47 protein-coding genes (2 of these 47 only partly in view) are annotated in these 57,671 nt (G+C 75.1%); 22 read left to right on the top strand and 25 right to left on the bottom strand.

Annotated elements, in window-relative coordinates; translation table 11 throughout:
* From ACIP37_RS09740 to ACIP37_RS09750, 3 genes are all read right to left on the bottom strand, one after another.
* Positions 1-2,734: the 5' portion of a hypothetical protein gene (locus ACIP37_RS09740; protein WP_400805083.1), read on the bottom strand. 683 nt of this gene lie to the left of the window's left edge; 2,734 of the gene's 3,417 nt are visible here — the first part of the coding sequence; it begins with the start codon at positions 2,732-2,734; the stop codon falls past the left edge of the window.
* Between the two features lie 232 nt (positions 2,735-2,966).
* Complete coding sequence (locus ACIP37_RS09745) at positions 2,967-5,081, bottom strand: EAL domain-containing protein (RefSeq protein ID WP_363579135.1); 2,115 nt, start codon at positions 5,079-5,081, stop codon at positions 2,967-2,969.
* A gap of 157 nt (positions 5,082-5,238) precedes the next feature.
* Complete coding sequence (locus ACIP37_RS09750; RefSeq protein ID WP_363616858.1) at positions 5,239-6,045, bottom strand: SAM-dependent methyltransferase; 807 nt, start codon at positions 6,043-6,045, stop codon at positions 5,239-5,241.
* A 276-nt stretch (positions 6,046-6,321) separates the two neighbouring features.
* Here ACIP37_RS09750 and ACIP37_RS09755 point away from each other — a divergent pair, with 276 nt between their 5' ends.
* The 8 genes from ACIP37_RS09755 to ACIP37_RS09790 all read left to right on the top strand — a co-directional run bounded on the left by ACIP37_RS09755 (position 6,322) and on the right by ACIP37_RS09790 (position 15,700).
* Entirely contained in the window at positions 6,322-6,786 is a 465-nt protein-coding gene (locus ACIP37_RS09755) for an SRPBCC family protein (protein WP_363579139.1), read from the top strand.
* A gap of 73 nt (positions 6,787-6,859) precedes the next feature.
* On the top strand, positions 6,860-8,005 hold the full coding sequence (locus ACIP37_RS09760) for an aminotransferase class I/II-fold pyridoxal phosphate-dependent enzyme (RefSeq protein ID WP_363630630.1): 1,146 nt from the start codon (positions 6,860-6,862) through the stop codon (positions 8,003-8,005).
* 357 nt (positions 8,006-8,362) lie between these two features.
* Complete coding sequence (gene egtA, locus ACIP37_RS09765; protein WP_400805081.1) at positions 8,363-9,652, top strand: ergothioneine biosynthesis glutamate--cysteine ligase EgtA; 1,290 nt, start codon at positions 8,363-8,365, stop codon at positions 9,650-9,652.
* Complete coding sequence (egtB, locus tag ACIP37_RS09770; protein ID WP_363579144.1) at positions 9,649-10,992, top strand: ergothioneine biosynthesis protein EgtB; 1,344 nt, start codon at positions 9,649-9,651, stop codon at positions 10,990-10,992. The genes egtA and egtB overlap by 4 nt, the downstream gene beginning before the upstream one ends.
* Positions 10,992-11,741, top strand: a complete 750-nt coding sequence (egtC, locus tag ACIP37_RS09775; RefSeq protein ID WP_400805079.1) for an ergothioneine biosynthesis protein EgtC — start codon at positions 10,992-10,994, stop codon at positions 11,739-11,741. Before egtB ends, egtC begins: the two co-directional genes overlap by 1 nt.
* A 45-nt stretch (positions 11,742-11,786) precedes the next feature.
* Entirely contained in the window at positions 11,787-12,758 is a 972-nt protein-coding gene (gene egtD / locus ACIP37_RS09780) for an L-histidine N(alpha)-methyltransferase (RefSeq protein WP_363579148.1), read from the top strand.
* A 143-nt stretch (positions 12,759-12,901) separates the two neighbouring features.
* Complete coding sequence (locus tag ACIP37_RS09785; RefSeq protein WP_363579150.1) at positions 12,902-14,326, top strand: sugar porter family MFS transporter; 1,425 nt, start codon at positions 12,902-12,904, stop codon at positions 14,324-14,326.
* 126 nt (positions 14,327-14,452) lie between these two features.
* Entirely contained in the window at positions 14,453-15,700 is a 1,248-nt protein-coding gene (locus ACIP37_RS09790) for a nitric oxide synthase oxygenase (protein WP_400843695.1), read from the top strand.
* A gap of 57 nt (positions 15,701-15,757) precedes the next feature.
* On the opposite strand, the gene ACIP37_RS09795 is transcribed toward ACIP37_RS09790, so the two are convergent.
* A complete protein-coding gene (locus tag ACIP37_RS09795; protein WP_363579153.1) occupies positions 15,758-16,435 on the bottom strand; it encodes a TetR/AcrR family transcriptional regulator in 678 nt (225 codons plus the stop codon).
* A gap of 138 nt (positions 16,436-16,573) precedes the next feature.
* Between ACIP37_RS09795 and ACIP37_RS09800 the strand changes: the two genes are divergently transcribed.
* From ACIP37_RS09800 to ACIP37_RS09815, 4 genes are all read left to right on the top strand, one after another.
* The gene (locus ACIP37_RS09800; RefSeq protein ID WP_400805076.1) at positions 16,574-17,737 is read left to right on the top strand and encodes an acyl-CoA dehydrogenase family protein; all 1,164 of its coding nucleotides are present in this window, start codon (positions 16,574-16,576) and stop codon (positions 17,735-17,737) included.
* A gap of 160 nt (positions 17,738-17,897) precedes the next feature.
* Positions 17,898-19,100, top strand: coding sequence for an acetyl-CoA C-acyltransferase (locus ACIP37_RS09805; protein WP_363579157.1), 1,203 nt, complete (start codon positions 17,898-17,900; stop codon positions 19,098-19,100).
* Between the two features lie 139 nt (positions 19,101-19,239).
* Positions 19,240-20,037 (top strand): 3-oxoacyl-ACP reductase FabG, encoded by a 798-nt coding sequence (gene fabG, locus ACIP37_RS09810; RefSeq protein ID WP_363579158.1) that lies wholly within the window; start codon positions 19,240-19,242, stop codon positions 20,035-20,037.
* 253 nt (positions 20,038-20,290) lie between these two features.
* Positions 20,291-21,661, top strand: coding sequence for a S8 family serine peptidase (locus ACIP37_RS09815; RefSeq protein WP_400805072.1), 1,371 nt, complete (start codon positions 20,291-20,293; stop codon positions 21,659-21,661).
* Between the two features lie 139 nt (positions 21,662-21,800).
* On the opposite strand, the gene ACIP37_RS09820 is transcribed toward ACIP37_RS09815, so the two are convergent.
* Positions 21,801-23,984, bottom strand: coding sequence for a hypothetical protein (locus ACIP37_RS09820; protein ID WP_400843583.1), 2,184 nt, complete (start codon positions 23,982-23,984; stop codon positions 21,801-21,803).
* Positions 23,985-24,142: 158 nt separating this feature from the next.
* Here ACIP37_RS09820 and ACIP37_RS09825 point away from each other — a divergent pair, with 158 nt between their 5' ends.
* Entirely contained in the window at positions 24,143-24,685 is a 543-nt protein-coding gene (locus ACIP37_RS09825) for an HAD domain-containing protein (protein WP_400805068.1), read from the top strand.
* A gap of 11 nt (positions 24,686-24,696) precedes the next feature.
* The gene (locus tag ACIP37_RS09830) at positions 24,697-24,984 is read left to right on the top strand and encodes a hypothetical protein (protein WP_400805066.1); all 288 of its coding nucleotides are present in this window, start codon (positions 24,697-24,699) and stop codon (positions 24,982-24,984) included.
* 78 nt (positions 24,985-25,062) lie between these two features.
* Here the strand turns inward: ACIP37_RS09830 and ACIP37_RS09835 are convergent, their stop codons facing one another.
* From ACIP37_RS09835 to ACIP37_RS09895, 13 genes are all read right to left on the bottom strand, one after another.
* On the bottom strand, positions 25,063-29,184 hold the full coding sequence (locus ACIP37_RS09835) for a LysM peptidoglycan-binding domain-containing protein (protein ID WP_400805064.1): 4,122 nt from the start codon (positions 29,182-29,184) through the stop codon (positions 25,063-25,065).
* Positions 29,184-29,630 carry a hypothetical protein gene (locus ACIP37_RS09840; protein WP_363579169.1) on the bottom strand — a complete coding sequence of 149 codons (447 nt, stop codon included), beginning with the start codon at positions 29,628-29,630 and terminating at the stop codon, positions 29,184-29,186. Before ACIP37_RS09840 ends, ACIP37_RS09835 begins: the two co-directional genes overlap by 1 nt.
* A gap of 164 nt (positions 29,631-29,794) precedes the next feature.
* A complete protein-coding gene (locus tag ACIP37_RS09845) occupies positions 29,795-30,325 on the bottom strand; it encodes a TadE/TadG family type IV pilus assembly protein (protein WP_400805062.1) in 531 nt (176 codons plus the stop codon).
* A complete protein-coding gene (locus tag ACIP37_RS09850) occupies positions 30,322-30,699 on the bottom strand; it encodes a TadE/TadG family type IV pilus assembly protein (RefSeq protein WP_063350046.1) in 378 nt (125 codons plus the stop codon). The genes ACIP37_RS09845 and ACIP37_RS09850 overlap by 4 nt, the downstream gene beginning before the upstream one ends.
* Before the next feature lie 35 nt (positions 30,700-30,734).
* Positions 30,735-31,022, bottom strand: a complete 288-nt coding sequence (locus tag ACIP37_RS09855; RefSeq protein WP_363579173.1) for a hypothetical protein — start codon at positions 31,020-31,022, stop codon at positions 30,735-30,737.
* Between the two features lie 54 nt (positions 31,023-31,076).
* Positions 31,077-31,955: a hypothetical protein gene (locus ACIP37_RS09860; RefSeq protein ID WP_400805059.1), complete on the bottom strand. Its 879-nt coding sequence runs from the start codon at positions 31,953-31,955 to the stop codon at positions 31,077-31,079.
* Entirely contained in the window at positions 31,952-32,914 is a 963-nt protein-coding gene (locus tag ACIP37_RS09865; protein ID WP_363630645.1) for a type II secretion system F family protein, read from the bottom strand. Before ACIP37_RS09865 ends, ACIP37_RS09860 begins: the two co-directional genes overlap by 4 nt.
* On the bottom strand, positions 32,911-34,551 hold the full coding sequence (locus tag ACIP37_RS09870; protein WP_400805057.1) for a CpaF family protein: 1,641 nt from the start codon (positions 34,549-34,551) through the stop codon (positions 32,911-32,913). Before ACIP37_RS09870 ends, ACIP37_RS09865 begins: the two co-directional genes overlap by 4 nt.
* Positions 34,541-35,833 carry a hypothetical protein gene (locus ACIP37_RS09875; protein WP_400805055.1) on the bottom strand — a complete coding sequence of 431 codons (1,293 nt, stop codon included), beginning with the start codon at positions 35,831-35,833 and terminating at the stop codon, positions 34,541-34,543. Before ACIP37_RS09875 ends, ACIP37_RS09870 begins: the two co-directional genes overlap by 11 nt.
* Entirely contained in the window at positions 35,833-36,648 is an 816-nt protein-coding gene (locus tag ACIP37_RS09880; protein WP_363579183.1) for an SAF domain-containing protein, read from the bottom strand. Before ACIP37_RS09880 ends, ACIP37_RS09875 begins: the two co-directional genes overlap by 1 nt.
* 242 nt (positions 36,649-36,890) lie before the next feature.
* The gene (locus ACIP37_RS09885; RefSeq protein ID WP_363579185.1) at positions 36,891-37,841 is read right to left on the bottom strand and encodes a hypothetical protein; all 951 of its coding nucleotides are present in this window, start codon (positions 37,839-37,841) and stop codon (positions 36,891-36,893) included.
* Positions 37,835-38,458: a hypothetical protein gene (locus tag ACIP37_RS09890; RefSeq protein ID WP_400805053.1), complete on the bottom strand. Its 624-nt coding sequence runs from the start codon at positions 38,456-38,458 to the stop codon at positions 37,835-37,837. Before ACIP37_RS09890 ends, ACIP37_RS09885 begins: the two co-directional genes overlap by 7 nt.
* Before the next feature lie 136 nt (positions 38,459-38,594).
* Positions 38,595-39,449 (bottom strand): hypothetical protein, encoded by an 855-nt coding sequence (locus ACIP37_RS09895; RefSeq protein ID WP_363579189.1) that lies wholly within the window; start codon positions 39,447-39,449, stop codon positions 38,595-38,597.
* Positions 39,450-39,651: 202 nt separating this feature from the next.
* On the opposite strand from ACIP37_RS09895, the gene ACIP37_RS09900 reads away from it, so the two are divergent.
* The 3 genes from ACIP37_RS09900 (at position 39,652) to ACIP37_RS09910 (ending at position 42,212) form a co-directional block, all read left to right on the top strand.
* Complete coding sequence (locus ACIP37_RS09900) at positions 39,652-40,095, top strand: pyridoxamine 5'-phosphate oxidase family protein (RefSeq protein ID WP_063350036.1); 444 nt, start codon at positions 39,652-39,654, stop codon at positions 40,093-40,095.
* Between the two features lie 132 nt (positions 40,096-40,227).
* A complete protein-coding gene (locus ACIP37_RS09905) occupies positions 40,228-40,680 on the top strand; it encodes a MaoC family dehydratase (protein WP_363579191.1) in 453 nt (150 codons plus the stop codon).
* A gap of 347 nt (positions 40,681-41,027) precedes the next feature.
* Positions 41,028-42,212, top strand: coding sequence for an MBL fold metallo-hydrolase (locus ACIP37_RS09910; RefSeq protein ID WP_363579651.1), 1,185 nt, complete (start codon positions 41,028-41,030; stop codon positions 42,210-42,212).
* A gap of 34 nt (positions 42,213-42,246) precedes the next feature.
* Here the strand turns inward: ACIP37_RS09910 and ACIP37_RS09915 are convergent, their stop codons facing one another.
* The 3 genes from ACIP37_RS09915 to ACIP37_RS09925 form a co-directional block, all read right to left on the bottom strand.
* The gene (locus ACIP37_RS09915) at positions 42,247-43,191 is read right to left on the bottom strand and encodes a DUF389 domain-containing protein (RefSeq protein WP_363579193.1); all 945 of its coding nucleotides are present in this window, start codon (positions 43,189-43,191) and stop codon (positions 42,247-42,249) included.
* A 117-nt stretch (positions 43,192-43,308) separates the two neighbouring features.
* Positions 43,309-46,080, bottom strand: a complete 2,772-nt coding sequence (locus tag ACIP37_RS09920) for a DUF6493 family protein (protein ID WP_400805050.1) — start codon at positions 46,078-46,080, stop codon at positions 43,309-43,311.
* A complete protein-coding gene (locus tag ACIP37_RS09925) occupies positions 46,077-47,507 on the bottom strand; it encodes an SWIM zinc finger family protein (RefSeq protein ID WP_400805048.1) in 1,431 nt (476 codons plus the stop codon). The genes ACIP37_RS09920 and ACIP37_RS09925 overlap by 4 nt, the downstream gene beginning before the upstream one ends.
* Positions 47,508-47,643: 136 nt before the next feature.
* On the opposite strand from ACIP37_RS09925, the gene ACIP37_RS09930 reads away from it, so the two are divergent.
* The 4 genes from ACIP37_RS09930 (at position 47,644) to ACIP37_RS09945 (ending at position 51,545) form a co-directional block, all read left to right on the top strand.
* Complete coding sequence (locus ACIP37_RS09930) at positions 47,644-48,543, top strand: acyl-CoA thioesterase II (protein ID WP_363616798.1); 900 nt, start codon at positions 47,644-47,646, stop codon at positions 48,541-48,543.
* A 150-nt stretch (positions 48,544-48,693) separates the two neighbouring features.
* The gene (locus tag ACIP37_RS09935) at positions 48,694-49,353 is read left to right on the top strand and encodes a TetR/AcrR family transcriptional regulator (protein WP_400843586.1); all 660 of its coding nucleotides are present in this window, start codon (positions 48,694-48,696) and stop codon (positions 49,351-49,353) included.
* A gap of 244 nt (positions 49,354-49,597) precedes the next feature.
* Positions 49,598-51,241, top strand: coding sequence for a BCCT family transporter (locus tag ACIP37_RS09940; protein ID WP_363579201.1), 1,644 nt, complete (start codon positions 49,598-49,600; stop codon positions 51,239-51,241).
* Between the two features lie 118 nt (positions 51,242-51,359).
* A complete protein-coding gene (locus ACIP37_RS09945; protein WP_350875387.1) occupies positions 51,360-51,545 on the top strand; it encodes a hypothetical protein in 186 nt (61 codons plus the stop codon).
* A gap of 164 nt (positions 51,546-51,709) precedes the next feature.
* Here the strand turns inward: ACIP37_RS09945 and ACIP37_RS09950 are convergent, their stop codons facing one another.
* A complete protein-coding gene (locus tag ACIP37_RS09950) occupies positions 51,710-53,530 on the bottom strand; it encodes a DUF2398 family protein (RefSeq protein ID WP_400805045.1) in 1,821 nt (606 codons plus the stop codon).
* Between the two features lie 235 nt (positions 53,531-53,765).
* Here ACIP37_RS09950 and ACIP37_RS09955 point away from each other — a divergent pair, with 235 nt between their 5' ends.
* Positions 53,766-54,563 carry a lysoplasmalogenase gene (locus ACIP37_RS09955; RefSeq protein WP_400805043.1) on the top strand — a complete coding sequence of 266 codons (798 nt, stop codon included), beginning with the start codon at positions 53,766-53,768 and terminating at the stop codon, positions 54,561-54,563.
* 71 nt (positions 54,564-54,634) lie between these two features.
* Here the strand turns inward: ACIP37_RS09955 and ACIP37_RS09960 are convergent, their stop codons facing one another.
* The 3 genes from ACIP37_RS09960 to ggt form a co-directional block, all read right to left on the bottom strand.
* Positions 54,635-55,294 (bottom strand): hypothetical protein, encoded by a 660-nt coding sequence (locus ACIP37_RS09960; RefSeq protein ID WP_400843589.1) that lies wholly within the window; start codon positions 55,292-55,294, stop codon positions 54,635-54,637.
* 154 nt (positions 55,295-55,448) lie between these two features.
* Positions 55,449-56,252, bottom strand: a complete 804-nt coding sequence (locus ACIP37_RS09965; protein WP_363579210.1) for an exodeoxyribonuclease III — start codon at positions 56,250-56,252, stop codon at positions 55,449-55,451.
* 136 nt (positions 56,253-56,388) lie between these two features.
* On the bottom strand, positions 56,389-57,671 hold the 3' portion of the coding sequence (ggt, locus tag ACIP37_RS09970; RefSeq protein WP_400805039.1) for a gamma-glutamyltransferase. The gene runs 511 nt beyond the window's last position; the window shows 1,283 of its 1,794 coding nt (coding positions 512-1,794); its start codon lies beyond the right edge, outside the window; it ends in the stop codon at positions 56,389-56,391.

The raw sequence follows: 57,671 nt of genomic DNA on the forward strand, positions 1-57,671 counted from the left end.
TCGGCATCTCCAGGCCCGTCATCGGCGGTCCGAGCCGCAGGTAGCCGATGGCGAAGGCCCCGACGCCGGTCAGGGCCGCCGTGCCGAGGCCGACCCGGGCGGGGAAGAAGGCCAGGACGGCGGCGGCGACCAGTGCCGCCCCCAGTTGGCCGACCACCTGCTGGGCCGCGTGCTCGCCGGCCTTCTTCAACGGCCCGCCGAAGGCGCCGTCCGGCGAGATCCTGAGCTGGACCCCGGCCTCGACGGGGTAGCGGAACACCGCCCCCGCCCACAGCAGCAACCCGAGCGCGAGGAACAGCAGCAGCACGGCGCCCGCCCGGCGCGGCAGGCCGGTCCGGGCGTGCGGCCACCACGCCCGCAGCCGGGCCGCCCAGTCCACCGGCGTCCGTCCACGCCCGCCCTGCCACAGCCGCCCCAGCCACCGGTCCCGGCCGGCCCGGCTCTCCCGCCCGGCCCCGCCCTCCCGGCCATCCGCGTCGTCGGGCCACTCGCCCCGGCCCCGGCCGCGCGGGCGCAGCGTCTCGGCGGCGACCAGGGCCGCGCGCCCGGCGTCGTCCCCCGGGTCGGCGCCCACCGCCCGCCGCCGCAACGCCGACCAGCGGCGCCGGACCGCCTCCGGCGCGGCGGTCGGGTCCGGCGCGGGCCGGCGCACCGCGGCGCGTACGGCCGTGCGGATCCCGGAGCCGGCGGCCAGGGCCGCGTCCACCACCACCGCCGCGACGAGGGCGGCGAGCTCCGCCATCCGTTCGGGCAGCGGCAGCCGGTGCAGGGCGGTGGGCAGCGGCGAGAGCCGGCCGAGCAGCCGGTCGCGCTCCTCGGGGCGCACGCTCAGCCACACCACCAGCCGGTGTGCCTCCTCGCGCTCCTGCGGGCTGAGCCCGTCGCCGCCCCGCCGGCCGCCGCCGACGGTGCGGGCGGCACGGTCCACTTCGGCCAGGACGTCCGGGAGTCGGGCCAGGGCGAGCAGTCGGGAGCAGTGTTCGCCGGAGCACTCGGGGTGGAAGCAGTCGTAGCGGGCGGCGACGGCCGGGGCGCCGCCCCGGACCAGCGCGTCGATGAACACGGCGCCGTCCGGTTCGGTGGCGATGCGTTCCAGCCCGGGGGTGTCGATCGGGCGGTCGAGGTAGTAGGGGGTGGCGGAGGGGGCGAAGGCGGCGCCGAAGGCGAGCACCGCGAGGGCTCCCGCCGCGTCGCGGCGGGAGCCGGGCGCCCGGGCGACGTCGGTCAGGTGGTGCAGGTCGAAGATGTTGTCCTGGACGTCGTCGCGCAGCCAGTCGCGCAGCCGCTCCGCTCCCCCGGCGGAGAGCCAGCGGGCCGCGTCGCCGGAGCGCCTGAGCAGGACCTCGGCGAGCTTGGCCGGATCGGTGAAGGGGGAGCCGAGGAAGGTGATCGGCCGGTGGGTGCGGCCGGTGTCGGCCCGGGTCTGTCGCCGGACCACCGCGGGGCTGCCGCCGGCCAGCCAGCTGCGGACCTGCGGGGCGGTCCAGCGGTCCTCCGGGTTCTTGGTGAACAGCCCTTGGAGGAGCAGCAGTTGGCGGGGGTCGGCGAGGGCGGAGAGGTCGACCTCGTCCCCCAGGACCAGTTCCAGTTGCAGCACCTCGTCGCTGATCAGCAGGCCGTCCGCGCCGAGGAAGCGGGGGCGGCCGGTGAACAGCTCGTACAGGACGTTGCCGAGCGCCCACCAGGGCCCGGCCTCGTGATTGCGGCCGGCCAGGAGCTCGGGGGCCATGTACGGGATGGTGACGATCGTCTCGGGCGTGAAGCGGCGGCTGGCGGTGAGCCGGGCGACGCCTCCGAAGTCGGCTATCACGAACTCCCCGGGCGCGCGGCCGGGGCGGACCAGCACGTTGGCCGGCTTGAAGTCCAGCGGGTTGCGCTCGATCCGCCGTTGCCAGAAGTCGAGCAGGGCGACGAGCTCGTAGACGATCCGCTCGGCCTCCCGCGGGTCGGTGTGCCGGCCGCGCTCGCGCAGTTCGGCGAAGTGGTCGGCGAGGGTGACCGGCAGGTACTCCATGGCCACCCAGTCGAGTTCGGCGCCGTGGTGGCCGACCCGCCCGAAGTCGACGATGTGCGGGACGTGGCGGCGGTAGTCGTCGTTGCGCAGGTAGCCGAGCAGGTCGGCGTCCATGGACTGGCCGGCGGCCGTCACCTTCACCGCGGCCTCGCCGCCGCCGTCGGTGCGCCGGACGTGCCAGACGGTGCCCTCGGTGCCGGAGCCGGCCACGCCGAGCGGGTCGAAGCGGCCGCGCAGGGCGTCCGGGAAAGCGCCCGCGAACCGTCCGCCGGTGGGCCCCGCACCCTCCGGCGCCCCGCCCTTCGATATCCCACCCCCTGACACCCCGCCCACGGGGCCCTCGCCGCTCCGGCTGGGCCCGGGGCCCACGTTGTCGGCCCAGCCGGGGGCGGCGGCGCGCCCGGTGCCCGCGCGCCGCTGGACCCTGGTCGGCGCCTCCGGGTCGACCCGCTCCGGTGCGGCCCGCTGGACCCTGGTCGGCGCCTCCGGGTCGAAGCGGGCCCCGCCGTCCGGCTCCCGCCCGGTCGCGGCGTCGGGGTCCGTCCGGGTGCGCGGGACGGCGCCGAGCCGGGACGGCCGGTCCGGCACGACACCGAGGCGCCGCCCCCACGGCCGCCGGTCCGCCCTGGTCGGGGGCTCGGGCCGGACCCCGGGGCCGCTCTCCGGCCAGGGGCCTCGTCGGTCGTCGTCGGCCGGGCCGGCGTCCTCCGGTGTGGCCATGGCGGCGCTCTCCTCCCCGCTTCCCGGGGCCGGCGCGGGGCCGTAGCCGCGCGCCGCACGGCCCCGGGTGGTGATTTTGACGCGCCATCATCCCGCATGGTGGGCCGTGGTGTTGGCCGATTTTCCGGAACGCGACCGAGCGGTTGCACGAACGCCGCCGAACGCCGCCGCGGACCTCCCCCACCTGCCCGGCCCTGTCCCCTTCGGCCGCGGAGCCGACACCCCCGACGCGTCAGCCCCCGACCGGGCGTCCCCGGGGCTCCTCGGCGATCCGGCGGGCGATCTCGTCCGGCCGCACCGGGCGGCCGAAGTGCCAGCCCTGGGCCCAGTCGCAGCCGATGGTCCGCAGCCGTTCGGCGTCCTTGCGGGTCTCCACGCCCTCGGCGGTGACGGTCAGCCCGAGTGCGTGCGCCATCGACACCAGGCCGCTGACGATCCGCCACCCGGTGGACTCGTCCTTCTCCGGATCGTGCAGGTCTCCGACGAAGGAACCGGCGATCTTCAGCCCGGAGACCGGCAGGTCGCGCAGGTACGCGAGGTTGGACCAGCCGGTGCCGAAGTCGTCCACGGCCAGCGACACGCCGAGGTCCACCAGCCCGTGCAGGGTGCGCAGCGCCTCGTCCTCGGGCCCGACCACGGTCGACTCGGTGATCTCCAGTTGCAGCCTGGCCGGTTCGAGGCCGGTCGTGTCGAGGATCCGGCCGAGGTCGGTGACGAGCGCCGTGCTGCGCGCCTGGCGGACCGCCAGGTTGACGTTCAGCTGCGGCGCGGCGTCGCCGAACCGCTTGACCCAGTCCGCGGCCTGGCCACAGGCCTGCTCCAGCACCCAGCGACCGAGCGGCATGATCAGCCCGGTCTCCTCGGCGGTGGTCACGAACTCGTCCGGGCCGAGGACGCCGAGCTGCGGGTGGCGCCAGCGCACCAGCGCCTCCACCGCGGCCAGCCGGCCGTCCGCCAGCGCGTACAGCGGCTGGTAGTCGATGAAGAACTCGCCCCGGTCGAGGGCGGCCGGCATCCGCACCGACACCGCGTAGCGGCTGACCGCGCGGGCGTTCTCCTTGGGGTCGAACAGCGTCCAGCGGCCGCGGCCGGCCTCCTTGGCCCGGTACAGCGTCAGGTCGGCGGCCCGGACGGCCGCGCCCGGGGTGGTGGTGGACACCCGCCGCTCCAGCACGCCGACGCTCGCGCCCACGGCCAGCTTGTGGTCACCGATCAGCACCGGCCCGGCCAGCGCCTTGAGCACCGTCTTCGCCGCCGCGACGGCCTCCTGCTCGCCCCGGCAGTTCTCCAGCAGCACCACGAACTCGTCGCCGCCGAGCCGGGCCACCAGGTGGCCGAGCGGGTTGAGCGCGGCCTTCAGCCGGGCCGCCACCGCGGACAGCAGCTGGTCCCCGGTGTCGTGGCCGAGGCTGTCGTTGACCACCTTGAAGCCGTCGAGGTCGACGTAGCAGAGGCCGAACCTGGCGCCCGGATCCGGATCCTCGAACAGCTTCTCCAGCCGCTCGAAGAAGGCCGCCCGGTTCGGCAGGCCGGTCAGCGGGTCGTGGGTGGCCTGGTGGCGCAGCCGCTCCTGGAGCCGGTAGCGGTCGGTGACGTCCTCCAGCATCGCGACCTGGTACTGCGGGACGCCGTCGTCGTCGCGGATCAGCGAGACGGTCAGATGGGTCCAGACCACCTCGCCGTCCTGGCGGTAGTACGGCTTGTCGAACTGGAAGTAGTCCCGCTTGCCGCTGATCAGCTCCTCGTACGCCTCCCACACGCCCGGGGTGTCCTCGGGGTGGACGAGATCGCCGACCCGGCGGCCGGTCATGTCCTCCGGGCTCGCGCCGAACAGCTCCTGGAGCGCCTTGTTGACCGCCAGGATGTTGCCGTCGGTGTCGCCGATGCCGATCCCGATGGCGGCGCTCTCGAACAGCGCCCGGAACCGGGCCTCGGAGGCGCGCAGCGCCCGCTCGGCCTCCTTGCGGGCGGTGTCGGCGGCGGTGCGGATCGCCTCCTGCTCCCGCAGCGTGCGCTCGCGCAGGGCGGCGGCCCAGCCGGCCGCGAAGGCGCCGGTCAGGGCCGGGCCGCGGTCGTCGCCGAGCGGCTGCGCCTGGAGCAGCTCCACCGCCCGGGCCAGCACCACCGGGTCGGTGAAGTGCGCGTCGACCAGTTCCGCGCCGGCCTGCTCGGCCAGCCGGGGCTCGAACGGCTCGCCCAGCTGCGCGCGGTGGAGCAGGGCGGCGGTCCGGGCGGTGAGGCGGCCGAGCAGCCCGGGGTGGACGGCCGTGCCGTGGTCGGCGGAAAGCAGTCGCGCCCAGGCCTCGTGGAACCGTTCGGCGCTGCCGGACACCGGGGCGGCGCTCATGCGTCCACCCGGGTGCGCGCGGTCACCGCTGCGGGGTGGCCGGCGCGGGCAGCGGTCCGGGCGGGGGGAGCAGTGGTCCGCGCGGCGGGCACGGCGGGGTGACCGGCGGCCGCTTCGCGGAGCCCGCGGCCGTCGGTCACTCGCCCGATCCGTCCGCTCAAGGGCGGAACCCCACGCCCGCCACCCCGGTCATCCGCTCGGGGTGCTCGCCGACCGTCTCCGGCTGGTCCGGACGCCACTGCGGCAGGTAGACCACGCCCGGTTCGACCAGCTCGAAGCCGGCGAACATCCCGCTGATCTGCTCGTGGGTGCGCATGGTCAGCGGGGTCGGCGTCTTGCGGTAGAGCTCCTGGTGGTCCTCCGCCTGGTCCGGGCGGCCCTCCAGGGAGGCGTGCGAGAGGACCAGCGCGCTGCCGGGCGGGAGCGCGTCACGGAGCGTGCCGATCAGCTTCCACGGGTCCTCGTCGTCGGTGACGAAGTGCGCGACGGCGACCAGCAGGACGGCCACCGGCTCGCCCTGCGCCAGCAGCGCGGCCACCTCGGGGCGGGCCAGCAGGTCGTGGACGTCGCGCAGGTCGGCCTGGACGACCTCGCTGCCGGGGTCGTCCTCCAGCAGCAGGCGGCTGTGCGCGACGGCGACCGGGTCCCGGTCCACGTAGAGGACCGTCGCCTCGGGGCGGATCGCGCGGGCGATCTCGTGCACCGCGCCGAAGGTCGGGATGCCGGAGCCGATGTCCAGGAAGCGGGTGACGCCGCGCTCGGACAGGTAGGACACGGCCCGCCGCAGGAAGGCCCGGTTGGAGCGCATGATCTGCGGCAGCTCCGGCCACAGGGCCATCGCCTTGCGCGCCATCTCCCGGTCGACCTCGAAGTTGTGCGAGCCTCCCAGGTAGTAGTCGTAGACCCGCGCGGCGTTCGGTTTGTCCAGGTCCGTGCCCTCCGGTACCCAGCTCGGTCGCCGCATGCCTGTGACTCCTTCACTCCGTTTTCCGGGGATGCAGTGCCTCGCGACAACTGCTGTGACAGACGAGACTACAAGCACACAAGATCCTCCCCTGCACCCCGAACGGCTGCAAGCGGAACACCTCCCTCCTGGCATGCGACGTTTACGGAGCGTTCCCCTCCCGTCTCACCGGAACCGGTCCCGCCGACGGCCGGGCCACCGTAGGGCCCGGCTGTCGACGAGGGAACCCGACCGAAACGGGCCGGCTCCGGACCGTGGCGCTCTAGGGTGGGGCGCGTGGACCCCAACCACTACCGCTTCCGGGGCATGTGGCGACTCGCGGCGCCGGCCCCCGACGTGTACGCGGCGCTGGAGGACGTGCGGAGTTACCCGCTGTGGTGGCCCGAGGTCCTCGAAGTCCGGCAGACCGGCGAGGAGTCCGGGGACCTCGTGGTGCGCGCGCTGCTGCCGTACCGGCTGGTGATCCGCCTGGAGGCGCGACGGCGCGACCGGGCCGCCGGAGTGCTGGAGGCGGTCATGCGGGGCGATCTCACCGGGTGGTCACGGTTCACCGTCACCTCGGACGGGCCGGGCAGCCGCGTGCTCTTCGAGGAGGACACCCGCCCCGGCAAACCCCTGCTGCGCCGCCTCGCCCTGCCCCTGCACCCGCTCTTCCGGGCCAACCACGCGGTGATGATGCGCCGGGGGCGGCGGGGGCTGGCGGCACACCTGGGCAGCGGGAGCGGGCCGGCGAACGGGTGACCACGCGGCCGGTGGCGGCCGGCACCCGTCCGGCTCTAGCGTGGCGGCGCACCCCCGACCACCGGAGGCCGTCATGCCCACCACCGCACCGGACGCGTTCGGCTTCGCGGCCCCCTTCGACCGGACCGGGACGGGCAGCAGCAAGTGGGCCCGCGCGGGGGCGCCCGGGGTGATCGCGATGGGCCTGGCGGACATGGACCTGCCCGGACCGCCGGCTGTGGCCGCCGCGCTGGAGCACCGGGCCCGCCACCGCGCGTACGGGTACACGGTGTGCGACCCGGCCGGGCGGGCGCTGGTGGCCCGCTGGTACCGCTCGCGGCACGGCGTCGAGGTGGATCCGGACTGGGTGCTGCTGCTGCCCTGCGGCCCGCGCACCGCCCTGCGCCTGCTGCTGGAGACCGTGCGCCCGCAGGCGCCGGTGCTGTTCCCGACGCCGGAGTGGGGCGGCTTCGCCCAGCTGTGCCGGGCGGCCGGCCTCCCGTACCGGGAACTGCCCCTGACCGCCGGCCCGGACGGCTACCGGCTCCCGGACGGTCCGCTCCCCCACCCGGCCGGAGCCGTCCTGCTGAGCAGCCCGCACAACCCCTCCGCCCGGGTCTGGCCGGCCGCCGACCTGCGGGCCCTCGCCGAGCGGGCGGCGGAGGCCGGCGCGCTGCTGGTCTCGGACGAGGTGCACGGCGATCTCACCCACCCCGGGTACGTCCACCCGGTGGCGGTGGCCACCGTCGACGCGGCGCTCCGGCCCCGGGTGGTCACGCTGAACTCGGTCGGCAAGACCTTCAACTGCTCCGGCCTACCGAGCAGTTTCGCGCTCGTCCCCGATCCGGGCCTGCGCGCCCGGTTCACCGAGGTGCTGGCCGGCTTCGGCCTCTGGGAGGGCGGTCTGCTGGAGCAGACCGTCCAGCGGGCGGCGCTGGCCGAGGGCGGGCCGTGGCTGGACGCGCTGCTCGCCCACCTCGCCGCCGCCCGCGCCCGGCTCACCGGCCGGCTGGGGCCCGCCGTCCGCTCCGCGCCGCAGTCCTCCTACCTGCTCTGGCTGGACGCCGCCGCCCTGGGGCTGCCACCGGACGGGGCCCGCCGGGCGCTGCTGGAGCGCTACGGCCTGGAGGCCTCGGACGGCGCCGAGTTCGGCCCCGGCGGCCGGGGCGCGCTGCGGCTGAACTACGCCCTGCCGGGCCCGGTGCTGGACGCCGTCCTGGAGCGCCTCGACCGGCGGTGACCGAACCACCGGGCCACCCCGCCCGACGCCCCCGCACCCCTGCCCGCTGCTCCCCGACGCACCCTCCCGGAACCCGCGCCCGAGGCCCCGCCCGGCAACCCCGCGCACGTCCCGCCCGGCGCCCCCGCGCACGCCCGGAAAGCCGCCCGGATCCCCGGATTCACCCGATCGCGCCACCCCTGACCTGCAGAAACGAACGTTCACACGATATTTGCGAAGCGCCCCCGCATGCTCCGTAGCAGACTGGGCAGGGTAGTTCGGGCCGCAATCCTGACCCCGAGGATGGTAAGTCCGGTGATACCGACATCCCGCACCACTCCGCCCGACCGGCAGAGCCCCCCAGCGCCCCCGCCGGGGGTGACCCCGCTGACCGAGTCGGGGGCGCTCAGCCACGTGTCGGGCGTCTGCTTCAAGATCGGACCGCCCCGGCTGGTGGGCGTCGAGGTCGAGTGGTTCGTCCACGACGACCGATGTCCCGGCAAGCCCGTCCGACCGGAACTGGTCCACGCCGCACTGGAGTCGCTGCCACTCGGCGGCCCGGACGGAGCCTCGCTCCCCTCCGGCTCGCGGCTCACGCTCGAACCCGGCGGGCAGGTCGAGCTCAGCTCCCCGCCCGCCACCGGCCTCCTGGCCTGCGTCGAGGACACCCGACGCGATCTGACCGCCCTGCGGGCCGCCTTCGCGGCGCAGGGCCTGCGCCTCACCGGCACCGGGACGGACCCGCTGGCCCGCCCCCGCCTGATGGTCCTGGACCACCCCCGCTACCTCGCGATGGAGCGGTTCTTCGACTCCGCCGGCCCCTGGGGCCGGATCATGATGACCGGCACGGCCTCGGTGCAGGTGTGCCTGGACGCCGGCGACGCGGACGGCCCGCACGCGGTGGAGCGCCGCTGGCGACTGACCCACCTGCTCGGCCCGGTCCTGGTCGCCGCCTTCGCCAACTCCCCACTGCTGGACGGCAGGCCGACCGGTCACCGCTCCACCCGGCAGACCGTCTGGTCCCGGATGGACCCGACCCGCACGCTCGCCCCGGAGCCGGACCACGGCGACCCCCGCGAGGCCTGGGCGCAGTACGTGCTGGACGCCGAGGTGCTGTGCGTGCGCCGCCCCGAGGGGCTGCCGTGGACGGCCCCACCCGGCCTGACCTTCCGCGACTGGGTCCGCGGCGGCGGCGAACGCCCGCCCACGCTGGGCGACTTGGACTACCACCGGACCACCCTGTTCCCGCCGGTGCGCCCGCACGGCCACCTGGAGCTGCGCATGATCGACGCCCAGCCCGGGGACGGCTGGGTGGTGCCCACCGCCCTGGTGACCGCGCTGCTGGACGACGTGCCGGCCGCCGAGGCCGCGCTCGCCGCGCTGGAGCCGCTGGGCCGCCCGGACGGTCCGCGCCCGCCGCGCAGCGACGTCTGGCGCCGGGCCGCGACGCTGGCCGTCGCCGATCCCGAGCTGCGCCGCGCCGCCCTGACCTGCTTCGCCGCCGCCGACGCCGCGCTGGGCCGCCTGCCCGGCGCCAGTCGGCTGCGCGCCGCCGTCGCCGAGTTCGCCGAGCGCTACCCCGCGCGCGGCCGCTGCCCGGCCGACGACCAGCTGGACGCCCTGCGCTCCGGCACCCGACGCACTCCTCCGGAGGAGGCCGCACCATGACCGACGTCCGCCCCCCTGCCGCCCCGGCGGCGGGCACCGAGGAGTTGCGCGAGACCATCGCGGCCGAGCTGCTGGCCGCCCGCGCCCGCACCGCCGCGCTCACCGACTGCGTCGAGGACGGCGACCTCACCGCCCAGCACTCGCCGTTGATGTCCCCGCTGGTCTGGGACCTGGCGCACATCGGCAACCAGGAGGAACTCTGGCTGCTGCGCAACGTCGGCGGCCGCGACCCGATGCACCCGGAGATCGACCCGCTGTACGACGCCTTCCAGCACCCCCGGGCCGAGCGGCCGAGCCTGCCCCTGCTGGCACCCGCCGAGGCCCGGGCGTACGCGCACGAGGTGCGCGGCCGGGTGCTGGACCTGCTGGCGGCCAGTCCGCTGGAGGGGGCGCCGCTGCTGGACGCCGGGTTCGCGTTCGGGATGATCGCCCAGCACGAGCAGCAGCACGACGAGACGATGCTGATCACCCACCAGCTCCGCCCGGGGGAGCCTGCGCTGGCCGCTCCCCCGCCGCCGCCCGCCCCGGCGGACGCGGCCGCGCTGCCCGCCGAAGTGCTCGTCCCCGCAGGACCGTTCACGATGGGCACCGACACCGAGCCGTGGGCACTGGACAACGAGCGCCCCGCGCACGTGGTCGAGCTGCCCGCCTTCCTGCTGGACACCACGCCGGTCACCAACGCCGCGTACCAGCGGTTCATCGCGGACGGCGGCTACGACGAGCCGCGCTGGTGGACGCCCGAGGGCTGGGAGCACCGGCGGCGGGCCGACCTGACCGCCCCGCTGTTCTGGCGCCTGGACGGCGGCCAGTGGCTGCGGCGCCGGTTCGGCACGGTGGAGCCCGTCCCGGCGGACGAACCCGTCCTGCACGTCAGCTGGTACGAGGCGGACGCCTACGCCCGGTGGGCCGGACGGCGGCTGCCGACCGAGGCGGAGTGGGAGAAGGCGGCCCGGCACGACCCGGCGAGCGGCCGCTCCCGCCGCTACCCGTGGGGCGACCAGGCCCCCGGAGCCGAGCACGCCAACCTCGGGCAGCGACACCTGCGCCCGGCCCCGGCCGGCGGCTACCCGGCGGGCGAGTCCCCGTACGGCGTACGGCAGTTGATCGGCGACGTGTGGGAGTGGACGGCCAGCGACCTCCGCCCCTACCCCGGGTTCCGGGCCTGGCCCTACCAGGAGTACTCGGAGGTCTTCTTCGGACCGGAGTACAAGGTGCTGCGCGGCGGCTGCTTCGCGGTGGCGCCGGTCGCCTGCCGGGGCACCTTCCGCAACTGGGACTACCCCGTCCGGCGGCAGATCTTCGCCGGGTTCCGCACCGCCCGCGACCTGGAGGTGGCCTGATGTGCCGCCACCTCGCGTACCTGGGTGGGCCGGTGGCGCCACGGGAGCTGCTGGTGCACCCGCCGCACGGCCTGTACCGGCAGTCCTGGGCGCCCCGGGCGCAGCAGTACGGCACGGTCAACGCGGACGGCTTCGGCCTCGGCTGGTACGCGGACGGCGACGAGGTGCCGGCCCGCTACCGCCGGGACGGGCCGATCTGGGCGGACGCCGCGTTCGCCGACCTCGCCCGGGTGATCCGCACCCGGGTGCTGCTGGCGGCGGTCCGCTCCGCCACCGAGGGCTGCGCGGCGGGCGAGAGCGCGGCGGCGCCGTTCGCGGCCGGGCGCTGGCTGTTCAGCCACAACGGCGCGGTGGCGGGCTGGCCGGGCAAGCTGGACGCGCTGGCCGCCCTGCTCCCGCCGGCCGAGCTGCTGGAGCTGGAGGCACGCTCCGACTCGGCGCTGCTGTGGGCCCTGGTCCTGCACCGGCTGCGGGCGGGGGCCGGGCTCGGCGAGGCGCTGGCGGGCACCGTCGCGGACGTCACCGCGCACACCACCGGCCGGCTCAACCTGTTGCTCACCGACGGCCGCACGCTCGCCGCGACCGCCTGGGGCGACACCCTGCACCACCGCGACCTGCCCGGGCTCGGCACGGTGGTGGCCTCCGAGCCGTACGACGACGCTCCCGGCTGGACGGCCGTCCCGGACGGCTCGCTGGTGGTGGTCGACGAGCGCGGCGTCACCGTCCGTCAGCTCCTCGGCCGCTACTGATCCTCCACCGCCCCTTCATCTTCTGAACAGAGGACCCACCCTGTCATGGACACATTTGATCTCACCCGGCTGCTGCCCGCCGACCACTTCAGCAGCGCGCTGCGCCACGACGTGCAGCACGGCCTGACCTCCGAACCCAAGTGGCTGCCGCCGAAGTGGTTCTACGACGCGCGGGGCAGCGAGCTGTTCGAGGAGATCACCCGGCTGCCGGAGTACTACCCGACCCGCGCCGAGCGGGCCATCCTGACCGCCCGGGCCGGCGAGATCGCCGCCGCCACCGGGGCCCGCACGCTGGTCGAGCTGGGCTCCGGCTCCTCCGAGAAGACCCGGCTGCTGCTGGACGCGCTGCGCGCGCTCGGCACCCTGGAGACGTACGTCCCGGTGGACGTCAGCGAGAGCGCGCTGACCGCCGCCGGCGTCGCGCTCGCCGCCGAGTACCCCGGGCTCGCCGTGCACGGCGTGCTGGCCGACTTCACCGCCCGGCTCGGCCTGCCCCCGGAGGGCGGCCCCCGACTGGTCGCCTTCCTCGGCGGCACCCTGGGCAACCTGCTGCCCGAGGAGCGGGCGGCCTTCCTGCGCGGGCTGCGCGCCTCCCTCGACCCGGGCGACTTCCTGCTGCTCGGCACCGACCTGGTCAAGGACCCGTCGGTGCTGGTCGCCGCCTACGACGACGCGGCCGGGGTGACCGCCGAGTTCAACCTCAACGTGCTCAACGTGCTCAACCGCGAGCTGGGCGCCGACTTCGACCCGACCGCGTTCGCGCACGTCGCGCGGTGGGACCCGGATCGGGAGTGGATCGAGATGCGGCTGCGCTCGCTGCGCGCGCAGACCGTGAAGATCCCGGCGCTGAACCTGCCGGTGCACTTCGACCGGGGCGAGGAGCTGCGCACCGAGGTGTCCGCCAAGTTCCGCCGGGAGCGGGTGTCCGCCGAGCTGGCGGCGGCCGGGCTGCGGCTGAGCCACTGGTGGACGGACGAGGAGGGCCGGTTCGGGCTGTCACTGTCCGCCCCGGCGTAGGGACGGTCGGCGCAGCTGAATTTGCTTGTTCACCTTACGAATCCTCAGAGCAAAAATTGAGGTTTCCGGTGTACAAGACTTAAACGAATAAGGGTTACGATCTCGGCTACCGAGCTCAGCGTTGAGTACCAGGAGTCAAGATCGTGAGCGTCACCAAGCAGCCCTCCGGGGCGGTCGAGGCCTCAGCGCCCGGCCGCCTCGGCTTCGTCGTCTTCATCACCGCCGCCGCAGCCCTCGGCGGGTTCCTGTTCGGCTACGACAGTTCCGTGATCAACGGCGCCGTCTCCGGGATCCAGGAGAAGTTCGGCGTCGGCGACGGCGTGACCGGTCTGATCGTCTCCTCCGCCCTGCTGGGCTCGGCGATCGGCGCCGCACTGGCCGGCCGGTTCGCCGACCGCTACGGCCGCATCAAGGTCATGAAGGCGGGCGCGCTGCTGTTCGCGGTCAGCGCGATCGGCTCGATGCTCCCCTTCGCCGCCTGGGACCTCGCCTTCTGGCGCGTGCTCGGCGGCGCGGCCATCGGCATCGCCTCGGTGATCGCCCCGACCTACATCGCCGAGGTCGCGCCCACCAAGTACCGGGGCCGGCTGGCCTCCTTCCAGCAGGCCGCGATCGTGCTCGGCATCGCGATCTCCCAGCTGGTCAACTGGCTGCTGGCGAACGCGGCCGGCGGCGACACCCGCGGCCAGCTGCTCGGCCTGGAGGCCTGGCAGTGGATGCTCGGCATCTGCGTCGTCCCGGCCGCGGTCTACTTCACCCTCGCCTCGGTGATCCCCGAGTCCCCGCGCTACCTGATCCAGGCCGGCCGGCTGGACGACGCCCGCGCCGTGCTCGCCCAGGTCGAGGGCCAGGACGTCGACACCGACGCCCGGATCGCCGAGGTCCAGGGGCTGATCGCCTCCGACCACCGCCCGCGCTTCGGCGACCTGCTCGGCGGGCGCTTCGGCCTGCTGCCGATCGTCTGGGTCGGCATCGGCCTGTCGGTCTTCCAGCAGCTGGTCGGCATCAACGTGATCTTCTACTACTCGTCGATCCTGTGGCAGTCGGTCGGCATCGACCAGAGCAACTCGCTGCTGATCAGCTTCGTCGGCTCGGTCATCAACATCCTCGGCACCGTGGTCGCGATCCTGCTGGTGGACCGGATCGGCCGCAAGCCGCTCGCCCTGATCGGCTCGGCCGGCATGGCCGTCGCGCTCGGCGCGGCCGGCTGGGCGTTCTCCTCCGCCACCGGCAGCGGCGACAACGTCACGCTGCCCGACCTCCAGGGCACCGTCGCGCTGGTCGCCGCCAACGCCTTCGTGCTGTTCTTCGCGATGTCCTGGGGCGTGGTCGTCTGGGTGATGCTCGGCGAGATGTTCCCGAACCGCATCCGGGCCGCCGCGCTGTCCGTCGCCGCCTCCGCGCAGTGGATCGCCAACTGGGCGATCACCGTGTCGTTCCCGTCGATGTCGCGCTGGAACCTGTCGGCGACCTACCTGGTGTACGCGGCGTTCGCGGCGCTGTCGATCGTCTTCGTGGCGAAGTTCATGAAGGAGACCAAGGGCGTCCGGCTGGAGGACATGGGCTGATCCGACAGTCCGACCATCGGCCCCCGCACCCTAGCGCGATCATCGCGGGTGCGGGGGCCGAATCGTTCACTCCCTGCGGCGGCCCGGACACCTCCGGTACTCCTGTTCGCCAGGAGGGATGTGTCCTTGATCTTCAACCGGCTCCGCGCCCGCAGACCAGCCGCCGTCACCGCCACCGCCACCGCCGGCTGCCCGTACGCCCACACCCACGCCCACACCCACTCCCCGGCCGCGGCCCGGCCGTCGCCCACACCGTCGCCCCCGCCGTCATCCCCGCCGCCGTCCCCACCACCGTTCACCGACCCGGAGCAGGCCGCCGAGTTCATCCGCCGCTTCCATCACGAGCAGCCCGCCACCGGGGCCCCGGACACCCGGATACGGGCCGTCCTCGACGAGATCGAGCGCACCGGCAGCTACGAGCACACCCCCGCCGAACTCGCCTACGGCGCCAAGCTCGCCTGGCGCAACGCCGCCCGCTGCATCGGCCGGCTGTACTGGCGCAGTCTGGTGGTGCGCGACCTGCGCCACCTCGGCTCGGCCGACGACATCGCCGCCGAGTGCTTCGAGCACCTGCGGCTGGCCGGCAACGGCGGACGGATCCGCCCGGTGGTCTCGGTGTTCGCCCCCGACCGCCCGGGCCGCCCGGCCGCCCGCATCGTCAACCAGCAGCTGGTCCGCTACGCCGGCCACCGGGTCGGCGACGCCGTCGTCGGCGACCCGGCCGGCACCGAACTCGCCGCCCGCGCCCGCGACCTCGGCTGGAAGTGTGCCGAGGACCGCTTCGAGGTGCTGCCGCTGCTCGTCCAGGAACACCCCGGCGAGCGCCCGCACTGGTACGAGCTGCCGGACGACACCACTCTGGAGGTACCGCTCACCCACCCCGCGTACGAGTGGTTCGCCGGCCTGGGCCTGCGCTGGTACGCGGTGCCCGCGATCAGCGACATGACGCTGGAGATCGGCGGCGTCCGCTACCCGGCCGCGCCCTTCAACGGCTGGTACATGGGCACCGAGATCGGCGCCCGCAACCTCGCCGACGCCGACCGCTACGACCTGCTCGGCACCGTCGCCGAGCGCCTGGGCCTGGACACCTCCAGCGCGCGCACGCTCTGGCGCGACCGCGCGCTGATCGAACTCAACATCGCGGTGCTGCACTCCTTCCAGGAGGCCGGAGTGACGATCGCCGACCACCACACCGAGTCCGAACGCTTCCTCCGGCACGTCGCCCAGGAGAAGCGGCTCGGCCGGCCGACCCCGGCGGACTGGAGCTGGATCGTGCCCCCGGTCTCCGGCGGGCTCACGCCCGTCTACCACCGGTACTACGACCCGGTGGACCCGTCGCTGCGGCCGGCCTTCCTGCCGCGCGAGCCCTGGTGAGGCGGCGGGGGAGGAAACGGCGGAAACAGCGGAACGGGGGGAGGCCGGCGGCGGAGTCTAGGAGCGTTCGGTGAGGCGGTCGAACCGCAGGACGAGCCCGTCGAGCAGCGCTTCCAGGCCGGTCTCGAAGGCGCCCTCGTCCACCGTCCCACGATGCCCGGCCAGCCGGTGCGCCTCGCCGAGGTGCGGGTAGTCGGCCGCGTCGTACACCTCGGCGTCCGCGGGGAAGCCGGCCGCGAAGGAGGCCAGCGCCGAGCCGGTGACGAAGTAGCGCATCAGCGCGCCGATCCGGGTGGCCTGGCCGCGCGGCCAGCCGGCCTCGACCAGGTGGCCGAAGACCGCGTCGGCCAGGCGCAGCGCGTTCGGCCGGCGGCCCGGGCCCTGGGCGAGCACCGGCACGATGTTGGGGTGGGCGGCGAGGGCGGCGCGGTAGGAGCGGGCCCAGTCGCGCAGCGCGTCCGGCCAGGGCGTCGGCCTACCGCCGGGCGAGCGGTCGGGCGCGCCGTCGGGAGTGCCGAACATCGACAAGTCGACCTCGCCGATCACGCTGTCCACCACCGCGTCCAGCAGTTCGTCCTTGGTCGCGACGTGGTTGTAGAGCGAGGGACCGCTGACCGACAGTTCGGTGGCGAGGCGGCGGGTGGAGAGGGCCGCCAGGCCCTCGGCGTCGATCAGCCGCAGAGCAGCGGCGACGATGCGCTCGCGGCTGAGCAGCGGGGTGCGCGGGCGGGCCATCGGGGTGCTGCCTCCGGTTCCTCCGGTCGGGTGGGGCGGGGACCGATTCTGGCAGGCGCCCCTTCCCAGCGCGGGCCGGCCGGGGCTACAGTCCCTCCATAAAACTTGCAGCGCTAGTTTAATGGATCTGGAGCCGCCGTGAACCTGGAGCTGTCCGAGGAGCAGAGCGCCGTCCGGGACCTCGCCGCCTCCTTCACCGATCGCGAGATCGCTCCGCACGCCGCCGCGTGGGACCGCGCCGAGTCCGTCGACCGCGCGATCATCGGCAAACTGGCCGGGCTCGGCTTCCTCGGCCTCACCATCCCCGAGGAGTACGGCGGCAGCGGTGGCGACCACCTCGCGTACTGCCTGGTCCTGGAGGAGCTCGGCCGCGGCGACTCGGCCGTCCGCGGCATCGTCTCGGTCACGCTCGGCCTGGTCGCCAAGTCCGTCAACGGCCACGGGACTCAGGAACAGAAGCGGCACTGGCTCCCCCGGCTCACCTCGGGCGAGTCGCTCGGCTGCTTCGCGCTCACCGAACCCGGCACCGGCTCCGACGCGGCCAACCTCAGCACCCGTGCCGTCCGGGACGGCGACGACTGGCTGATCAGCGGCGCCAAGATGTTCATCACCAACGGCACCTGGGCCGACGTCGCCCTGGTCTTCGCCCGCACCGGCGGCGACGACCCCGACCGGCAGGGCCACAAGGGCATCACCGCTTTCCTGGTGCCCACCGACCTGCCCGGCTTCACCCGCACCGAGATCCACGGCAAGCTCGGCCTGCGCGGCCAGGCCACCGCCGAACTCGCCCTCGACCGGGTCCGGGTGCCCGACAGCGCACGGCTCGGCGAGGTCGACAAGGGGTTCCGGGTGGCGATGTCCGCGCTCGCCAAGGGCCGGATGTCGGTCGCGGCGGGCTGCGTCGGCATCGCCCGTGCCTGCCTGGAGGCCGCCGTCCGCTACGCCGGCGAGCGCGAGCAGTTCGGCCGCCCGATCGCCTCGCACCAGCTCGTCCAGGAACTGCTGGCCGGCATCGCCGTCGACGTCGAGGCCGCCCGGCTGCTCACCTGGAAGGTCGCCGACCACATCGAACGCGGCCTGCCGTTCGCCACCGAGTCCTCCGTCGCCAAGCTCTACGCGAGCGAGGCCGCCGTCCGGGCCGCCAACAACGCGCTCCAGGTGTTCGGCGGCTACGGCTTCATCGACGAGTACCCGGTCGGCAAGTACCTGCGCGACGCGCGGGTCATGACCCTCTACGAGGGCACCAGCCAGATCCACCAGTTGCTCATCGGCCGCGCCCTCACTGGGGTCAACGCCTTCTGACCAGCCCGTTCATCCCATCCGATCAGCCAGGACGGGTCAATCGGACCACCCGGACCGTCCTGACCACCCGGACCGTCCTGACTGCTCGGATCACCCCGACTGCTCAGATCACTCGGATCACTGAGATCACTCGGATTCAACCGGATAGGAGCCCGACGACGTGCGTCCCGTCTACTTCGCCGCAGCCCGCCGCACACCCATTGGCCGGCTGCGCGGAGCGCTCGCCACGGTCCGCCCGGACGACCTCTCGGCCACCGTGCTGCGCGCCCTGCTCGCCGACGTCCCCGCCCTCGACCCCGCCCGCATCGACGACGTCTACTGGGGCGCCGCCAACCAGGCCGGCGAGGACAACCGCAACGCCGCCAGGATGGCCGTCCTGCTGGCCGGCCTGCCGGAGACCGTCCCCGGCGCCACCGTCAACCGGCTCTGCGCCTCCGGGCTGGAGGCCGTCACCCTCGCCGCCCGGGCCATCGGCTCCGGCGAGGCCGACGTCGTCCTGGCCGGCGGCTGCGAGTCGATGACCCGCGCCCCCTTCGTCCTCCCCCGCCCCGACGAGGCCCTCCCGCACCGGATCGAGACCTACGACACCCGGCTCGGCTGGCGGCTCACCAACCCCCGGATGGCCGAACTGCACGGCGTGCTCAGCATGGGCGAGACCGCCGAGGAGGTGGCCGGCCGGTACGGCATCGGGCGGGAACGCCAGGACGCCTTCGCGCTGCGCAGCCACCAACGGGCCGCCGCCGCCCGCAAGGACGGCCACTTCGACGCCGAGCTGATCCCGGTCGAACGGCCCGACGGCGTGATGGTCAGCCAGGACGAGGGCATCCGCGAGGACACCAGCCTGGAGAAGCTCACCCGCCTCAAGCCCGCCTTTCGCCCCGGCGGCACCGTCACGGCCGGCAACGCCTCGCCGATGAACGACGGCGCGGCCGGGCTGCTCCTGGTCGGCGAGGAGGCGCTGCGCGACCTCGGGTTGCGCCCGCTCGGCCGGTACGTCGCCGGCGCCTCCGTCGGGGTGCACCCCGACGTGATGGGCATCGGCCCGGTGCCGGCCACCCGCAAGGTGCTCGGCCGGGCCGGCTGGTCGCTGGCCGACCTCGACACCGCCGAGCTCAACGAGGCCTTCGCCGCCCAGGCCCTGGCCTCCGCTGACGGCATCGGATTCACCCCCGAACAGGCCGACGAACTGGTCAACCCGAGCGGCGGGGCGATCGCGCTCGGCCACCCGCTGGGCGGCTCCGGCGCGCGCATCCTCACCACCCTGCTGCACCGGATGCGCCGCACCGACGCCCGGCGCGGCCTCGCCACCATGTGTGTGGGGGTCGGTCAGGGCACCGCCGTCCTCGTCGAGAACGTTGACTGAGTGCGCGCCCGCGTTCGCGCTCGCGTTCACGTCCGGGTTCGAGTTCACGTCCGAGTTCGAGTTCACGTCCGAGTTCGAGTTCACGTCCGAGTTCGAGTTCACGTCTGAGTTCACGTCCGAGTTCAAGGGAGCACCGGGAATGACTGAAGTAGCCGCAGTGGCCGAAGTGACGGGCCTGGCGGGCAGGTTCGCGGGGAGGGTCGCCGTCGTGACCGGCGCCGCGCAGGGCATCGGCGCGGCCACCGCCCACCGGCTCGCCGAGGAGGGCGCGGCCGTCGCCGTCGTCGACCTCACCGCCGAACGGGCCGCCGGGACGGTCGCGGCGATCACCGCCAAGGGCGGCACCGCACGGGCGTACGGCTGCGACGTGGCCGACTACGACGCCGTCGAGGCGGTGTTCGCGCAGGTCGCGGCGGACCTCGGTGGGGTGCACATCCTGGTGAACAACGCCGGGATCACCCGGGACAACCTGTTCTTCAAGATGCCGAAGGCCGACTGGGACGCGGTCCTGACCGTCAATCTGACCAGCGCGTACAACTGCAGCCACGTCGCGCAGAAGTACATGGTGGCGCAGAAGTACGGGAAGATCGTCTCGCTCAGCTCGCGCTCCGCCCTCGGCAACCGGGGACAGGCCAACTACGCGGCCGCCAAGGCCGGCATCCAGGGGCTCACCGCGACCCTCGCGATCGAGCTGGGGCCGTTCAACATCAACGTCAACGCCGTCGCCCCCGGGTACGTCGCCACCGCGATGACCGCGGCCACCGCCGAGCGGGTCGGCAGCACGGCCGAGGACCAGCAGGCGGAGGTCTCCGCCCGGACCCCGCTGCGCCGGGTGGGACAGCCGGAGGAGATCGCGTCCGTGGTCGCCTTCCTGGCCAGCGAGGACGCCTCGTACGTCAGCGGGCAGACGCTGTACGTCAACGGCGGGGCGCGGTAGGTCTAGCCCGGGCGGGGACCTTCAAGGACTCTTCAGCATTAGTACGATAATACTGACGTAGCGTCACATGACCGTCCCGGGCGTGGGGTTACCTTCACCTGGGACGGCCTTTACCTTTTCGCGTGGCCGAGCATGACCATGCCTCTGATCAGGCGACCCCACCAAATGACTATGGCATGATCATGCGGCAGTCGATGGGATGGCCGGACCGACCCGACCGGACCAGGTCGGGCCCTGCGCCCCAAGGAGTCCCATGGGCAGCCCCGCCCCCCTTCGCCGTGCCCTGGCTCTGCTCGCCGTCGGGGCCACCGCCCTCACGGCCGGCACCATCGCCGTCCCGGCGGTCGGCGCCGCGACCGCCGCCCCCGCGCACGACCTCACGGGCGTCCACGTCCGCCCCGCCTCCTTCGGGCACCACAACGCCCAGGGCCGCACCGCCCCGCTGACCACCACCCAGTGCGTCAGCCAGATCGGCATCCACTGCTACTCGCCGCTGCAGTACCGGAACGCCTACAACCTGAACCCGTTGTACCAGGAGGGCATCACCGGCAAGGGCCGCACGATCGTCATCGTCGACTCCTTCGGCTCGCCGACCATCCAGCACGACCTGGAGGTCTTCGACAAGCAGTGGGGCATCCAGGACACCAACGTCGAGGTGGTCAAGTGGGGCAACGGCCCCGCCTTCGACCCCAAGAACCCCGACCACACCGGCTGGGCCGGCGAGACCACGCTGGACGTCGAGTACGCCCACGCCATCGCCCCCGACGCGCACATCGTCCTGGTCGAGACCGGTGTCGCCGAGACCGAGGGCACCACCGGCCTGCCCGAGATGATGGACGCCGAGAAGGCCCTCATCAAGGCCGGTCGCGGCGACGTCATCTCGCAGAGCTTCGGCGCCACCGAGAACACCTTCCCGGGCTACGACAAGGGCGACTTCAAGTCGCTCACCGACCTGCGCTACGCCTTCCAGGCCGCCGCCGACCACAACGTCACCGTGCTCGCCGCCTCCGGCGACAACGGCGCCACCGACTCGCAGGCCAACGGCACCGACCTGTACCCGTACAAGGTCAACTCCTGGCCGTCCTCCGACCCGCTGGTCACCTCCATCGGCGGCACCCAGCTCACCCTGGACGACAACGGCGCGCGCACCGCGCCCGACAAGGTGTGGCACGACAAGTCCGGCGCCGGCGGCGGTGGCGTCTCCGGCATCTTCGAGCGCCCGTGGTACCAGGCCAGCGTCGCCAACGTCACCGGCAACCACCGCGGCACGCCCGACATCAGCATGAGCGCGGCCGTCGACGGCGGTGCCTGGACCTACGAGTCCTACGACCCGACCTCCGTCGGCTGGCACCTCACCGGCGGCACCAGCGAGGCCACCCCGCTGTTCTCCGGCGTCGTCGCCCTCGCCGACCAGCTCGCCGGCCACCGCCTCGGCCAGCTCAACTGGCGCCTGTACGGGCTCAACCTGCTCCCGAGCGCGTGGAGCGGCATCACGGACGTGAAGGAGGGCGACAACTCCTGGGGCAGCGTCACCGGCTACACCGCCACCGAGGGCTACGACCTCTCCAGCGGCCTCGGCACCATCGACGGTGCGAAGTTCGTCCACGCCATCGCCGGTCGCTGACGGGCCGCAGTGAGTAGCAGGTAACAACTAACAGCGAACAGATAACAGATTTCGAAATCTGTTATCTGTTCGCTGTTCTCTGTCATCTGTTCGCGGCCAGGTACCGGTCGTCCGGCCCAGCCGCGCGCGGCGCGAAGGGTCAGACGCGGTCCGCCGGGGCGGAAGCAGGCGTCGCGGCGGGCTCCGGGGCGGCGGCCAGTTGGGCGAGGTAGCGCTCGGCGGCGCGGAGCTTGCGGCCGTCGGGGCCCGGGAGGTAGGCGCGGAGCTCGATGATCTCCGGGGCGATCCGAAGGGCCGCCGCACGATCGGGGACAGAGCGCCAGCAGGCCTCGGCGTTGGTGGCCGCCTGTTGGGTCTCCGGGTGGTCCGGTCCCTGCGAACGGAGCAGCGCCAGGGCCACCTCGCGGTAGATGTCCGCGGCCTCGGCCGACCGGCCCGCGAGACGGCACACGTGCGCCCGGACCTGGCGCACCTGGAGGACCGGTTCGGAGACGGCGCCGTGCTCGGCGATCGCCTCCAGTTCGAGGGCGAAGGCGAGTTCGGTGGCGGCGCCGTGCTCTCCGGCGTCCGCGCTGCGGACGATCCGGCCGATGGCCTCCCGGTAGTCGGCACGCGGCTGACCGGACACCGGAGCGTCGACGGGCACCGCATCGGCAGGTACCTCGTCCGCCGGGACGGGGTCCGCCGGGGCCTCCGCCACCGGGACCGCGTCCACGGGGGCCTCGCCCACGGGGGCCTCGTCGTCGGTCGGGGCCGTGCCGTCCGGCGCTTCCGCCGTCGGCACCGCGTCGGCGGGGGCCTCGTCCACCGGAGGGGCCTGCGCCGGGACGGCGTCCTGCGGTTCCGCCGTCAGCGTGGCGGCGTCCGCCGGTGCCTGCTCCGGCTCCCGCTCCGACTCCGGCTCCATCTCCGGCTGCTGGGGCTTGGCCAGCGTCACGCCTGCGGACGGCTCGACAACCTCGGGCGTCGCGTCCGCCGGAGCGGGCTTGTGCAGGGTCACGCCGGCCGGACCGGCCGGCTGCCCCTTCAGCAGGCTGACCGGGCGGGCCGGCCTCGGCGGGGTGGGCGGCACGCCGGGCTTGACCAGGCTCACCGGACCGGCCTCGGCCGTGGGAGCGGGGGAGGCCGACGGCGGCGGAGCCGTGGGCGCCACGGGCGGTTCGACGACGGCGTCCTGTGACTCCGCCCGGCCCGGCACCGGCGGCACCGACAGCGCGGGCGGCCCGGACGACACCACATCGGCGCGCACGGCATCGACCGGCACCGCATCGACCGGCGGCACCGCGTCGGCCGACGCCGACACGTCGGCCGGCGGACCGTCGCCACGGCGGGCGGTGTTGCGGAAGACCGGGCGGTCCGGGGCGTGCGTGGCCAGGATGACGACGTCCGGCCGCAGCACCGAGTACACCTGCTGCCGCAGTTGCTCGGGCGCGAGCACGTCGCCCGCGCCGGGGCGGCCGCCGTGCAGCGCCTCGATCAGGGCGCGGGTGAAGGTGCCGATCTGCTCCGGGTCCGGGCTGACGACCGCCCAGAGCGGGATGCCCTCGCTGAGCGGCGAGGCGGCGCCCTGGAGGTACGGCCAGGCGTTCTGGTCGGCACTGAGGTCGGCGACGACGAGGGTCTGCCACTCGGCCGGGCGGTGGCTCAGCTCGGCGGCGACGGCCTGCCAGGGCAGGCCGTCCTGCTTGGAGTCGCGCAGGGTGAGCTGGAGCTGTCCGCCGCGCTTGTCGGCGACCACGTGACCGCCCAAGTGGACGAGCAGCGGCCCCGGATGGCGGGACGCGGCGCGCAGGTGGGCGAGGACGGTGTGCGGGTCACTGGCGCCGGGGAGGTGGACGGCGTCCACCGCGTCCGCGGCGAGCAGCACCTGCGGTGAGACGGCCGCGAGCATCGCGGACAGCACCGACGCCTGGGCGGGACCGCCCCGACCCCAGGTGCGGCGCCCGGAGTTGCCGTACCCGCCCTCGACGACCAGGATCCGTCCGCGCGGCGCCGCCCCCAGTCCGCCCGTACCGGGAGCGCTCACGCCCGGGGCCGGGAAGGACAGCGGCGTGGCCGTGGACGGCAGCGCGCCCACGGCGGGCATGCCGGTGACGGTCCATCCGGTGGGCGCGGTCGGCGGCGGGCCCGGCACCGCGGCCGGAGCCGTCGGCGGGGCTGCCGGAGCGGACGGCGGGAGCGGGGGCACGGGCGGCGGCTCGTAGAGCGCGGCGGGCCCGGGCGGGTGCTCCTCAGCCGGGGTGCGCGGCGGCGGTACGGCGTCCCAGGGGCCCGAGTCCGCTGCCGGTTCGGGGCCTCCGGGGACAGCTGTCGTCTCCGCCATCTTCTGGTCACCGCCCACCCCGCCGCTTCGCGGCGTCTGATGCCCTTGCTGGGTGGTGCCTACCACCACTCCCGTCGCGCCACCCTACGAGATCCCGGCACACCCGATCCAGGCCGGGTCTCCGATCGGCGCGCCACGCGGCCCGCTATCGTGCCGTCATGGCAGGCCCCGGTACACCTCTCCTGTTCCTCGACGTCGACGGACCACTCATCCCCTTCGGCGCGCCGCCCCCTGGCGGCTACCCCGTCTTCCGCGGCGACTCCGCCGCCGCACCCGGTCCGGGCGTCAACCCCCTGCTGGCCCGCGTCGATCCGGCACTCGGCGGGTGCCTGCTGAGCCTGCCGTGCGAACTGGTGTGGGCGACGACGTGGATGTCCGATGCGAACGAGTGCCTCTCCCCCTGGCTCGGACTGCCGCAACTACCCATCGTGGACTGGCCGGTGGCGGAAGGCGACGAACCGGCCGGCCTGCACGGGAAGACCCGCGCGCTGGTCACCCGAGCTGCCGGCCGCCCGTTCGTCTGGGTGGACGACGAGATCACCGCCACCGACCGCCGCTGGATCGCGGCCCACTCGCCCGCCCCCGCACTCCTCCACCGCGTCGACCCCCAACGCGGCCTCACCGCAGCCGACTTCGCCACCCTGGACGCCTGGTTGCGCGCACTACCGACTCGACGCGCCCTGGACTCCCCGACCATCTAGACTCCCGGACCGTGGACTTCGCCGCCGGACCGCCCCTGCCCTGGCACCTGACGCTGGACGGCGGGGCGGTGGTCGAGCTGTGGGCGGACGGGTACGGCGTCGAGGGCGGGGCGTACGTCTTCAGCGTGCTCGCCCGGGCCACCGTGGCGGAGCAGGGGCAGGTCGACGTCGTCGCCCGGACGCCGGCGGACCCGACCCGGGTGGGTGTGACGGTGGCCCGCGTCCCGGTCGCCGCCGTCTGGGACGTCCACACCGCCACCGAACGCACCGTCGACGGCCGGTGCGTCTGCCCGACCTGACCGACCCCACCGGCCCTGCCCTGCATGCCGCTGCCCGGTCACCCCGAGGGGCGGCCGGGCAGCGGCATGCAGGGGACGTCAGGAACCGGCCAGCAGATCGCGGAGCAGGGCGACGGTGTCGGCGTCCAGGTCACGGCCGGTGCGGCGGCTGAGCGCGTCGAGACGGTTGACGGCGCGCAGGAGTTGGTCGCGGGCGCCGGCCGAGGCGTAGGCGTAGAAGAGGTCCCGGTGCAGGAGTTCGACGTCCGGGGCGACGGCGAGGCCGCGGAAGACGGCGGCCTCGGCGCTGCGGTGGTCGCCGTACTGCAGGCGGCGGGCGGCCAGTTCGTGGGCGGTGTCGACGATCGCCGCGATCATGTCCTGGCGTTCGGCCTCGGCCCAGCCGTAGGAGGCGGGCGGGGCCTCGGCGAACGGGGCGCCGCGCACCAGGGCCAGGGCGTGGGCGAGGGCGGCGTCGGCGGTGGCGCTGGTGCTGCGCATGCCGCGCCGGTAGAGGCTGCGGAACTCGTCCCAGTCGCAGGTGACGACCGGGGTGAAGGAGTAGCCGTCGGTGGTGTCGGTCGGCAGGAAGGCGCGGCCCTCGGGCGAGGTGCCGAACCAGGCGGCCAGGTCGGCGAGTTTGCCGGGGAGCGGGCTCTTGGCGTCGGCCGCGGTGGGGTGCGGGTCGAGGTGGGCGGCGCCGGGGTGGAGGTCGTGGTCGAGGGCGTGGTGGTCGGCGCCGGGCCGCAGCGCGAGGTAGACGGCGAGTTCGGTGAGCCGGGACAGCGCGCCGGGTTCGGCGGCACCGAGGGCTCCGGCGACGTCGACCGGGCCGAGCAGGCGGATCCGGGGGGCGTTGCGGGCGGCGTGCGCCTCCGGGGAGCGCAGGATGGCGAGCAGGTCGTCGCTGTCGCTGCGCCCGGGGGTGGTCTGGGCGACCGGGGCGGCGGCGGGGCCGGGCTCGGATCCGGGTTCGAGCCCGGGCTCGGCGTAGGAATCGGCCTGGGAGCCGGCTTCGGCCGGGGCCCCGGCTTCGGTGCCGGGCACGAGGTCGGGCGAGGGCTCCGGCCGGGACGGGACGCGCGGGTCGACGCCGGAGGGCGCGGGCGCGGGCTGGTGGACCGGGGCCGGCTCGACGGGCGGCGGCGGCACGACCGGCTGGACGGACTGGACGGCGGGCACGGACGGCACGGACGGCACGGGCTGGACGGACGGCACGGCGAGGACCGCCGCGGGGGCTTGCTGCGGTGCCTCCGCCGCGTCCCCCGCCACCGCGTCCGGGCGGCGCAGGTCCCGGGTGGCCTCGTCCGCTGCCTCGTCCGCGGCCTCGTCAACGACCTGACCGACCACGAGCTCTTCCTCGGTCCCGATCCCGCTCCCGGTACCGGCTCCGCTCCCGACCTCGACCTCGACCTCGGTCTCGACCTCGGTCTCGGTCTCGGCGGAGGCGGCCTGCCGCCCCTGTCCGTTGACCGCGTACCGCCCCGGCCCGGCCGGAGGGGCCGGCACCGGCGTCGCCGGGTCGGTGCCCGCGAACGGGCTGGCGCCGGTGCCGATGACCCGGGCGAGCAGCCGGGGCCCGGCGGCCGTGTCCGTACCGCCCTGCACGCCGGCCGCGGGGGCCCCGACGGCGGCCAGTACGGGTACGGCGGCGGGCAGTTCGGCCGTGTCGGCGTCGTCGTCCGCGTCGGGGTCGAGGCCGGGACCGTCCAGGGTCCAGGCGGGGGCCGGGTGCTGGGTGAGATCGTCGGCGGCGCGGAGCAGTTCGGCGACCTGGTCGTACTGCTGGTCGCTGAGCCGCTGGAGTTCGACGGTGAGGTGCAGGCCGGGGATGGCCGCCTGGCCGGTGGCCGGGAGGGTCCAGCGGGCGACCGGGCCGGTACCGCGTTCGGGGGCACGGGTGATGACGGCGACGCAGGTGCGCGGCCGGGCGTCGAGCAGGCGGCCGAGTTCGGCGGGGACCTCGCCGCCGGGCTGCTGGGCGCAGAGCACGATCTCGGGGGTCCAGGACTCGTCGGCCTGGCCTCGGCTGCGGGCGTCGCGCGGGCTGGCGGCCTCGGCGGCGACCAGCGTGGCGCGGGCCTTGGCGGTGCGCGGGCCGAGGGCGGCGAGCGCGGCCTCCAGGGTGGGGTGGCGGTGGATGCGTTCGGCGGCCGGGCCGCTGATCGGCACCTCCTCGGCGAGGTCGACCAGGTGCAGGTGGAGCCGGTCGGCGAGCGGGCTGTGCGCGAGTTCGATGGCGAGGGTGCGCAGGATGTCGCGGGCGTCGTCGGGGTGGCCGGAGAGGTGGAGCAGCCGGACGGCCTCCAGGTCGGCGAGGACGACCGAGCCGTCGGGCGAGGTGCCGAGGGTGACCAGGGCGGGGTAGGGCGCGGCGGTCTTGCGGGCCTGGGCGGCGCTGAGCAGGTCGCCGGAGTCGAGGCTGCACCACCAGACGTTGGCGGCGTGCGCGGCACGGAACGGCGCGATCGGGGTGGCCGGGCCGGAGAGGTGCAGTTCGATGGTGTGGCCGGGGGTGATCCGGGCGGCGACGATGGCGGGCAGGCGCTTGCCGCCGCGCACGGTGTTGCGGGCCATGGTGCGCAGGGCGCGGTCGAGCAGGTCGAGGCCCGCGTCGTCCTGACGGGCCCTGAGCTCGTTCTCGAAGGCGGCGGCCTCGGCGTCGGGCATGGTGATGCGGTGCCGGGGGCGGCGGGCGCGCAGCTGGGTGCCGCGCTTGTGCGCGACGGTGCCGACCATGACGGCGGCGAGCAGGACACCGACGGTGGAGGCGGTGAGGGCGATGGAGTAGTCGTCGCCGGCGGCCGGTTCGGCGTGCGCGGCGGGGGCAGGCGCATGGGTGGGCGCGTGGGTGGGCGCCGGGGTGACGGGATTGGACGCGGCCGGGGTCGGCGCGGCCTGGGTCGGCGCGGGGGCGGGGGTGGCGGGCGCCTGATCGGCCGGCGGCTGGCCGGTCGACGGCGCCGACTGCGGCGCCGGAGCGGGAGCGGGAGCGGGCTCGGACGAAGGAGCAGGCGAAGGAGCAGGCGCGGGAGCGGCGGCCCCCGGCACCGTGAGCACCATCCCGGGCACCAGCACGTCCGGATCGGTCAGCCGTTCCCCGTCCGGCGCCTGGGCGCCCTTGTTCGCCTCGAACAGCTTCGGCCACGCCTCGGCGTCCCCCAACTCCCTTTGGGCGATGGCGGACAGGCTGTCCCCGCCCTGGACGGTCACCGTCGCATGCCCGCCCGCACCCGGCTCCGTCCCGGCCTGCGGCACCTGGGCCGACCCGGCACCGGGAGCGGGAGCGGGGGCGGGGGCGGGGGCGGGGGCAGGCTCGGACGAAGGAGCGGGCGCAGGAGCGGGCGCGGGCGCCGACCCGTCCGCCTTCGCGTCCCCCGGCATCAGCAGCGCCCACCCCGGCTGGATCGGCCGGTCGGCGTCGAAGCGGATGCCGGAATCGTCCATCACCCGGCCGTCGTTGAGCTTGGCGATATCCACCCACCGTTCACCGGAGCCCAGTTGGCGTTCGGCGATGGACCACAGGCTGTCGGCGGGCCGACTGTCCCGCACGGTGTACGTGGGGTTCTGCTCGGCGGCGGGCGCCAGGGCGGGCGCGGCCTGGGCGGCGGGCAGGGCGGCGCGCTGCACGCCGGCCGCCAACTGCGCGGGGGCGGTGGCGGTGTGGGCCGGGGTGGCGGCGAAGGCCGAGCCGGCGACCGGCATCAGCGCGAACACCGAGCCGACCAGGCCGGCCGCCATCCGCTGGCTCCAGCCGAAGGCGGGGATGCGGCGGGCGATCCGGCCGCGCAGCTGCGCGGGGATCTCCAGCAGGACGGAGAGCGCGAAGCAGGCCCAGGCGAGCCAGCCGACCACGACCAGCAGCCAGAGGAACAGCCGTCCGTCGTCCGGGCCGGTGAGCGCCTGGCCGACGCCCTCCGGCGCGACGTCGCCCATCGCGGCGACCGCACGGGTGCCGTAGAGCAGCAGCGCGGGGACACCGAGCAGCAGGGCGAGCAGGGTGACCAGCGCGGCGAGCGCGGCGATCAGGGCTGCGCCGCGGCCGCGCCCGCGCGGTGGGCGGGGCGCCGGGGCGGCGGGGCGGCCCGCGGCCCGGTGTCCGGTGTGGGCCCGGCCGTCGGCGCCCCGGGCCTGGTCCTTGGCGCCGGGGCTCCGGCCCTTGGCGGTTCGAGCCCGGCCCGGGGCGGTTCGGGCCTGGTCCTTGGCACGTGGCGCGGCCATCAGTCGGTCTCCGCTTTCTCGACTCCGTGGACGAGGGTCGCACTGCCCTTGCCCGTTACCTTCCGCTCCCCGAGCGCGCCCAGCAGGACGGGCCGGTAGTCGGCCCGCACGGTGACGGTGACGACCTTGCCGTCGCCGGAGAACTCGACCTCGCCCGCCTGAAGGCCGTACAGGGCCAGGTAGGCGTCGGCGGCCTGCCGAACGTAGTCCTGCTGGACCTTGAAGCCCTTCCCCTGGAGGACGGCGGCCTGGTCGAGCTGCTGTCCGCCGACCCGCGCGGCCTCCTGGGCGTAGGCGTCGGTGCGTTCGGCGACCCGCAACCGGCCGCCGGCGTCGATCACCAGGGCGATGACGAGCACGACGTAGGCCGCGCAGATCGCCACGAAGAGGGCGACCGCGCCCCGGTCGGAGCGGCGCCGGCGCCGCGCCCTGACAGGCACTCCCATCCCCCCTGCCCCTCCCGCCCCTCGTCCTCCCCACCGGCCCCCACCGGGCGCCGGCCGGTCCCGTCGCGTCATCCCCCGTGCGCTCTCCGCTTGCGTCTCCCCCGCGCGGGCCGTCCCCAATCCCCCGTCGTGGCCCGTGTCCCGCCGGGTGCCGCCCCGGGTCGTCATGTGCCCCGGTAGCGGTCCACCACGGAGGTGAACTCGCCGACGAGGTGCTTCGTCACGGGTACGCCGGACGGTCCGCCGAGCAGGTCCGCCAGTTCGACGTCGCACACCACGGTGACCTTGACGGTCGTGACGGCGCCGCCGGGCAGGTCCAGTTGGCCGGGCACGACCTGGACGTCCCCGTTGCGGCAGGAGACGCCCTGCTGGCGCAGCGTCGCGAGGGCCGAGTCCCGGCCCGGCTGCGTCATCCCGTCGACGCTGCGCTGCAGCGAGGCGGTGCGGGCGCCGGCCCGGGCGGCGGCCTCGACCGTACCGGCCGTGGTCTGCACCCGCCCGGCGGCGATGGCCACCAGGACCAGCCCGACCACCGGGGGCACGACGATCGCCGCCTCGATGGCGACCGCGCCGCCGTCGCTCCGCCGGACCGGCCACCACCGGGGTCGGCGCGCGGCGCGGGGCTCGGAACGGCCCTCGGAACGGCGCTCGGCGCGGAGCGCCGGCCACCGATCGGCCCAGGTCCGCGGTCTCACGGCGCCACCGCCACCGGCGGGACGAAGTGCTCGCGCGGCGCCTCGGCGAACTGCGTGAGGGCGGGCGCCGACAGCCCGGGTATCAGCAGCGGCGGGCGTACCGCCACCGTGACCCGGACCACTTCGGGCGTGCTGCCGTCGGTCGTCACCGTGTACGAGTGCACGCCCTGCCGGTCGAGGAAGTCCCTGGCCTGTCGGCGCGCCGCCTCGTTCTTCACCTCGTCCGTCGCGTTGCCCTGGATCCGGCCGGCGTCCACGCCCTCGCGGGCGGCGGTGAGCGCGAGCTGGCGGTCGTACCACAGCAGCGCGGCCTGGACGACGAGCATCAGGAGCACCAGGACGACCGGGAAGACGATGGCGAGGCTCACGCTCATCGACCCCCGGTCGCCGCGGCGGCGAGGTCGGTACGTCACTTGGTGGCGCCTCCCGCGCCCGCACCCGGCATGTTCGGGTCCTGCTCGACCTTCTGCACGACCTTGTCCTTCAGCAGGTACAGCGCGGTCGCGACGGCGCCCGCGACGAAGACCAACGCGATGATGGCGAGGGCGAGTTCGATGCTGATCGCGCCGCGGTCGCCGCGCGCGCGGGCGGCCCGCAGCCGGCCGAGCCGCAGGGTGAACAGCAGCAGGGCGAACTGCACGGGCAGCAGGACGGGCCGGATCAGCCGGCCTGCCAGGTGGACGAGTCGGACGGTCATTCGGGTCTCCCGGGGGTGGAGTGCGGTGTGGTGCCAGATGCCCTGCGAGGAGGGTCAGTTGAGCATCTGGTGGAGTGCGGGAAAGACGATCAGGACGGTCATCAGCAGGGTGAGGGCGGCTCCGGGTGCGACCATCCGCTCGCTGTCGGCGTTGGCGCGGGCGAGGTCCTCGGCGAGCAGCTCGCCGCGCAGGCCCTTGGCGCGCGCCCGCAGGGTGTCGTACACGGCGGCGCCGTCGGTGCCGGACAGCCGCATGATGTCCGCCACGTCCTGCAGCGGGCTGAGCCCCAACTCCTCGGCCAGCGCGTCGAGTCCGGCCCAGGGCGGGAGCCGGTCGGTGGCGGCGCGGTCGAGGGCGTCGCGGATGCGCCGGAACACGGTGCCGCGCCCGACCGCGGCGGCGCGGCGCAGCGCCTCGGCCGGCCCGCAGTCGGCGGCCCGCTCCAGGGCGACGAGTTCGAGGTAGGCGGCGATGCCGTGCAGGTACTCGGTGCGCGCCTCCTTGGCCTCGCCGCGCACGATGGCGTCGGGGACGAACCAGAGCAGGCCGGCCAGCAGCGGCCCGGCCAGCAGCGGCAGGACGAAGGGCAGGCCGATGTCCATCAGCGCGGCCATCGCGCCCAGGTAGGCGGGCAGCAGCAGGCCGATCGCGGCGAACAGCAGCTTGTGCACCATGAACCGGGCCGGGGCGCGGCCGATCAGGGCGAGTTCGCGGTGCGGCAGGGACACTCCGCGCAGGCCGATCGAGCGCTCGCCGATCCGGTCGTACCAGCGCGGCCGCTCGTCCGGGTCCGCGGCCCGTTCGGCGGGGGTGCGGTGCAGCCGGTCCAGGGCCTGCCGCAGGTCGGGCGGCGCGGGCCGCAGTTCGGCGATCAGCAGGGCGACGCCGCCGGCGGCGACGGCCCCGGCCAGCACGGACCAGGGGGAGATCACCGGACCTCCCCGAGCTGCTGGAGCGCCTCGTCCTCGCGCACCGGGGCGCGGCGCCCGGCCTTGCCGCGCCGGTCGGGCGCCAGCAGCCGGGGCACCGGCGGGTGCGAGGCGAGGGCGCGCATCCAGGCGATGATCGCGACGAACAGGGCGGCGACGACGGCGAGCACGATCTGGCCGAGCAGCGTGCCGTACGGCCGGGTGTACTCGGTGTTGAAGGAGCCGACCGTGACGACCAGCACGATGATGCCGACCAGCCAGCGGATGGTGGTGCGGTGCTTGGCCCGGTCGGCCTCGATGGCGCGGCGCTGGCGGACCTCCTCGCGCACCGAGTCGGCCATGTCGGCCAGTGCCCGGGCCAGGCCGGGGCCGCTGTCGCCGGACCGCAGCACGAGCGCGGCGAGCACCTTGTCGGCGGTGGCGTCGGCGACGCTGTCGGCGAAGGCCTGGAGCGCCTCCTCGGGCCGCCAGCGGGCCTGGAGCCGGGCGGCCAGCTCACCGATCTCCTCCTCCAGGGCGGCGGGGGCGGTGCGGCGGCTGGTGACGATGGCCTGGTTGAGGCCGACGCCGAGCAGCAGCACGTCGGCGATGCGCTGGGTCCACTCGGACAGTGCCTCCAGGCGTTCGATCCGGCGGGTGTCCGGACGGGTGGTGTCGAACAGCCAGGGCAGGCCGAACACGGCCAGCGGCACCAGCAGGGCGGCCAGCGGGATGCCGGTGAACAGCCAGGCGAGCGGGGCGCCGGCGAGCGCGAGCGGCAGCTGGATCCGGCGCAGCCGGGCGACCCGGGCCGAGGCGGCGCCGGGGGCGCCGTACCAGAAGACGTGGGCGCGGCCCGCCAGCGGGTTGCTCCGCTCCGGGGTCTCGTCCTCGTCCGCCGGGTCGCTGCCGCGGGCCCAGGCCACCAGGGCGACCAGGCCGCCCGCGACGGCCAGCCCGCACAGGGCGAACAGCAGCATCATCGCGCGCCACCGCCGATCCGCAGTTGCAGCGGGGTGGCCCAGCCGCCGTAGCGGGAGCCGAGCAGGGCGGCGTCGAAGCCGGCCCTGCGCAGGTCGTCCAGGCACTGCGGCGGGGTGTGCGGGACGGCCCGCGGCTCACCGAGGTCCACCCGGGGGCCGAACACGGTGTTCAGCGCGGGCCGGCCGCTCTCGCCGAGGCCTGCGACCTCCAGGACGTGGGAGACGAAGCGGTGCCGGCGGCCTCCGACGGCGGTCTCGTCGACCATGGTGACGTGCACGATGAGGTCCAGGGCGTTGGCGGTGAGCCGGTAGGCGAGCGAGTCGGTCATGTGCGAGCCGTACTCCAGGCAGAGTTCGGCGATGCGGTCGACGACCATGTGCGGGCCGCGGGCGTGCAGGGTGCACATCGAGCCGCCCTCTCCGTTGGTCATGACCCGCAGCATCGGGACGACCTCGCCGGATCGGACCTCGCCGACGATGATCCGGGACAGCGTCATCCGCAGCGCCGCCGGGATGAGGTCGCCGATCGTCAACTCGCCCGCCAGGCGGCCTTCGACGCGTTCGCCGTTGCCCTCGCGGGCCTCCATCGGGACGACCTGGCGCAGGTGGCCGAGAGTGTGCAGCCACAACTCGAACTCCGACTCCAGGGTGCCGATCCGCTCGTCCGGCGGGATCTCGGCGGCCATCGCGCGCAGCAGGCTGGTCTTGCCGACGCCCTGGGTGCCGGTGATCATCACGTTCTTCCGGGCCCGGATCGCGGCGGCCAGGAACGCGGCCAAGGTGCTGTCCAGGGTGCCGAGTTCGACCATCTCCGGCAGGGTCGCCGAGGCCACCCGGTGGCGCCGGATCGCCACGTACGGGCGGGGCGTCACCTCGGTGAGCGCCTGGAGGCGCATGCCGCCCTCCAGGCGCAGCGCGAGGGTCGGGCTGGCGGTGGACAGGCTGCGCTCGCCGCCGCCGTGCTGACGGGCCAGGTCCTGGAGCAGTTCGACGAGTTCGGCGTCGCTCTCGGCCACCGGCGGTACCTGGCGCAGGGGTTGGTGCACCCGGGAGACCCAGACGTCGTCACAGCCGTTGATCAGGATGTTCTCGATCTCCGGGTCGTCCAGGTAGGGCTGGAGTCGCCCGGCCCGGAACAGCAGGTCGAAGACGGCCTCGGCGAGCGCGCGGTCCTGCTCCCGGGTGGGCGGGATGCCGTGGGTCTGCGCGTAGGCGTCGGACCAGCGGGCGACTGCCTCCTCGATCAGCGCGCGGCCGCGCTGGCGGCGGGTGGCGCGGTCCGGTTCGGCGCCCGAGGTGGCGGTCAACCGGGTGATCTGCTGGTGCAGTTCGGCCGCGACCTGGCGCTTCAGCTCGCGAGCCACCTGCGGGTCGACGGCCGGCCGGGTGGCGGCGCCGCGCAGGTCGAGCGAGGGCAGCTGGGAGGGCACGGCGGTGGGCGTGGCCGCGCCGCCCGCCTGGACGTACGGCGGCGGCGCGGGCTGCGGGGCGACGGGGCCCGGCCGGTAGGCCTGGGGCGGGGCGGCCGCCGGCGCCTGCGTCTGGGCCTGTGTCGGGGCCTGTGTCGGGGCCTGGGTGGCCCAGGGCAGCGCGGCCGGGTCGGCCGCGGGGTGCTGGTGCAGGGGGCTACCGCGCACGGAGCACCTCCCCGGGGTTGTACGGCTGCGGACCGTTCGGGTGTGCCTGATCAGGTGTCACGGCGGGCTGCTGGAGCGGGTAGCGGCCGTCGTCCTCGGGCTCCGGGCGGACGTACCCGGGCTGCTGGCCGAACGGGGCCCCCACCTGCTGGTCGTACGGGGTGGACCCGCCCTGCTGGTCGTACGCGACGTAGCCGGCCTGCGGCCCGTACGGCGGCTGCGGCTGCTGCTGGACGTGCCCCGGGAACGGGGCCGGAGCGGCCGGCTGGGGGGCCAGCCCGGCCAGCGGCGCCACCGGGCCGGTGGTGATCACCGGCCCGACCGGCTGCGGCGGGGTGTACGAGGGCTGTTCCCCCTCCACCGGCCGGTACGCCGTCGGCACTGCCGCCTGCGGGGTCGGCACCGGGGGCTGGGCGTGAACCGCGGTCGGGGTCTGGGCCGGGGTCCCGGTCCGGGCCGCGGCGGTGAGCTGGGCCGGGACCGGCGCGGCGGTCGGCGCGAGCCGCTGGCGACGGCGGCGGACCAGCAGCTGCACCTCGTCCGCCGCCGAACGCGCCGTCCGCATCAGCTCCGAGCGGATGAACCGCCGGTCGGTGATGTCACCGCCGTCGGAGAGCACCCGGGCGGTGCGGGTGGCGTGCGGCAGCAGCCCCAGCACCGGCAGGCCGAACTCGCGCGCCACCTCCGGCCCCGAGTACGGCCCCTCGGCGACCAGCAGCAGTCCGAGCGCGTCCACCCCGGTGCCGGCCGTGGCGAGGTCCTCGGCGAGCGCGGCCAGTCGGGGCCGGGCCGAGCTCAGGCCGCGCAGCGTGGTGCGGACGGTCACCGCGACCACGTCCGCCCGGCGGGCCAGCACGGCGCTCACGCCGGTGGCGCCGGAGCGGCCGAGGTCCACGATGACGTCGTAGCCCTGCGGTTCGAGGCCGTGCAGCAGGTCGACGAGCGGCTCCCAGGTGTAGGCGAGGCCCGGGGCCTGGGTGGGGTCGGTCAGCCCGGGCAGCAGCAGCCGCTCGGCGGTGCCCTCGGGCGAGAGGTCGATCAGCTGCTCCCAGATGGTCTCGGCGAGCAGTCCGCGCCGGTCCGCGACGGCCAGGTTGCGCAGCCCGTACACCGCGTCGACCCGGCCCTCCAGGGCGCCCGCGAGCACCGCGCCGCCGTCCGGGTCGGCCTCCACCAGCAGGACCCGCCGTCCGGACTCCAGCGGCCAGGCCAGCAGCAGGGCCAGGGCCGCCGTGGTCGCGCCGGGCGCGCCCGGGCCGCCGGCCACCGCGATCACCGCCATCAGGCGCCACCCGCCCCGGTCGGGGGCACGGGGGCCGTGGCAGCGCCGGGGGTGGTCCCGGTCGCCGGGGCCGTCGGCACGGTACTGCCGCCGGTGCCCGCACCGGCGGTCCCGGTCGCGCTGCCGGCCGCGGCGGCGCGCGGGGCCAGCAGGACCTGGATCCGGCCGCCGGCCACCCACTGCGCCAGCCGGGGGCCGTCCGCCGCGCCGACGGCCACGTCGATCACCTGGCTGCCGTCGGTGTCCACCCGGCCGACCGTGATGACCGTCGCGGGCATCGAGTCGGCCTTGGTGTTGTCCGGGGTGTAGACCACGACGATCTGCAGCCCCGGCTGGAGCCGGCTGGCGGGCAGCTGGCTGCGCTTGGCCGAGACGCCGACCACGATCTGGCCGGGCTGCACCGCCAGGGTCTGCGCGACGTCGCCCCTGGTGAGCATCGCGCCGCGCTTGAGGTCGGTGGCGGCCCGCATGCCGACCGCCTTGTCCCGTTCGGTGGCGGACAGCGGCCGCAGCGCCGGATCCCCGGCGATCCGGGCCACCACCAGGTCGTCGTCGGTGATCACCTGCCCCCACGGGATGTCCCGGGCCAGCGCCAGCACGGCGACCCGCTGGCCGGTGCTGTTGTAGAGCACCGCACCGCCCAGGCCGCCGGCGGCGATCAGCGCGACGGCCATCGCCAGCACCGCCGGGCGCCGTCGCCGGGCCCGCAGCGTCCGGCCGGGGACGTGCGGGGCGGCGCGCCCCTTGCCCTTGCCCGCGCCGCCGCCCGGGGCCTCGCCCGGCCCCTGCCCCTGGTCCGGGACCGCCACGGACACCGCGGCCCCTGCGGGTGTGCCGGATCCCGGCGTCGCGAATGTACGGTTCTCCACCGGGTTCCGCCCTTCCCTCGTGCTCGTTCCGGATCGTCAGTACTGGTTTCTCGGTGCTCGGGTCACCGCTGCTCAGGCCGCCGGTGCCGGGCTTCGACACATGGACTTCGGCGCCGTGGTCGCGTGCGGCCGGGCCGCCGGCGCCCCGCAGCCGGGCCGCGGGGCATCGGACGTCCGCCGCCGCCAGGTCAGTTGAGGACCTGCACCTCGGCGACCTTGAGCGTGAAGTTCGAGGACTGCGGCATCTTGACGTCGAAGGTCTTCGCGTTCGGCCCCGTGACCACGACCTCACCCACCCAGTTCGCCGTCACCGTGCCGTTGAAGACGCCGCTCTTCCTGGTGCCCGAGCCCACGGCGAACTCGTAGCCGCAGTCCGGCGACTTGGCGGCGCCGTACTTGGGGTCGTACGGCGTCCCGGCCTTGTCGCAGGTCACGGAGACGCCGCTGTCGAAGACCCAGGTCACGCCCCTCAGCACCGGTGTGACGGTGACGGAGGCCCCCGGGACGGACAGCGTCTTGGGCGCGGGCGCCGCCACGCCGTCCAGCCAGAGCCAGACCGGCGCCTTCACCACCGCCGTGCCCTTGGGCGCGACGCCCGCCGTCGGCTTCGGGAAGCGCATCTCGTGGGCGAAGCCGAAGCCGACGTCCACCAGGTTCAGCGCCGGCGGCCCGGCCGGCGAGGTGGCCTCGAACACGATCTCGGCGCCGTCCTGGCCGCCGCCCGTCTGCGGGCAGACCTTCGAGTAGAGCGCGCCCTCGGACGGCTTGTGGCCCTGCCACTCCGGGTCGCCCTCGGGGGGCGGGTTGTCCAGCGGGCGGAAGTAGCACCCGACGCCGCTGTTGAACCAGCCGCGCTCCGGGTCGTGGCAGGGCCACTGCTGGTCGTGGTAGCTGCACAGCAGCGGCCCGTCGCCCGTACTTCCGCCACCGCCACCGCCACCGCCGGGCTGCGACGGTCCGGGCTTCGGTTTCGTGCCCCCGGAGTTGACCCCGGAGCAGATCACGTCCGGGTAGCACTGTTCGGCACCTCCGCCCGGCGGTTCGTCCGCCGCCGCCGACACCGCCGAGGCCAACAGCAACCCGGCGGACAACGGCGCGAGGATCGCGAATCGCCGGGCCGGTTTACGCGTGTTCAGCATGCCCGGTCCACCTCCCGCTTGAAGTCGTAGATCAGCCAACGTGCTTGGAACCAGCGCAGGGACGCGGTCGCGACGTAGCGGTTCAGTCGGTCGCCCGGATCCTTTGCCACCTGGGTGACGGCGTCGACGCGGTGCCATCCCGATACGTCGACGCAGTCCTCGATCACGGCGGTCTGCGGATCGGCTTTCAGGTCAATGGCCTTGACCACCGCCGAATTGCGCGGCGTTCCGGTCATCACCAGTTTGGCGTCGCGAAGTTGGCGGAGACTGACCAGGGTGTCGGTAAGGGCCCGCCCGGAAGAGTACGTCTCCAGAGCGAATCCGTCCGAATCCGACCGCCCGAATGCCTCGGCCTGGGCCTGCCACCAGTCCTGATACGTCTTCAGGGCGAGTCGCCCCATGGCACCTTCCGGCCCGTCCGTCGGCGCGATCGAGGTGTTTACCGAACCACCCGAAGGAGGTACCGGATCCACTCCCGCGACACTGGGCGCAGCCGTTCCGAGCCGATCGACGGAACCATCGGCACCGCCGCTCGCACAGGCACCGAGGAGCAACACCAGAACCACCCCACCGACCCCAACCGCCCCAGGGCGCAACACATTTCCGCGCTGCCGCATCGCCCCACCTCGTCGCGACCGACCGATTCATGATCCGTGGCCGCCGGAAGAATTCCGTCGTCCCGCAGGTGTTTCCGCTGGGGATCGATTCTTCGCCAACCCACCCCATCACGGCAACACCTCAGGCCACCTGACCTTACGCGGAAGGCGGTTCCGTCGGGGCACTTTCCCGCCACAGAACGGCCAACAGTTCTTCGGAAAGCGACAATCCGGCCAATGCGCCCCGAACCGCGGCCCGATTGCGCATCAACAGGCGCCCGCCCTGCGGCGGAACGAGCAGGCGCGCGCCCGGCGCACCCGAACTACCCGGCGCTTCGCCCCCGTCGAGCAGCGCGGCGACGGACGGCTGGAGGTCCAGCGGGGCGACGGCGGCCGGGGCACCCGGGACGCCCTGCCGCAGCACGGTGGTCAGGGCGTGGCTGAACGAGCCCTCACCACCTGGCAGTACGGCGTCCCGGCCGCGTCTGCCCGGGGTGTACCGGCCGACCCGGCCCCACAGCGGGACGCGCGGGTAGGCCAGCAGTTCCCCCGCACCGTCCTCGCCGCCGCCGCGCTCCAGCGCCGCCCAGGTGTCCCGGTCGGCCACCGCGTCGACCAGCAGCAGGGCCTCCTCGTGGTCGCCGTGCACCATCGCACTGACCACCCAGTCCCAGGCCAGGCCGCGCCGGTAGGCGTTGTCGGCGGTGCTGCCGCCGGTCACCAGGGCGAGCCGGCGCCCGCGCGGATCGACCGCCAACTGGCCGACCAGGCAGACCACCAGCCACCGGCCCGGGTGCTGGGCGGCCTCCCGGACGGCGGTGAGCATCGCGTTGGCGTCCGCGTCCGGCGCCACCTCGGTGACCCGGCAGCCGGCCGCGCCGACGTCGAAGCACATCCCGGGCAGCACCCGCGCGAGCAGCCGGGCTCCGTCCGGCGCCAGCGCCGAGCCCCCGAAGCCCCGATCGGGCCCGCCGTTCGCCCCGATCACCACCAGGTCGACCCCGCCCGCCATCCGCACGCCCCCTCCCATGCCGGCCCCGGCGCACCCGGGGCCGCCCGCCGCGCCCGCCGCTGCCGTGGTGAGCAGGGGCGCGTACCGTACCGCCGCCGGGCAGGCTACCGCTCCGGGCGGCCACCGACGGGGCTCCCGGCCCGTCCGCTCAGGGACCATGGGCCCTATCGGCACGCGCGCCGACCGGAGGACGATCGGACGCATGGAGCGTGAGGACCGTGTGGAGACCCTGAGCGAGGCCGAGTGCCTGCGACTGCTCAGCACCGTGCCCGTCGGGCGCGTGGTGTACACCGAGCACGCGCTGCCGGCCGTGCTACCGGTCTCCTTCGAGGTCCTGGACGGGCGGTTGGTGCTCGCCGTGCGCCGGGGAAGTGCCACCGCGCGCGGGCTTGACGGCACGGTGGTGGCCTTCCAGGCGGACCTGCTGGACCCGGTCACCCGGACGGGCTGGAGCGTGCTGGTCCACGGCCGGGCGGACGTGGTGCGCGAGCCCGAGCAGGTGCGGCGGGTGCTGCGGTCCGGCCTGCGGCCGTGGGTGGGGGACCCGGAGCCGCTGTTCGTCGCGCTGGTGCCGGAACTGGTCAGCGGCCGGCGGCTGTTCCCGACCGGGCAGGACGCGCTGGGGCGCGGGGCGCTGCGGTCCTGAAACACCCGCAGGCCGCCGCGCCCGGGTTCCCGCGTTCCTGTGTTCCCGGGTTCCCGCGTTCCGCACCGCTGACAGATACCGGCGGGTACGCATACGCTTCCGGCGTCCTGACCCCTCCCCCAGGAGCGCACCGTGACGAGCTTCGCCTCCCTCGCCGATCTGACCGCCGCCGTCGGCACCGAACTGGGCACCAGCGAGTGGCACACCATCGGACAGCGGCAGATCGACCTGTTCGCCGAGGCGACCGGCGACCACCAGTGGATCCACGTGGACCCGGAGCGGGCCAAGGAGAGCCAGTTCGGCTCGACCATCGCGCACGGCTACCTGACCCAGTCGATGATCCCGGTGCTGGCGAAGGAGTGCTACGGCGTCGAGGGCGTGCGCATGGCGCTGAACTACGGCTCGGAGAAGGTGCGCTTCCCGGCGCCGGTGCCGGTGGGCACCGCGATCCGGGCCACCGCCGAACTGCTCTCGGCCACCGAGGTGCCGGGCGGGGTCCAGGCGGTGGTGCGGTTCACGATCACCAGCGCGGAGAGCGCCAAGCCGCACTGCGTCGCGGAGACGATCACCCGCTTCTACGCGTAGCGGTACCGGACGGTTCTCCGCGTAGCGGCACCGGGCGGTGGCCCTGGGCGCGCGGCCGGGGCGGGGTACGCCGATTGGCCCGCGCGGGGCCGCTCACCAGGTCCGGACGGCCCATAACGAGTAATCTCCGACGAGATGGTTGTCGTATCGCAGCGGCCTCACCAGCCGCCCGGATACGCGCCCCGGCACGCCCGGTAGCCGTGACCGTCCTTGGAGGAGCCTTGCCCCGCCCCGCCCCCTGGTTCTCCCGCCTCGCCGGTCTGTCCTCGCAGTTCACCACCCCGCCGACCAGCAGCCCGACCACCAGCCCGGCCCTCGGCCCGACGGCGAACCGCACCGGGTCGGACCTGGCCCGACTGCCCCGCGCGGCCTGGCACCGGGTCCGGGCCGAGGCCTTCGGGGCCGAGCCCCGGGGCGAACGGCTGGCCCGGATCCACCGCTCCCCGCAGTTCGCCGACGGCGCCTTCCGCAACCCGCTGCCCACCCGCCGCCTGGTCTACGAGCGCAGCCCGCTGGAGATCACCCGCGCCCAGCTGACCGGGGACAAGACCCGCCGGGCGCCGACCGCCGCCGTACCCGTGCACCGGCTGCTCCCGGTCGACCTCGCCCTGCCGCCGGATTCCGGACTGCGGCTCACCTGGCTCGGCCACGCCACCGTGCTCGCCGAGATCGGCGGGCGGCGGGTCCTGATCGACCCGGTGTGGGGCGAGCGCTGCTCCCCGTTCGCCTGGACGGGGCCCAAACGGCTGCACCCGATGCCGCTGCCGCTGTCCGAACTCGGGCCGGTGGACGTGGTGGTGATCTCCCACGACCACTACGACCACCTCGACATGGCCACCATCCGCGAGCTGATCGGAACGGACGCGGTGTTCGCCGTCCCGCTCGGCGTCGGCGCGCACCTGGAGCACTGGGGAGTACCGGCCCGGCGGATCGCCGAACTCGACTGGTGGGAGTCGGTCGAGGTCGCCGGGCTCACCCTCACCGCCACCCCGGCCCGGCACTACTGCAGCCGCGGCCCGCGCACCAGCGCGCTGTTCCTCTGGGCGTCCTGGGTGGTGGCCGGCGGCGGGCACCGGATCTTCCACAGCGGGGACACCGGCTACTTCCCGGGCTTCGCCGAGATCGGCCGCCGGCTCGGGCCGTTCGACGCGACGCTGATGCAGGTCGGCGCGTACAGCGACTTCTGGCCCGAGGTGCACATGACGCCCGAGGAGGGCGTCCGGGCGCACCTGGACCTCGGCGGCGATCTGCTGCTGCCGATCCACTGGTGCACCTTCAACCTGGCGACGCACCCCTGGGAGGAGCCCGCCGAACGGGTGGTCACGGCTGCCCAGGCGCTCGGCGCCCGGCTGGCGGTGCCCCGGCCCGGCAAGCCCTTCGAACCGGTCGACCCGCCCGCGCTGCGGCTGTGGTGGCGCGCGGTCGCGGCCACGCCTCGCGGCATCGAGCCGCTGGTCCGGGACCGCAGCGCGGTGCCGGACCGGGAACGGGCGACGGATTTCAGCGAGCAGATCTCAAGATCTGCTCGCTGAAATCCGTCATCTGCTCGCTGTTACCTGCCCGCCGTCACTTGTCCGCCTCCGGCCGCCGGCGGCGGATCAGCGCCCAGGCCCGCTGCTGCACCAGCAGGGTCAGCACCCCGGCCAGTACGATCCCCAGCAGGTTCAGCAGCAACTGCACGCTGGAGCCCGAGAACTGGCGGAATTCCCCGTACCCGAGCGCGACGGTGGCGTTGGCGGCGGCGGGCACCGTGGTCACCGAGATCGCCACTCCGACCAGCATCCCGGCCTTCGAGGAGGTCAGCGAGAGCACGCCCGCGATGCCCGCCAGGAAGGCGACCACGAAGGACGTCGCGTCGGGCTGCCAGATGAACGAGGTGTTCGGCCGCGCGGCGGCGAACTTGGCCTCGCTGAACAGCCCGAGCCCGTCCATCAGCAGAGAGAACCCGACGGTCAGCGCCATCGCCACCGCGAAGCCGGTGACCAGCGCGTTCAGCGACCGCAGCGCCGGGCGCAGCCGCCGCTGGACCAGCGCCACGCACAGCCCGGCCAACGGCCCGAACTCCGGCCCGACCGCCATCGCCCCGACGACCAGGATCGCGCTGTCCAGCACCGCGCCGCACGCGGCCAGCATGGTCGCCACGGTGAGGAAGGCCAGGAACACCCAGGTGAGGGTGGACTCCTCGTGCGTGATCTCGGAGACCGACTCCCAGACCAGCGCGTCGGCCCCCTCCCCCGGGGCCAGCCGCTCGGCCTCGTCGGCGGCCGCCGAGAGGGTCAGCTCGATGCCGGAGACGTCGATCGCCCCGCGCTCGGGCAGGCCGGTCCCGCGCAGCACCCCCAGGATCTCGTCCGCCGACTCGCGGGCGACGTCGCAGAGCACCACGTCCCCGGCAGGCCGTACGGCCGCACCCGGCAGCACCACGACGTGCGTCACCCCGACCGCGGCGTCCAGGCTGCTGAGCACGGGCTCCCGCAGGTCGGGCGGGACGATCAGGCGCAGGTGCAACACGAGCACTCCGGTGGGACGGGGCGGGCGAAAGTCCCGCCCACCCTAGGCCGTGACCCGACGCCGCCAGCGACCCGCCGTCACCCGGTGGTGCTCCTCGCCCTGCTGGCGGCCGCGGTGTCACCCCGCCAGGACGTCCCGCAGGGCGCGGGCCTCCTTGACCAGGCGGCTCGATCCGCCCTGCTCCGCCGTCGCCGTCACCTCGGCCACCGGTCCCCGGGTGCGGGTGCGCCGGGCGCAGTCCGCCGCGAGGGCGAGCAGGTCGCCGAGGCCCCGGGCGGGCGTGCCCTCGCCGCCCAGCAGGGCCGGCAGCGCGGGCTCGAGCACCGACCAGACCGTGCCGTAGGCGCCCGTCCCGGCGGCCAGGGCGAGCGCCGCCGCGAGCCGGTTGAGCTTCACCGCGCCGCAGTCGACCAGCGCGCCGAGTTCGCGGCCGAGCTGCGCGCCGTCCAGGTCGCCGCGGGCGGCGAGCACCAGCAGGGCGTCGACGGCCGCCGTCCGGTCCTCGGTGTGCCGGGCGCCCAGGCCGTAGGCCAGCGCCAGGTGCAGGGCGAGCCCGGCCGGGCCGCCGGCCTCGGCGAGAGCGGGCAGCAGCCGGCCCGTGTCGCGCTCGTCCCGGTCGGCGCCCGCGGCGAAGTGGTCGAGCCACCGGGCCGCCAGTTCCTCCCGGTGCCAGGGGAGCATCGCGGCCCAGTGCGCCGTGGGCCGCCACGTCCAGCCGCCCACCTTGCGGGCCCGGGCCACGCTCGGCTCGGTGCCCTCCAGCAGCGCCCTGAACTCGGGGGCGAGCCGCTCGCCGTCCGGGCCCTTCGGGCCGGCCCCGATGCCGGGCTGGGCGACGGCCACCCGCCGGACGTCCTCCCACCAGCGGTCCGCGTACTGGTGGCCGTGCTTCGAGCCCCGGCCGGGGGCGAACAGCACCCGCTCGGACGGCTGGTCGGGCAGGCCGCCGGTGCGCAGCCACTGGGCGACCCACCGCCCGGACGGCGAGGTGAGCGCCTCGGCGGCACGCAACACCCCGGCGTCGGCGCGGGGGCCGACCCGCAGCAGGGCCGCGCACAGGTCGGCCCGGCCGGGGGTGATGCCCGCCGCCTGGTACCCGGCGAGGCGTTCGACCAGCGTGCCGGGGTCGAGCGCCCCGGTGGTGTCGGTCGGGATGGCCAGCAGGTAGGGCGGCCGGTCGGCGGTCACCTGCCAGGCGGCCTCCTCCAGCCGGGCGGCGAGGGCGGTGCCCTGCGCGGTGTCGTTCTGGCCGCGCAGCGGGGAGCGCTTCTTCTTGCCGCCGAGGAAGTCCCAGACCCGGTGCGGCGGCGTCTCGCCGGCCACCGCGGCCGCGACGTAGAGGACGTCCCGGGGCGAGCAGTCGTGCCAGCGGCCGACGCCGCTCCACGGGTGGACCCGCCGGACCGGCTCCAGCGCCTCGGCGAGCGCCGCCCGGTCCTGGTAGGCCTGGCGGACCAGGCCGTCCAGCACGCGCTCGAAGACCGCCGGCTCCGGCTCGTCGGCGGCGAGCAGGGCGGACAGCTCCTGCGCGAGTTCGGCCGCCGAGGCGATCGGCGGGCCGATCGGGAGGGGCTGGGGGGCGGGCGGGAGGAGTTCGTTCCACCCGGTGTCCGGGTCGTCGTCGCCGTCGCCACCGACCGGTGCGCCGAACAGTTCACCGGCGCGCCGGTGGTGGGCGGGGTTCAGCGCCTCGGCGGCGAGCCGCAGTTCGGGCAGGACGGCCTCCCCGGCCACGCGCAGGTGGCGGGCCACCACGTTCAGCGCCCGCTCCTGGACGGCCTGGTCCGGGTGCCCGAACGCCTCGGCGGCCGCGAGCACTACCGGCCCGGACCGCCCGGGCTCGCGCCGGGCCGCCCGCTCCAGCCAGCCGAGTTGGGCGCGGACGAGCTTCTTCTCGGCCCGGAACAGCACCACCGCGGAGGACTCGACCAGCACCTCGGGTTCGATCAGCCCGGCCTCGTCCAGCCCGGCGAGCACCTCCTGGGCGTGCCCGGCGACCACCGACAGCCCGTCCAGCAGCGGCAGCACGTCCCGTACCCGGGCGGCGTACTCCTGCGGGGTCGGGGCGAGGGCCCTCAGCACGTCGAGGAAGAAGCGCTGGTCGGCCGGCTTGCCGCCGCGCAGCAGCCGGGCCAGGCAGCGGTCGATCAGGTCGGCCCGGTCGAGGTCGCCGGCGGCGGCGAGTTCGGCGATCGCCTCCGTAAAGGCGTCCCCGGGGCGGGGGCTGAACCGCAAGGACACCGCGCCACCGATGTCGGCGAGTTCGAACACCCGGGGCAGCAGCAGCGGGGTGAACGCGTCGGCCCGCAGCAGCTCGACCAGGGTGGGCCGTGCGCCGCTGCCCCGGCGCTGGCGTTCCATCCACTCGCGGACGAAGGGCTCGCTCTGCGGCACCGCGCAGCCGGTGCGGCGCACCACGGCCTCGATCACCGGGTACAGCGCCCAGCCCCAGCTCGGCGCCGGCCGGGCGGCGAGCCGGGTGGCCACCTCGATCTGCCACTCCACCGGCTGCGCCGCGACGAGTTGGCCCACCGCCGGGTGGCGGGCCCAGCCGAGCGAGGTGAAGTCGCGGGCGCCGAGCCAGGTGGCGGCCCCGGCCGGGCCGGGGTGGCAGCCGGCGCCGGCCAGCAGCAGGGCGCCCCTGGTGGCGAGCGCCTCCTTCGACCACTCGTCACGCAGTTCCTTGCGCAGCGCCTTCAATGCGAGCAGGCAGTCCCGGCGCTGCGCCTGGTCCAGCGCGGCGACCAGCGCCGGTATCTGCGGCATCCGTCCGCCCCGGACGGCGGCGAGCAGGTCCTCGACCGCCGCCTCGCCCCGCACCGCCTCCGGCATCGGCGCCACCGCCGTCGCGCCCCGCACCGCCTCCGACCCCCCTGCCGCCGCGCTCATGCCTGGACCCCCTTATCCGTCGTCGGAACCGCCGGGACCGCCGGGACCGCCGGAACCTGTTCCCCGGCCGCCCGTTGGGCCGCCTCCCGCACCATCGCGACCGCCAGCGCGTGCTTGCACGGACCGCGCCCGCCACGGTACTTGGCCCACCAGAGGCAGGTGCAGCCGAGGCGCCCCGCCTCGTCCGTACGCACCCGCTGGATGTGGTCGTCCACCATGACGACGGCCGTCGTGCCGCCCGGCTCCAGCCGCACCGCGCCCGCCGCGACCAAGGCCTGGGCGGCACGCAGCCGCGGGTTGGCGGCCTCGGCCCGCCCGGCGTCGTACGGGAGCTGGCGGTGGAAGTAGGCGGCCTCGGCGGTGTCGTAGCCGATCTGCCCGGCGGTGCCGAGCCGGGTGAGCGCGGCGCGGACCCGCTCGTGGCTGAGCCCGGACTGCTCGGCGAGGTCGGCGACCTCGATCCGCGGCTCCCAGGCGAGCAGTACCGCGACGAGGTCGGCGTCCTGCTCGGCGGTGCCGGTGGCGAGCGCGCCGAGCATTCCGCCCTCGCCGGAGAAGCCCCGGGAGGCGTCGGGCGAGAGGGTCAGGGTGAGCCGCATGCCGGGCAGGACCACTTCCCACGCCGAGGCGGCCGGGCCGGTGGCGGCGACCGGGCCGTACACCCGCAGGGCGAGCGCGTGCCGCAGCACCCGCTGGAGCGCCACCAGCCGGTCGGGCCCGGGCAGGCAGACGGCGCCGGGCACCGGCCGGGTGGTGGGCCGCAGCGTCCGCCCGGCCGGGACGACCCAGGCGGTGCTGGAGCGGCCGCCGCGCGGCAGCGAGCGCAGGAAGCGGACCGCCTCGGCGGCGGGCAGTTCGGCGCGCAGGTCGAAGCCGGCGGCGACGACCTGGGTCTCGGCGAAGCCGCGCAGCCAGCGCTGCGGCAGCGGCACCTTCTTCTCGACCAGCGGCCCGTCGAAGCTGGTGACCTCCAGCGCGTCCGGCCCGACCGCGAGGTGCAGCGGGTCGCTCGGGCCGATCCTGGTCAGGGCCTCCCGCAGCGGGTTGTTGACGTCCACGTTGGTGGTGCCGTGGCCGATCTCGTCGCCGTCGAGGCCGGCCTGGAGCACGTCGAGCCGGGCGTAGACGCCGCAGCAGCCGGAGAACGACTCGAAGCGCAGCCGGTCCCCGTTGGCGGTGACCACCGGGTCGAGCGAGGAGCGCAGCTGCGGCTGGTAGTACCGCGCGGCGGCGACGTCCGCGACGGCGAGCAGCGCGGCGGCGGCCGGCGCCGGGTCGGCCAGGAAGCCCGCGAAGAAGCGCGGGTTGGCCGTTTCCCCGAGCGGGGTGGCGCCGCCGGAGGTGGCCAGGTCGAGGTGCCGGCCGTCGGCGCCGTCGAGGACGGCGGACGGGCGCAGATAGGCGTACGCGTGTGCGGATTGCGTCATGTCGAACACGCTAGGTGAGGGCACTGACAATCCGTCGGGCCGCGACCGCACTGGAACAGGTTCTACCAGGCGCCGGAGCCCCGGGGCGTTACCCAGGTCACACCGCGGCGCGGCGGGATTCTGCCACTATGGGCCCGTGACCGACCTGACAGAACAGGAAATCCGGGCCGACCGCCCGGCCGGCTCGTTCGCCGGACTGCTGGAGCTGGAACGACTGGACGAGAACACGTTCCGGGGCCGCTGCCACGCCGGGGCGCCGATGCGCGCCTTCGGCGGACAGGTCGCCGCGCAGGCGCTCACCGCCGCCGGCCGCACCTGCGAGGGCCCGCGTGCGGTGCACTCGCTGCACGGCTACTTCCTGCTGCCCGGCGACCCGTCCCAGCCGATCCGCTACGAGGTCGAACGGGTCCGCGAGGGCGTCTCCTACACCACCCGCCGGGTGACGGCGGTGCAGAACCAGAACGCGATCTTCACCCTCTCCGCCTCCTTCAAACGCCCCGAGACCGCGACCGACCGCCACCGCACGATGCCGCCGCTGCCCGGGCCGGAGACCCTGCCGGACGCCTTCTCGCTCTGGGACCCGGCCCTGCGCGCGGCGATCACCGGCACCGGCGGCTTCCGCGACCTCGAACTGCGCTTCGTCCCGCCGGACGCGCCGGGCGTGCCGGCGTCCGTGCCGGGGATGCCGCAGCAGTTCGTCTGGCTGCGCATCGCCTCCCCGCTGCCCGAGGGCGACCCGCTTCTGCACGTCTGCGCGCTCACCTACCTCTCCGACCTCACGCTGGCCTCCACCGCCGGGCTGCACGAGCAGCCGAACTTCTTCCAGCGCACCGAGCCGCCCCGGCTGCTGATCGCCTCGCTCGACCACGCGATGTGGTTCCACCGCCCGTTCCGGGCCGACGAGTGGCTGCTGTTCGCCCAGCGCAGCCCGTCCTCCTCGGACGGCCGGGGGCTGTCGCTCGGCGAGTTCTACGACCGGGACGGGCGGCTGGTCGCCTCCGCCGTGCAGGAGTCGCTGATCCGCCGGCTGCGCTGATCCGGCGCGGGACGGGACGGCGCGGGGCGGAACGGGCCGGGGCGGAACGGGCCGGCGGCCCGGACCCCGGCGACGGTGACCGCACGGCGAACGCAAGGGGGCCGGTCGGCGTCATACTCCTGAGCGGCCCCGGCCCGTATCATGGTGCGGGTGACCAAGGTTGACCTGTCACCACGGCCGGTGGAGGCGATGTCTCCGCGCCAGCTCGAACGCCGCGGAAGCCTGATCGCGGCCGCGCTCGCCCTGGTGAACGAGATCGGCGTCGAACGGCTGCAGATGAAACAGGTCTGCGAGCGGTCCGGAGTCGCCCTGGGGACGGCGTACCGCTACTTCTCCTCCAAGGACCACCTCCTGGCCGCGGCGATCGCCGAGTGGCACCGCCTGCTGCTGGCCGACCTGGTGGCGGAGCTGCGCGGCCCGCGCGCCGGGCGGGGGGCCACCGACCGGGCGGTCCGCTTCGTCCGCGGCGGGATGCGGGCCTACCAGCGCCAGCCCGAGCTGGCCCGGCTGCGGGTGGCCGTCGCCGCCTCCACCGATCCGTTCGCCAGCGAGACCTTGCAGGGCATGGCCCGGGCCGACAGCACCGCCCTCCAGGCGGTGACGACCAAGGTGCCGGCCGCCGCCAGCGACCTGGTGCGGCACATCGTCGCCCACGCCTGGCAGGGCGAGCTGACCGCCTGGGTGACCGGGCGCACCACCCTCGGCGACGCCCGGCGGCGGCTGGAGGACGTGGTGCGGCTGGTGCTGAACCCGTACGAGACGCCGTACCCGGCGCCGTACGAGGTCCCGTCCGGCGCCCACCGGCCCTGACCCGTCCGACGCGACAGCCGGCTCAACTCCCCGGTGCCGGACGGCTTCCGCCCGTGGTTCCGGCTCGCCGCGCGCGCCCCGGCCCATGAGCACCCGGCCTGACGGGACGTAAGTCCCCACCCTCCGCCTCCCCGGCGCGCCCTCCCGCCCCTCGCGGCACGAACTGGACATAGTGCGACATGCAGCTTTAATCCGCCGATGTCGCCGAAGCCCACGTCCGCCCCGAGGCAGGAGAGTCCACCCGATGAGCAGCCAGCCGCCGCAGCCCGACCAACGCGCGGAGGAACCCGACGAACCCGCCGCGACCCTGCCCGCCGACCGGGCGGTGTTCGGGATCAGCGCCGCCCTGGTGCTGGCCGTGGTCGCCTGGGGAGTCTTCGCCGAGGACTCGCTCGGCCGGACCTCCAGCAGCGCGCTCGGCTGGGTCCTGCACAACTTCGGCTGGCTGTTCGTGGTGGCCGCCGACGTCTTCCTCGTCCTCACCGTGCTGCTCGCCTTCAGCCGCTTCGGCCGCATCCGGCTCGGCCGCGACGACGACGAACCCGAGTTCTCCACCCTCGCCTGGGTCGCCATGATGTTCAGCGCCGGCATGGGCATCGGCCTGATGTTCTACGGCGTCGGCGAGCCGCTCCAGCTGTTCGCCACCCCGCAGCCCGGCTCCGGCCTGGAACCGCAGAGCGCGGCCGCCGCCCAGCAGGCCCTGGAGTTCTCGCTGTTCCACTGGACGCTGCACCCGTGGGCGATCTACGCCGTCGGCGGCCTCGCCCTCGCCTACACCACCTTCCGCAAGGGCCGCGGCAACCGCATCTCCGCCGCCTTCGTCCCGCTCATCGGCCAGCGCGGCGCCGACGGCTGGGCCGGGCGCGCGATCGACCTGCTGGCCGTCTTCGCCACCGTCTTCGGCTCCGCCACCAGCCTCGGCCTCGGCGCGCTCCAGGTCGCCGACGGCCTCGGCTACATCACCTCCGTGCGCAACACCCAGAACGCCCAGCTGATCATCATCGGCTCGCTGACCGCCGCCTTCGTGCTCTCCGCCTTCTCCGGCGTCCACAAGGGCGTCAAGTGGCTCTCCACCGCGAACGTCGTCCTGGCCTCGCTGATCATGCTCTTCGTCTTCGTGTTCGGCCCGACGGTGTTCACGCTGGACGCGATCCCCTCCACCGTCGGCGGCTACCTCTCCGACCTGCTCGGCATGTCCACCCAGACCGGGGCCTTCACCGACGAGAGCTGGCTCGGCTCCTGGACGATCTTCTACTGGGCCTGGTGGCTCTCCTGGGCCCCCTTCGTCGGCACCTTCATCGCCCGCATCTCCCGCGGCCGCACCATCCGGCAGTTCCTGCTCGGCGTCCTGCTGGTGCCCAGCGGGGCCACCGTGATCTGGTTCTGCGTGATGGGCGGCACCGCGATCCGGCTGGTCACCACAGGCACGGCCGACCTGGTCGCGACCATCCCGAAGGGCGCGGAGGCCTCGCTGTTCGAGATGCTGCGCTCGCTGCCGCTCGGCTCCGCCACCAGCGTCGTCGCCGTGCTGCTGGTGATGACCTTCTTCATCACCAGCGCCGACTCCGCCTCCCTCGTCCTCGGCTCGCTCTCCAGCCGCGGCTCGCTGCACCCGCGCACCTGGCTCGTGGTCGTCTGGGGCGTGCTGATGGGCGGGGTCGCCGCCGCCCTGCTGCTGGCCGGCGGGCTCACCGCGCTGCAGAACGCGACGATCCTGGTCGCGCTGCCGTTCGTGGTCGTGATGCTGCTGCTCTGCGTGTCCCTGGTGAAGGAGCTCCGCGAGGACCCGGCCGCCGGCCCGTCCCGCCTGCACCCCGTGCACGGCCTGCGCGACGCCGTCCGGGTCGCCGTCGGCGAGGCCCTCGCCGAACGCACACCACGCCGCTGACCAGCGCGTACGCCTCACCCGCGCGGGTGGGGCGTACGCGGCCAACCGACGCCCAACCCCCGCCCGGACTTCACCCGCGCGTACCGACCGTTCACACCACCCTGGAACCCTCCCTGTCATGAACGCCAGCCCTCAGGCGCCCTACCAGGAACCGCGCTTCCCGCTCCCCCGGCGCCACCGCCGACTCCTCGCCGCCACCGCCGTCCTCGCCTCCATCGCCCTCGGCACCTTCGGCGTCGGCGCCACCGTCGAGACCGTCCAGCACGGCACCCTCGCCGCCACCACGGCCACCGCGAGAAAGTGACCCGCGAGAAAGCAACCGGAGAGAAAGAGACCGACTGACCGTCCGATCCACCCCTTCAGCACCGCCGTCCGCCCCCGGACGCGGTGCTTCCGCCTTTCCGGCGACGGCGGAGCGGCGAGGCGCGACAGCGAGGCGAGACAGCGGAGCTGGGCGGCGAACCGGCCTCAGGCGCGCCGCTGCTCCCGGGCCCCGGCCGGCGCGGGGCGGGAGTGGCGGCCGGTGCCGGGGACGGGGTGGAAGTCCGGGGCGGGGGCGTAGCGGGCGGCGGGCGGGCGCAGGAGCCAGCCCGGGGAGCGGCTGCCGCGGGGGGTGGGGGTGATCAGGCCGAGGTTGTGGAGCAGGTCGAGGGCGTCGCGGCGCAGCGCGGTACGGTCGGCGAGGTAGTCGCGGCGCCAGCGGGCCGGGAGGCCGTACTCGTCGGCGATGTCGCCGAGGAGGCCGTCTATCAGCGCGTCGGGGATCGGGACGTCGCCGCCGGTGGTGGTCTCGCCGGGCAGCGGGCGGACTTCCTCCACCAGGCGTTCGAGCAGCAGCAGGGCGGCCTGCGGCAGGGGGCCGGCGCCGGGGAAGACGAGGTCGGTGAGCTCGTCGGCCGGGTCGAGCAGGGCGACGCCCTCGGTCCGCAGCTCGGTCTCCAGGCCGAGGAAGTCGGCTAGCGCGGCCGGGCCGCTCAGCCGGTGCTCGTGCAGCCAGGCGCTCCGGTCCTCGGGGAGGTCGGCGTCGAGGACGGCGGGGGTCTCGGCGAGCAGACGGCGCACGGCGGTGGCGGGTTCGGCGTCGGCGGCGCGGCGGATCAGGTCGGCGGCGTCGTCGGCGAGGGCGGGCGGGCCGGCCGGGACGGAGCGGGCGAGTTCGCGGTCGACGGTCAGTACGGCGGCCCGGACGGCCGGGTCGGCCGGGTCGGCCGGGTCGGCCGGGTCGGCCGGCAGGTCGCCGAGGACCTGCCAGTCGGCGAGCGCGGCGAGGGCCATCGCGCGGTCGGCCGGGCCGGCGGCGAGGCCCGGCGCCGCGGCGCGCATGGCGTCGAGCAGCCGCCCGTACGGCAGTTGCTCGGGGGCGTCGACCAACAGGGCGAGGGCGAGAGCGAGTTGGGCGTAACCGGCGGGGGTGAACGGGGCGCCGGTCGCGGGGTGTTCGAGGCGGCGGGCGGCGCCGGGGCCGAGGCCGGCCTTGCAGAGCCGGGCGTGCCAGGGGCCGACGACGAGCCGGTAGCCGAGCAGGGCGTCGAAGCGTTCGACGAGCCAGTCGCGGTGACGGCGAATCAGCGGGAAGCCGTCGGCGTGCGGGCCGGAGGCGGTGACCAGCGGGTGGGCGAGCAGCAGCCGGGCGGCGATCCGGCGTTCGGCGGCGGGCAGGTCGACGGCGGGAAGGGCCGGGGCGCAAACGTCCGCGACGGGCAGGGCCGGGGCCGGTATCGGAAGGTCCTGGCCGGAACGATCCTGCGCGCCCGGCACCGGGCGGGTGCGCTCGGGCTTGCGGTGCCTGCCGGGCCTGCCCGGCTTGGCACCTGACCGGACGACGGGCAGCGCGGAGGCGTCCCGCCGGGCGCGGCGCAGACCGCCGACGGGGCGGGGCCCCCGGGAGCGCAGGGCGGCGGTGGCGTGCGCGGTGGGGCCGTGCCACCAGCTGACGTCGGCGTCGGGCGCCGCTTCGGCGGGGGCGCCGAGATGGCGGGCCGGGTAGAGGCCGAAGGAGGCGGCGCACAGGTCGTCGGCGGTGCCGGGGGTGGCGGCGGCGAACCAGTGGGCGAGCCGGAGCAGGCCCGGGTCGGGCGAGAGCGCGGAGGCGGCGCCCGGCTCCGGCGCGGGCCTGGTCGGCGCGGCGTCAGCACGGGGGCCGGACACGGCTTCGGGCGCCGGCCCGGCCGCGGGTTCGCGTACGGCGAGGAGGGCGTCGGTGGTCCTCCGCCCCGTCCCGCCCGTGCGCCCGTCCGGCCTGCCGGTGGCCACCCGGGTGGCGCCGACCGCGTACTCCTGCTGCTCCATGTCGGGGACCAGACTAGACGGTGGCCGGGTCACCCGGCGGCAGCAACCGGCCGTGCGCCGAAGTGACCGGCCGCCCTCCGCTACGCCACCCGCCGGCCCGCACCCGCCGCCGCGCCGTCACCCGCCCCGCACCACCCGGGTTACGCGCCGGTAACCCGCTCTTCCGCCGCACCGGCGGGTCGCCTAGGGTTCGTCCCACTCCCCCCACCGCCCGACCCCGGAGGTCAGCAGCCGCATGAGCATCCGTACGACCACCCGTGCCGTCCTCGGCGGCCGCCTGCGCTCGGCCGCCGGCCTGCTCGGCGGCTTCGCGGCCGCCTCGGCGACGCACCTAGGCGCGATCGCCTCCGGCGCGTCCGTGCTGCAGAACGCCACCAAGCCGGCCCTGATGCCGCTGCTGGCCGCGCACAGCGTCGCCGCGGCCGCCACCGCCGGGCGGCGGGCGCCGAAGCCGCTGGCCCCGGCACTGCTGCTGAGCGCGGGCGGGGACGTGCTGCTCCAGCTGAAGAACGACACCGCGTTCCTGGCCGGGATGGGCTCGTTCGCGGCGGCGCACGTCTGCTACGTGACGATGTTCGTCCGGCGCGGGGCGCTGACCGACCGTCGGCGGGCCCTGGTGGTGGCGGCCGCGTACGCGACCGCCTGGGTGGCCATGGTCGGGCAGCTCTGGCCGGACCTCGGGGACCTGCGGATCCCGGTGGCCGGCTACAGCCTGCTGCTCGCCTCCACGGCCGTCACCTCGGCCGGGCTGGGCTGGCGGACCGGGCTGGGCGGGGCGCTGTTCCTGCTGTCCGACACACTGATCGCCACCCAGCTGGCGAAGTGGCGGGAGCTGCCGGGGCACCAGTTCTGGATCATGGCGACGTACGTCCTGGCCCAGTACCTGCTGGCCAGCGGCACCCTCCGGCACGAGCACGAGCACGAGCACGGGCACGGGCACCGTGAGCTCGAACTCGGGCACGAGAACAAGCACGGGCAGGAAACCGGGCACGGGCCTCAGCAGCAGCGGAAGCCCGCGCCGCAGGCCGGCTGACACGCCTGTGCGCCGTCGGCCCGGTCAGGGTCCGACGGCGCGCGGGGAAAACAAAACGGCGGCGGTGCCCATCAGGCACCGCGCCGCCGCAGCAGCCAGAAGCCTCCGACGCCGCCCGCCACCAGGGCCAGGCCCCCGGCCAGCTCCGCCGGATCGGCCGCGACCGAACCGCCGAGGCCGGTGTTCACGGCGCCGTGCGGGGCGACCTGCTGGCCGCCGGCGCCGGACTGGCCGAGCGAGCCCGCCCACTCGCCGGCCGCCTTGCCCCAGTCGCCGAGGCCTTTCTCGGGACCCTTCTCGGGACCCTTCTCGGCGCCTTTCTCAGGCCCTTTCTCGGAGCCCTTGTCGGAGTCCCTGTCGGAGCCGGCGACCGGGACGCCGGCGACCGCGACCTTGGTGGAGAACGCCCCGCCGTCCGGGCAGGTGCCGTCGATCTTGTTGTCCCCGGAGTGCTGGCCGGCCAGCCGGGCCGAGCCGCTGTGCTTGCCGTCGGAGCCCAGGGTGAGAGTGGCCGGACCGCCCTCGAACGCGGCGGAGTGGGCGGTGATGGTCTTGGCGTCGGGCTTGTCCGACTTCTCACAGGAGACCGTGAGCTTCACGGTCTGGCCCGGTGCGGCCTGGGGCGGGCTGACCGAGGCCGAGCCGTCCCTGGCGGATGCGAGGGGGGCCGTCAGGCCGGTCAGCACCGTCGCGCCGATCAGGGCGGCGGCGGCCGTACGCATGGGGCGCATGCCGGAACCTCCGGGATTCTCGGGCGCAGCCGGGGGGACTCCGATGTCCACGTGGTCGAACAACTGCACCCGGTTATGCCCGACAGTAGGCAGCCCGCCCGGCCCCGGCCACCGGTCGGGACCGTTCGGGTTACCGCCCCTCACCCAGGGTGATTCACAGGTCGAGGTCCACCACGACCGGCGCGTGGTCCGAGGTGCCCTTGCCCTTGCGGGCCTCGCGGTCCACGTAGCTGTCGGTGACGGCGTCCACGAACGGCTTGTTGGCGTAGGTGAGGTCGATCCGCATGCCCCGGTTCTTGGGGAAGGCCAGCTGGCGGTAGTCCCAGTAGGTGTAGGGGCGGTCGTACTTGAGCGGGCGCGGCACCACGTCGTGCAGGCCCACCTCGCCGAGGGCCTCCAGCGCGGCCCGCTCGGCGGGGGTGACGTGGGTGAGGCCCTCGAAGGCGGCGACGTCGTAGACGTCCTCGTCGGCGGGAGCGATGTTGAAGTCCCCGAGGACGGCGAACGGGCGGGGCCCGGCGGCGTCCTCGGTGGCGGCCGTGCGCAGCGCCTGTAGCCACTCCAGCTTGTAGCGGTAGTGGGCGTGGTCGACCTCGCGGCCGTTGGGCACGTAGACCGACCAGACCCGGACCGGGCCGCAGGTGGCGGCGACGGCGCGCGGCTCGACGTCGGGCAGCAGGGCGCCGTCGGCGAGGTAGCCGGGCTGGCCGGGCAGGTCGCGCACGACGTCGTCCAGGCCGATCCGGGAGACGATCGCGACGCCGTTCCACCGGCCGGTGCCGTGGGCCGCGGTCTCGTACCCGAGGGCGCGCACCGCCTCGTACGGGAAGGCGTCGGCCGCGCACTTGAGCTCCTGGAGGCAGAGCACGTCGGGCTTGGCGCTCTCCAGCCACTCCAGGAGCTTGGGCAGCCGCGCGGTGACGGAGTTGATGTTCCAGGTGGCGATGCGGACGGTCACGGCGGGCGGCCTTCCCGGTGGTTCGGTACGGACGGGTGCTTCGGTCGAGACGAGGGGTGGGCACCCCCCGAGGGGACGCCCACCCCGAACATACCGCCCGGCACCGACAGTACGGCCCGGCCGGCCTGCGGCCCGGTCAGCCCGTGGGCCGGACCACCGCCGCGGAGCCGCCCCCGCGCCGGACCGGTTCGGCCGCGGCCACCCACCGCCCGTCCGGCAGCCGTTCGACGCCGGTGGCGGCGCCGATCTCGGCGACGGACGTGAAGCTGTGCCCGAGCGCCTCCAGGGCGGCCCGTTCGGGCAGCGCCAGGAAGCCGGGCTCGGCCTGGGTGGCGACGGTGTTGCGCTGGCTGGCGCGCGGTGCGGCGATGGCCTGTTCCAGGCTCAGGCCCCGGTCGAGCCGCCCGAGCAGCACCTGGAGGGTGGTGGTGATGATGGTCGCGCCGCCGGGGCTGCCGGTGGCGAGCAGCGGTTCGCCGTCGCGCAGCACGATGGTCGGGGAGATCGAGGAGCGCGGCCGCTTGCCCGGGCCAGGCAGGTTGGGGTCGGGGACGCCCGGGGTGAGCGGGGAGAAGTCGAAGTCGGTGAGCTCGTTGTTGAGCAGGAAGCCACGGCCGGGGACGGTGATGCCGCTGCCGCCGGTCTGCTCGATGGTGAGGGTGTAGGAGACGACGTTGCCCCAGCGGTCGGCCACGCTGAGGTGGGTGGTGTTGGGGCCCTCGTAGGGCTCGGCGACGGCGGGGCCGGCCTCGGCGCAGTCGGCGGGGTGGCGCGGGTCGCCTGGGGCGAGCGGGCTGGTGAGGGCGCGGTCGGGGCTGATCAGGCAGGCCCGGGAGGCGGCGTAGCGCGCGGAGAGCAGTTCCTTGGTGGGGACGTCGCCGAAGGCCGGGTCGCCGACCCAGCGGTTGCGGTCGGCGAAGGCGATCCGGGAGGCGTCCAGGAAGTGGTGGTAGTACTGCGTGTCGCTGTACGCGCCGAGGTCGCCGTCCTCCAGGATGCCGAGCGCCTCGCCGACGGTGGTGCCGCCGGAGCTGGAGGGGGCGATGGAGTAGACGTCGTAGTCGCGGTACGGGACGTGGGTGGGCGCCTGGCGGCGGACCTGGTAGGCGGCGAGGTCGGCGGTGTCGATCTTGCCGGGGCGGGCCTTGCGGCCGGAGGCCGGGTCGACCGGCGGGTGCTGGACGGTGTTGGCCACGTCCTTGCCGAGGTCGCCCTGGTAGAAGGCCTTGACGCCGTCCTCGGCGAGCAGCCGGTAGGTGGCGGCGAGGTCGGGGTTGCGCAGGACGGTGCCGACCTCGGGGGGCTTGCCGCCGGGCAGGTAGAGCTTGGCGGTGTCCGGGAAGTCCTTGAACCGGTCGTAGTTGTCGGCGGTCTGGCCGCGGAAGGTCTGGTCGACGACGAAGCCGTTGTCGGCGATCC

This window comes from Kitasatospora sp. NPDC088861, assembly GCF_044750105.1.
GTDB lineage: Bacteria > Actinomycetota > Actinomycetes > Streptomycetales > Streptomycetaceae > Kitasatospora.

Coding starts and splice junctions, on each gene's coding strand:
- ACIP37_RS09955 (WP_400805043.1), top strand. CDS start 53,766: ATGAGCATCCGTACGACCACCCGTGCCGTCCTCGGCGGCCGCCTGCGC.
- ACIP37_RS09900 (WP_063350036.1), top strand. CDS start 39,652: ATGGAGCGTGAGGACCGTGTGGAGACCCTGAGCGAGGCCGAGTGCCTG.
- ACIP37_RS09855 (WP_363579173.1), bottom strand. CDS start 31,022: ATGACCGTCCGACTCGTCCACCTGGCAGGCCGGCTGATCCGGCCCGTC.
- ACIP37_RS09795 (WP_363579153.1), bottom strand. CDS start 16,435: ATGGCCCGCCCGCGCACCCCGCTGCTCAGCCGCGAGCGCATCGTCGCC.
- egtD (WP_363579148.1), top strand. CDS start 11,787: ATGGACACATTTGATCTCACCCGGCTGCTGCCCGCCGACCACTTCAGC.
- ACIP37_RS09745 (WP_363579135.1), bottom strand. CDS start 5,081: ATGAGCGCCGCCCCGGTGTCCGGCAGCGCCGAACGGTTCCACGAGGCC.
- ACIP37_RS09820 (WP_400843583.1), bottom strand. CDS start 23,984: ATGGCGGAGACGACAGCTGTCCCCGGAGGCCCCGAACCGGCAGCGGAC.
- ACIP37_RS09815 (WP_400805072.1), top strand. CDS start 20,291: ATGGGCAGCCCCGCCCCCCTTCGCCGTGCCCTGGCTCTGCTCGCCGTC.
- ACIP37_RS09760 (WP_363630630.1), top strand. CDS start 6,860: ATGCCCACCACCGCACCGGACGCGTTCGGCTTCGCGGCCCCCTTCGAC.
- ACIP37_RS09750 (WP_363616858.1), bottom strand. CDS start 6,045: ATGCGGCGACCGAGCTGGGTACCGGAGGGCACGGACCTGGACAAACCG.
- ACIP37_RS09950 (WP_400805045.1), bottom strand. CDS start 53,530: ATGGAGCAGCAGGAGTACGCGGTCGGCGCCACCCGGGTGGCCACCGGC.
- ACIP37_RS09920 (WP_400805050.1), bottom strand. CDS start 46,080: ATGAGCGCGGCGGCAGGGGGGTCGGAGGCGGTGCGGGGCGCGACGGCG.
- ACIP37_RS09885 (WP_363579185.1), bottom strand. CDS start 37,841: ATGCTGAACACGCGTAAACCGGCCCGGCGATTCGCGATCCTCGCGCCG.
- egtC (WP_400805079.1), top strand. CDS start 10,992: ATGTGCCGCCACCTCGCGTACCTGGGTGGGCCGGTGGCGCCACGGGAG.
- egtB (WP_363579144.1), top strand. CDS start 9,649: ATGACCGACGTCCGCCCCCCTGCCGCCCCGGCGGCGGGCACCGAGGAG.
- ACIP37_RS09940 (WP_363579201.1), top strand. CDS start 49,598: ATGAGCAGCCAGCCGCCGCAGCCCGACCAACGCGCGGAGGAACCCGAC.
- ACIP37_RS09945 (WP_350875387.1), top strand. CDS start 51,360: ATGAACGCCAGCCCTCAGGCGCCCTACCAGGAACCGCGCTTCCCGCTC.
- ACIP37_RS09925 (WP_400805048.1), bottom strand. CDS start 47,507: ATGACGCAATCCGCACACGCGTACGCCTATCTGCGCCCGTCCGCCGTC.
- ACIP37_RS09835 (WP_400805064.1), bottom strand. CDS start 29,184: ATGGCCGCGCCACGTGCCAAGGACCAGGCCCGAACCGCCCCGGGCCGG.
- ACIP37_RS09865 (WP_363630645.1), bottom strand. CDS start 32,914: ATGATGCTGCTGTTCGCCCTGTGCGGGCTGGCCGTCGCGGGCGGCCTG.
- ACIP37_RS09960 (WP_400843589.1), bottom strand. CDS start 55,294: ATGCGCCCCATGCGTACGGCCGCCGCCGCCCTGATCGGCGCGACGGTG.
- ACIP37_RS09890 (WP_400805053.1), bottom strand. CDS start 38,458: ATGCGGCAGCGCGGAAATGTGTTGCGCCCTGGGGCGGTTGGGGTCGGT.
- ACIP37_RS09840 (WP_363579169.1), bottom strand. CDS start 29,630: ATGGGAGTGCCTGTCAGGGCGCGGCGCCGGCGCCGCTCCGACCGGGGC.
- fabG (WP_363579158.1), top strand. CDS start 19,240: ATGACTGAAGTAGCCGCAGTGGCCGAAGTGACGGGCCTGGCGGGCAGG.
- ACIP37_RS09875 (WP_400805055.1), bottom strand. CDS start 35,833: ATGGCGGTGATCGCGGTGGCCGGCGGCCCGGGCGCGCCCGGCGCGACC.
- ACIP37_RS09850 (WP_063350046.1), bottom strand. CDS start 30,699: ATGAGCGTGAGCCTCGCCATCGTCTTCCCGGTCGTCCTGGTGCTCCTG.
- ACIP37_RS09825 (WP_400805068.1), top strand. CDS start 24,143: ATGGCAGGCCCCGGTACACCTCTCCTGTTCCTCGACGTCGACGGACCA.
- ACIP37_RS09895 (WP_363579189.1), bottom strand. CDS start 39,449: ATGGCGGGCGGGGTCGACCTGGTGGTGATCGGGGCGAACGGCGGGCCC.